Here is a 53760-nt window from a genome sequence, read left to right as displayed (position 1 = left end):
GGCGGTGGCGATGAGCCCGACTTTCTCGGTGACCGCGGCGATCGCGGAGAGCAGCGTGATCGGCTCGAAGACCGCCTGGATATTGCGCTCGATGCGCGGCCCGATCGTCAGGCCGTCGGCGAAGAACACCGAGTCGAGCCTGCCGCGCTCGGCGATCCGGCCGAGCTCCTGGAAGTGCCCGACGTCGAGTACCCGGTGCTCCTCGGTGCGCGGGTGCCGCCAGGCCGCCTCGTGGTGGCCGACGCCCATCAGGAAGGCGTTCAGGTGAAACTGTCTCGCAGACATGGTGGATAGCTCCCGTGGGTCAGCGGTCGTGCTGGACGCGCCACCGCGAGAAGCGGCGCTCCAGCGTGACCAGCAGGCCGTTGAAGGACAGGCCGAGCAGCGAGATGGCCAGGATGCCCGCGTACATGTTCGGGATCTGGAAGTTCTGCTGCGCGGCGGTGATCAGGTAGCCAAGCCCGGCCCGCGCACCGACCATCTCGGCGGCTAGCAGCACCAAGATCGAGCTGGCCGCGGCCATCCGCAGGCCGGTGAAGATGGAGGGGATCGCGGCGGGCAGGATCACCTTCTGGAACAGCCGCAGCGGGCTCAGCCCGAGCGAGGCCGCCGACTTGATCAGCAGCGGATCGACCGTGCGCACCCCGGTGATGGTGTTCAGCAGGATCGGGAAGACGCTGGCGTACACCACCAGCGCCACCTTCGAGGTCTCGCCGATCCCGAGGATCAGCACGAAGACCGGGAGCAGCGCCAGCGCCGCGGTGTTGCGGAAGAGTTCGAGGATCGGGTTGAGCAGCTCGGCCACCGGCTTGTACCAGGCGATGGCGATGCCGAGCGGCACCGCGATGGCCAGCGCGATCGCGAATCCGCTCAGCGAGCGGCCCAGGCTCGCCTCGACGTGGATCCACAACTCACCGCTGGTCAGCAGCTCGGCGAAGGCCTGCGCGACCGTGCTGAACGGGGGCAGGAACACCTCGTCCACCAGCCCGGTGCGCGGCGCGACCTCCCACAGCGCCAGGAAGGCGACGATGGCGATGAGCGGCTTCACCACCCGCCACAGTGTGCGGAGCACCGGCGCGGCGATCCGGGCGCCGACACCGCGCGCCCCGGCCGCCGGTGCGGTGTCGGCGGTCGCCGTGGTGCCCGGCGCGGCCGCGGCGTCGGGCGCGGCCGCGGCGTCGGGCGCGGCCGCGGTGCCGGGCGCGGGTGCGGTGCCGGGTGCCGGGTCGGGTGCGGACTCTGCCGCGCGGACGAGTTCGGCTGCGCTGGTCATGGCTTCGGCCTCTCGGTGTGCTGGAGCTCCTGGTCCTGGGCACGCTCGACCTCGCTGCGCAGCAGCGACCAGATCTCGTGCCGGTAGGCGCGGAAGGTCTCGGTGGAGCGGATGTCCTCGCCGCTGTCCCGGTCGATCTCGACCTCGACGACGGCCTTGATCCGGCCCGGCCGCGAGGTGAGCACCGCGACCCGCTGTCCCAGGTAGACGGCCTCGTCGATGCCGTGCGTGATGAACAGGATCGTCTTGCCGGTGGCGCGCCAGATGCGCAGCAGCTCGTCCTGCAGTGCCTCCCTGGTCTGCGCGTCGAGCGCGGCGAAGGGCTCGTCCATCAGCAGCACCTCGGGGTCGAAGGCCAGGCTGCGGGCGATCGCGACGCGCTGCTTCATGCCGCCGGAGAGCTCGTGCGGGTAGCGGTCGCCGAAGCCGGTGAGCCCGACCAGCTCCAGGTAGCGGTCGGCGATCTCGCGCCGCGCTTTCCTGCGAAGCCCCTTGGCCTCCAGCCCGAACTCGATATTGGCCCGTGCGGTCCGCCAGGGAAGCAGCGCGTACTGCTGGAAGACGATCCCGCGGTCCAGCCCGGGCCCGGTGACCGGGGCGCCGTCCAGCAGGATCTGCCCCGACGTCGGCTTGCTGAGCCCGCCGAGCAGGTCGAGCAGCGTCGACTTGCCCGACCCGCTCGGCCCGACCAGGACGAGGAACTCGCCTGCGCGCACGTCGAGGGTGATGTCGTCGAGCGCGGTGAACTTCTCCGCCGACCCGCGCACCGAGAACTGCCTGCTGACCCCGCTCAGCGCGAGTTTGGTCGCGGTGCTCACTTGGCGAGCACCTCCCCGGCCGGGCCGCTCGCGGGCTGGTAGATGCCGTTGGCGTAGGGGTTGAACTCGTTGGTGAACAGGTCGGCGGCCTTCAGCTGGCCGTCCTTCAGCTCGCCGTTGCGGACCAGCCAGTCGACCCAGATCTGCAGCTCCTTCTCCGCGATCACCGCACCGGGCACCGGGAGGCCGGAGCTCTTCCAGAACTTCAGCAGCTCGGTGTTCTCCTGGCGGCCGCGCTTCTCGATGATCGCGGCGAACTCGGCGACCACCTCGTCGCGCGGGGTCACCTGCAGCCAGCGGGTGGCGCGGGCGGTGCCCTGCACGAAGTCGGCGACGGCGTCCTTGTTCTTGTCGATGAAGTCGTCGCGGAACACATAGGTGCCGTAGTCGAACTCGCCGAAGATGGCCTTGTCGGTGTAGAGCGGGCGCAGCCCACCGCGCTCCAGCGCCGTGTCCCGGAAGACCGAGCCGAGGGTGCCGACGTCGACCTGGCCCTTGCGCAGCGCGTCCTCGGTATTGGCCGGCGGCACGACGACGAGCTGCACCTGCTCGATCTCGTCCTCGGAGAGGCCCTGCTGGTGCAGCCACTCCCTGGTGATGAACTCGTGGTGCGCGCCGAGCGTGTTCACCGCGACCTTCTTGCCGATCAGGTCGCGGGCGGCGGTGATCGGCGAGCCGTCCAGCACGTAGTAGCCGCTGAACGACTTGTCGTCCGCGCCGTAGGAGCTGAGCACCGAGGTGACCTTCGCGCCGCCGGAGATCAGCTTCACCACCGCGCCGTTGAAGGCGCTGCCGAACTCGACCTGGTTGGTCGCCGCCGCCTGGATATTGGCGGGGCCGCTGGTGGTGTCGCCCTCCCACTGCAGCGAGATCTTCTCGAAGTAGCCGAGCTCCTGGGCCAGCTCGAACGGGGTCACCTGGCCGGTCTGGCCCTGGTAGCGCAGCACGGTCTTGCCGTCGGCGGTGGTCGTGGTGCCGGAGTCGCCGCAGGCGGTCAGCACCGAGAGCCCGGCCAGGGCGGCGAGCGCGGCGGCCGCGATTCGTTGTCTTGCGGTGGAGAACATGGCTGTTCCTTCTGGGAGCGGGCCCGTGCGGGCACGCCGGGAGAACGGGGAAATTCCCGGGGGCGAGAGAGAGGGGAGGGCGCTGGAATCAGCGCCGACAGGTCCCGTGCGGGGTGCGCATCAGGTCGACGGCGCGGCGGCGGATCAGTGCGGTGCGAGACGACACGTCGGCGCCTTTCGTTCGAGGTACAGGGGCTGTCTGAGCTTCATCGTGGGTGCCGGGCAGCGGCTCGGACAACCGTCTTTCCACAATGTGGAAATCACCGTGATCCGAATTACGTTGCGGGACAGCCGCTCTGTCGGACGACCGTCCCGATGCGTGTCGCGACCTGCCGCATGGCCGGGAGAATGTCGCGGACCAGGGCGTCGTCGAGCCGGGCGCAGCGCGCCTGCACCCCGAGCGCGCCCCACACCTTGCGGTCCCGGTCGAAGACCGGGACGGCGACCGAGCGGATGGGGTCGTCGTCCTCGAGTTCGGCGAACTCGAACTCCTCCGAGGCGAAGCCCTTCCTGCGCACCACGTCCAGGTCGGTGCGCAGCCCGTCGCCCGCGCCGGACCAAGCGAGCAGCGCCTGCCCCGGCGCGCTCTGCCGCAGGTGCCTGCGCTGCCGCGGCACCTGGTGCGCGCAGAAGTGCACCGGCGGGCGGGCCTGGAAGACGGTGAGCGCCGCGTCGTCGTCGAGCACGCTCAGACTGGTCGTGATCTTGATCCCGGCGGCCAGCGCGTAGAGGTGCGGGGCAGCCGAGTCCAGCCCGAGCCTGGTCAGCGCGGGCCGGGCGAGCGTGGCGAGCCCGTGGCCGACCCGGTAGCGGTCGGTGAGCGGATCCTGCTCCAGCAGCCGCCCGCGCACCAGCGCCTGGGCCAGCCGGTGCGCGGTGCTCACCGGCACCCCGGCCAGCTTGGCGAGCTCGCTGACGGAGAGCTCGGGGTCGTCTCCTTCGAAGCAGTTCAGCAGGTGGATGGCGCGCTCGACCGCCTGGGAGCCGGTGCGCGTCTGGTCAGTGGGGGCCATGGCACCGTCCTCGGGTCGAGCTGCGCTGTGTCGCGGTGAACTGTTCCGCACGGCCCCACCACCGGCAATCGTTCGACGCGGTCTGCGCGCAACCCTCGGCGTCAGGTGATCAGGTAGGCATGTGCCGCTGAGGCCGGGATCGCGATCGCGGCGGCCGTGGCCACCGCGACGTGCGCGCGGCGGTAGTGCGTGGTGAGGACCGCCGCGAACTCGCGCAGGAACGCCGCCGGGATGAAGTACAGCGCCGTGCGGGCCCCCGCCACATGCGCCTCCACGCCGAGCCGACGGGTCAGTGCGGCTGCCCGCAGGACGTGGAAGTTGCTGGTGACGACGGTGATGCGCGCGGTATCGGGATCGACGCCGCGGTCGCGGAGCAGGGCGAGGCTGTTGCGCAGGTTCTCCTCGGTGTTGCGGGACTCCCGCTCGCGCACGATCGACTCGGCCGAGACACCGGCTCGGATCAGGTAGGTGGCCATGGCGTCGGCCTCGCTCAGCGCCTCGTCGCCGCCCTTGCCGCCGGAGGTGACGAGGAGCGGGCCGCGGCCTGCCGCCGTCTCGGCCCGGTACACGCGCAGCGCCCGCCGCAAGCGGGAGGCGAGCAGCGGGGTGACCCTGTCGCGGTTGAGTCCGCAGCCGAGCACCACGATGGCGTCGGGGCCGGTGTCGTCCGGGAGCTGGTCGTAGACCACGGCGTGCCCGGCGAAGGCGAGCAGGTGTGCCAGCAGGTACACGCCGGCCAGCGTGGTCGCGGTGGCGACGATCAGCAGCCACGGCGGCACCTCCGGCCCGCGGCGCAGTGCGAGCGCGGCGGCGACCGGGAGGACGAGCAGGCCGATTCCGGCGAGCACCGGGGTCAGGGTGATCGGCCGGACGCCCTCGTGCAGCACGACCGCGATTCCGTTGCCGAGCAGTCCGAGTCCGGTGGCGAGCACGGCGAGCAGGAACAGGCCGGTCACCACCAGGGAGGCGGTGTCGAGCACGGCGGGGGCCGCCACCCGCGCCGCCGCCGTCGCCGCGCCGACGAGGACCAGCGAGAGCGCGACCAGCAGCAGGAATCCGGTGGAGAGGCGCCGGGGTTCCCGGCGCATCCGGACCGCACCGAATACCGCCGTCGCCCAGCCCGCCACCAGCAACACCACAGGGTCCACCGACCGCCTCCTCCGCTTCCCGGGGCTGTATACCCAGAACCGCGGCGATACCATGGCGCCGTGTTCGTGTTCTTCGGCGCGGCCGCGGTGCTCCCGATTCCCGGGGCGGATCCCGTCGTCGCGTCCCGCGCTCCGGTGTTCGTCCGGCCTGCCATCGAGGCGTGATGGTCGAGCTCGCGCACACCGCGCTTCCCGGCTCAGGCACCCCGCTGGTGTTCCTCGGCTCGATCGCCTCGGACCGCAGCATGTGGCAGCCCCAGCTGGACGAGCTCGGCGGCCCCGCGCTCGCCGTGGACCTGCGCGGGCACGGCGGCTCACCCGCTCCCGCCGGGCCGTACACCGTCGCCGAGCTGGCCATGGACGTGGTCGAGCTGCTGGACCGCAGGGGGGTCGACGCCGCCCACCTGGTCGGGCTCTCGCTGGGCGGCGCGGTCGCCCAGTGGATCGCGGCCGAGCGGCCGGATCGCGTCGCCGCGCTGAGTCTGTTCTGCACTGCCGCCCGCTTCGGCACGCCTGCCATGTGGGCCGAGCGCGCCGCGGTGGTCCGCCGCGACGGCACCGCCAGCCTGGCCGCATCCGCCCTGACCCGCTGGTTCACCCCCGGCTTCGGCGCCGCGCACCCGGAGATCGCCGCCCTTTGCACCGCCATGATCGCGAACACCGACGACGAGGCATACGCCGGATGCTGCGCGGCGCTGGGGGAGTGGGACGGCCGCGCCGACCTCGCCCGCATCAGCGCGCCCACCCTGGTCGTCGCGGGCGCCGACGACCCGGGCACCCCGCCGTCGGTCGTCGCCGAGGTGGCGGACGGGATCGCCGGGGCCGAGTTCGTCGTGCTCGACGACGCCGCGCACCTGCCGACCCTGCAGCACCCGCGCCTGGTCGCGGCGCTCATCGCCCGGCGCTACGGGAACGCCGGCTCGACCTCCTGATCGGCGCGTGCGCGCCGGTTACGGTGGAGCCGTGCGCACCGACATCGACCCCGGCGAACTCGGCTTCGGCGGCTTCTACCGCATCCTGACCAGCGTCGTCGTGCCCCGGCCGATCGCCTGGGTCTCGACTCGCTCGGCCGACGGCGTCGACAATCTGGCGCCGCATTCGTTCTTCACCGTGTCCTGCGTGCGCCCGCCGATGGTGCAGTTCACCTCGGTGGGGGTGAAGGATTCGCTGCGCAATGTCCTCGACACCGGCGAGTTCGTCGTCTGCCTCGCCACCGAGCCCGCCTTCGAGCGGATCAATGCCACCGGAACCGATTTCCCGGCCGAGCTGTCGGAGTTCACCGAGGTCGGGCTCACCCCGGAGCCGAGCCGGACGGTGGCCCCGCCGCGCGTCGCGGAGTCGCCGGTCGCGCTGGAGTGCAGGCTGGAACAGACCGTGGGGCTGGGCGATTCGACCGTGGTGATCGGCCGCGTGCTGCACGCCGCCATCGACGCCGATGTCTTCGAGACCGACGAGCAGGGCACCGCCCTGCCCGCCATCGACCGGCTGCGCCCGCTGGCCCGCCTCGGCCGCGACGAATGGTCCACCATCGGGCAGGTGCTCGATATCGGCCGCATCCCCTACGACCGCTGGCCGGGCCACTTCCGCCGCTGAGCCCGACCGGTACCGTCGACACCATGCCGATCGAACTGGACCTCTCCCCGGACGAACTGCTCTCCACCACCAGGGCCGTGCGCAAGCGGCTCGACCTGGACCGCGAGGTTCCGCTGGAGGTCGTGCGCGAGTGTCTGGAGCTGGCGGTGCAGGCGCCGAGCGGGTCGAACCGGCAGGGTTGGCACTGGGTCGTGGTCACCGACCCGGCCAAGCGCAAGGCGCTCGGCGAGCTGTACCGGCGCGGCTTCGAGGCGTACCAGGCCGACCCCGGCTACCTCGGCAACAAGGTGAGCGGCGACCCCGAGGTCGATGCCTCCCGCCGCCGGGTGGCGAGCTCGGCGGAGTACCTGGCCGAGAAGCTGGGCGAGGTCCCGGTGCTGCTGGTGCCGTGCCTCTCCGGCCGGGTGGACAACGCGCCCAGCGCCGCCAGCGCCTCCTACTGGGGCTCCCTCTTCCCCGCCGTCTGGAACTTCTGCCTCGCGGCGCGCTCGCGCGGGCTCGGAACCACCTGGACCACCCTGCATCTCGGCTACGAGAAGGAGGCCGCCGAGGTGCTCGGCATCCCCTACGAGAAGGTGTCGCAGGGCGCGCTGCTCCCGGTCGCGTACACGAAGGGCACCGATTTCAAGCCCGCCGCCCGCGCCGACCTCGACCGGATCGTGCACGTCGACAGCTGGTGACGCTCAGGGCACCGACTGCAGGTGCCGGGGCGGGCGATGCTCGAGATCGTCCAGCCACGCGAGGGTATCGTCCCACCCGGTGGCGGCGCTGCGGTGCAGCAGCAGCCGCACGCAGGCCACCAGGTCGTCCCGCTCGGCCTCGATGACCGAGCGCAGGTTCCGCGCCCGGCGCTGCCAGCGCGGATGCGCCCGCTCCGGGTAGCCGATCTCGGTGCCCGCCCGGTCGACGAGCTCCGGTTCGGGCAGTTCGGTGCGGTCCGGGTCGCGGTCCAGCCAGAGCAGCACCGCGACCGTCCGGCCCAGCTCGCTGAGGTCGCGCGCGCACGCGGTGTCCGGCAGCGCGATGTCGGCGTGCCTGCCGAAATCGCCGAGCATGTCCCGCATCCGGGGCACCGTCGGCCCGTCCACCCAGGAGAGCCGCAGCTCGCCGGTGTGCTCGCGCTCCACCCGCACCCGGGAGCCGACGCGCTCGGTCAGCCACGCCGACAACCGCTCCTCCACCACCACCAGCTCCGTCCACCCGACCCCTGCGGACACGTAGTGACCGGAACCGGCGAAGGCAAACCCGTGGCAAATGGAATGGCTCGGCCGGTCAGCGCCGGAAGCCCGCCTCCGCCGCGCCCGCGGTGAGCGCCTCGAGCCCGAAGGCGTCGACCGGGCCGAGCGCGCCGGTGCCGCGCAGCCCGCCGCTCAGTGCCGTGGTGGCGCCCCAGGCCAGGATGGCCGAGGTGAAGTCGTAGGGGTCGTTGCCGTTCAGCGTAACCGTGGCCAGCACCTTCCCGTTCGCATCGGCGGCCTCCGCCACGGCCCAGGACCGGGTGCGCGCCCGCGCCTCCGGGCCGGGCCCGCCGGTCGAGCCCTGCACGACCTTCGCCAGCGCCCCCTCGGCCAGGGCCCTGGCGGGCGCGACCTTGCCGAGCAGCCCCGCGACCAGCGAGCCGCCCTGCAGCCCGCGCGCCGCCAGCGGCGGCAGCCCGAGGAACACATCGGCCTCGCGCAGCCCCGGATGCACCCGGGTCAGCGCGAGATGCTCGGAGCCCGGGATGGAGACGCCGGTGCGCTGCTTGCCCACCACGTCGAAGCTCCGGATCTTCGATCCCGAGCGCTCCGGGACCACCCGGCCGCCGCGCAGCGCGAACCCGTGCTCGAACAGCATCCCCGCGATCGAGGCGCGGGTGCCGCCGCTGGTCCCCGGCGCCTCCACGAAGTAGCCGACATCGATCTTCGTCGCCTCCGGCGCTTCCTCGAGTGCCAGCGCGGCCGCGAGATTGCCGGGCACGTAGTCGAATCCGAACGCGCTCAGCAGCCCGACCCCCGCCTTGCGGGCCTGCGCGTCGTGGTCGAAGACGGTGCGGATGAACGGCCCCTCACCGGTCGAGTCGAAGTAGTGCGCTCCCGCCGCCAGCGCCGCAGCCAGCGCGGGCTCGCCGAACCGCAGGAACGGGCCGACGGTCGTGATCAGCACATCGCCCTCGGCGAGCAGTGCCCGCACCGAATCCGGGTTCGTCACGTCGGCCACCGCGGTCTCCGTGCCGCCGATATCGGCCGCGAGTTTCGCCAGCGCGTCCGGGTTGCGCGCGGCCAGCACCGGGCTCGCGCCCTGCGCGACCAGCGCTTCCGCGGTCAGCCGACCGGTGTAACCGGTGGCGCCGAACAACACGATCTTCGGCATCTGCCGTCACCTGCATTTCTGTTCGTCGGAGTTCGGGATGAGCAGCCCTTCGCCGACCGCGGTGGCGAGCAGCGGGAGCAGGGCGTCCGGGTCGGCGCGGTGCCGGTCGGCGCGCCAGGAGAGGGCGATGACGCCGCTCATGGCGGCCCAGAGGACGGTCGCGGTGGTGCGTGGGTCGATATCGGGGCGGACGTCGCCCTCCGCGATGCCGTCGGCGATGGCGTCGGCGAGCCTGCCGGTCTGCTCGTCCAGCAGGTCGGCGATGCGCTCGAACGCCGGGCTGCCGGAGGAGGTCTGCGTGAGCAGCCGGAATTCGTGCGGGCGTTCCTTCGCGAACCGCACGTACGCCTCGGCCGCGCCGAGCACCCGCTGCACCGCGCTCCCCGGCTGTGCGTAGGCCGCGTCCATGTAGACGCGGTTCGCCTCCATCGCCCGTTCCGCGACCGTCATGAGCAGGGCGTCGCGCCCGCCGACCCGGTTGTAGATGGTCTGCACGGCCACATCGGCCCGCTCCGAGACCGCGGGGAGGGTGAGGGCCTCCGGGCCGCCCTCGTCCAGCAGTTCCCGCGCCGCGCCGATGATCGCCTCCCGCGTCGCCGCGGTCTTGCGGGTCATCCGCGAAGGGGTGGCGGTCACCTGGTGACTATAACCCATTCCAATTCTGGAGGGCCTTCCAGAAATCAGCGAGGCTTCGGTCATCCCCGCACTCTCGCACGGGGTTCCGACGGGAACGCGGACGAGCGCAAGAGCCGCAGCCCGTTCAACCCGACCAGGATCGTCGACCCCTCGTGCCCGGCCACGCCGAGCGGCAACGGCAGCGTGCCCGCCAGATCCCAGGTCACCAGCACGACGATGAAGGTCGCGGCGATGGCCAGGTTGGCGATGACCACCCGCCGCGCCCGGCGCGACAGCGCGATGACGGCGGCGACCGTGCCGAGATCGTCGCGCACGACGATCGCGTCCGCGGTCCGCAGCGTGAGATCCGACCCCGCCCCGCCCAGCGCGATCCCGGCATGCGCGGCGGCGAGCGCGGGCGCGTCGTTGATACCGTCCCCGACCACCGTGACCCGCGCCCCGGCCGCCTCCAGTTCGCGCACCGCGGCGACCTTGTCGTCCGGCAGCAGTTCGGCCCGGACATCGCTGATCCCGACCTCGGCGGCGAGCCGCTCCGCCGTCATACGGTTGTCCCCGGTCAGCAGCACCGGCGCACTACCGGTCAGCGCGGTCACCGCGGCCACGGCGGCAGCCGCCTCGGGCCGGGTCCGGTCGGCGATCCCGAGCACCCCGACCGGCTGCGCGTCCACCGTCACCACGACCGCGGTGTGCCCCCGCTCCTGCACCGCGGTCACCTCGGCGAGACCGGGAAACGCGGCGGGGGAGACCACGGTGACCCGCCGACCCTCGACAACCCCACGCCCCGGCCGCGCCCCGAACTCCCGCGCCCCGACCACCCCCTCGACTCCACGCCCCGGCTGCGCGGCGAACCCCCGCACCTCGCCCAGCGCCAACCCCCGCGCCCGTGCCGCCCGCACCACCGCCGCGCCCAGCGGATGCTCACTCGGCACCTCCACCGAGGCCGCAACCCGTAGTACCTCGTCGGAGCAGAGGTCGGAGAGACAGCGAACCTCGACCAACTCCGGAGCCCCCCGGGTCAACGTCCCGGTTTTGTCGAACGCCACGAGCGTGGTCCCCCCGAGCCGCTCCATCACCACCGCCGACTTCACCAGCACCCCGTGCCGCCCTGCGGTCGCGATGGCGGCCAGCAACGGCGGCATGGTCGCCAGCACCACCGCACACGGCGAGGCCACGATCATGAACGTCATGGCCCGCAGCAGTGCCCGCCGCACCGTGTCCCCGAGCAGCAGCGGAAGCACGAACACCGCCACCGCCACCGCCACCATCCCGATCGAATACCGCTGCTCCACCTTCTCGATCAACAGCTGCGTCCGCGCCTTGGTCCGGCTCGCCTCCTCGACCAGCACCGCGATCCGCGCCACCACCGAATCCGCGGCCCGCCGATCCACCCGGATCCGCAGCGCACCCGTGCCGTTGACCGTCCCCGCGAACACCTCGTCACCAGCGGTCTTGTCCACCGGAAGCGGCTCACCGGTGATCGTCGCCTGATCGACCTCGCTCCCGCCGGAGAGCACCGTCGCATCGGCGGCGATCCGCTCCCCCGGCCGTACCAGCAGCACGTCCCCGACGGCGAGTTCGGCCGCCCGGACCGTCTCCTCGCCCCCGGCGCCGAGCCGGGTGGCGGTGTCCGGCGCCAGATCGACCAGCCCGCGCACCGAATCCTCGGTCCGCGCGGTAGCCAGCGCCTCCATCGCCCCCGAGGTGGCGAAGATGACGATGAGCAGCGCCCCCTCGGTGATCTGCCCGATCGCCGCCGCCCCGATCGCCGCCACCACCATCAGCAGATCCACGTCCAGCGTCCGCTCCCGCAGTGCCCGCAGCCCCGCGAGCCCCGGCTCCCAGCCCCCGGCGGCGTAACAGGTGAGGTAGCAGCCCCACCACAGCCACTCCGGCGCGCCACCGAGCTGCGCCGCCAGCCCGGCCAGGAACAGCACCAGAGCCATTGCGGCCCAGCGCACCTCGGCCAGTGCGAGCAACCCCGTGCGCCGCACGGGCACGGCGGGAGCAGGGGATGGGCGGGTCAGCACGACCACGGGCGAACCTCCGAAAGCGACGGGCGAAGCGGACCGACCCGAGACTAACAGAAGAGATGAACATGTATTCATACATGGAGCTCGGAGTAGGATGCCCCCTCATGGGACACGGAGTCGAGGGCCGCAGCCGACCGGCCGCACGCCTCGACGCCACCGCGGCCGCCCACGTCGCCACCACCCTGCAGGCCCTCGCCACCCCGAGCCGCCTGCTCATCCTCACCGAACTGCGGCACGGCCCCCGCCCGGTCTCCGAACTGGCCGAGGCCGTCGGCATGGAGCAGTCCGCGGTCTCGCACCAGCTGCGGCTGCTGCGCAACCTGGGCCTGGTGGTCGGCAACCGCAGCGGCCGCTCGATCGTCTACAGCCTCTACGACGCGCACGTGGCGCAGTTGCTGGACGAGGCCGTCTACCACAGTGAGCACCTCCGGCTCGGCCAGCCGGACCGGCTCCGCGACAGCGACGCGGGCTGAGCGCAGCTGTTGCGGCCTCGGAGAATTCAGGGTCGGAATCAGGGTTGCCAGCCCTCGCGGCAACCCCGATGATCTTCTACGATTCGGGGGCCAGCCGGTGAGGTTGCTGATCCCGAGGAGGACCACGTGAGCACGAGCGGTTTCGACCCCCAGATCACCCCCGTCACCGGTTCACCCGGCGGCCTCGGCAAACGCGCGGGCGCCCGGTTCATCGACTGGGTCATCGCCGGCCTCGTCGGCGCCGTCATCTTCTGGCTGCTGAACAGGTCGGTCGACGCCCCCGACTGGGTCTCGGTGCTGCCCGGCGCGGGCTTCGGCTTCCTCTACTTCCTCTTCTTCGAGGTGCTCACCGGCGAGACGCCGGGCAAGAAGATCCTCGGCCTGCAGGTCCGCGGCGCCGACGGCGCCGCCAAGCCCAGCGTCCTGGACTCGGCCAAGCGCAATGCCTACATGCTGCTCAACCTGATCCCCTGCGTCGGCGGGCTGCTCTGGTTCGTCGCGGCGATCTACATCGCGGTCACCATCAGCTCCAGCCCCACCAAGCAGGGCTGGCACGACAAGTTCGCCGGCGGCACGCAGGTCGTCGACAACTGAGGCCGGGGGCGGTGGCTCGGGTCCCCGCGTGCTGAACTGACGGTCGCACTCGCCCGACCGGAAGGCACGACACCCGTGGACACCACCCCATTGGACGACCCGGTGGGCGGGTCGCTGCACGGCAACCACGCCCACCTGGCCCGCCGCGTCGGCCGGGCAGCCACCTACCTCCCCGACGTCACCACCTTCGCCGCGGTCGACCCCGGCGACGGCGGCGAATGGGACGACCTGACCCGGCTGCTCGGCCCCGGCGCCGACGCCGACCTGTTCAGCTGCCCGGTCCTGCCGCCCGCGCACTGGACCGAGTTCTTCCACCTCGCGGGCAGGCAGCTGATCCTGCCCGGCGCCCTCGCCGACACGCCGAGGGTCGCCGACGTGATCGAGCTCGGCGCCCCCGACGCCGCCGAGATGCTCGACCTCGTCGAAACCACCCGCCCCGGCCCGTTCTGGCCGCGCACCCACGAACTCGGCCCCTACCTCGGCATTCGCGGCGCCGACGGCCTGCTGCTCGCCATGGCGGGCGTGCGGCTGCGCCCGCCCGGCTGGTCGGAGATCAGCGCCGTCTGCACCGTCCCCGAGGCCCGCGGCCGCGGCTACGCCGCCCAACTGATCGGCGAGCTGGTCGCCCGGATCACCGCCCTCGGCGACCGCCCCTTCCTGCACGTCGCCGAGACCAACACCGGAGCCATCGCGCTCTACGAACGCCTCGGCTTCCGCACCCGCACCCCGGTCACCTTCCGCGGATTCCGCGTTCCCTGACCGAGCCGTGTTGGATCGCCCCGGCCGGGGTAGGCGGAGTGCACGACAGCGACAGGGTGAGGTGTGATGGGTTCCAGAAAGCGACCGGCTCGGCGCGGCAGGGCTCCCGAATGGTTCACCCGCCTCGGCCCCGACGCGCAATCGGCGCTGCTGGACGACCCGTACCGCGAACTCACCGAACCGCTGGTCACCGCGCTCGGCCCGGACGCGGAGAACGTGGTCGGCCGCGTCTACACCGCCCACGAGCGCAGCACCCGCTACTACCTGGCGCCGCGCGCCGCCGTCGAACTGGTCAGCGCCCGCGGCCGGGTGCGCGGCTGGTGGCGCAGGCTCTCCCCGCTGCACCGGTAGGTGGTGCACCGCCCGGTCGGGGGTGCGGGCGGTGCACCGGTATCGAGGTTACGTGCGCGGCTCAGCCGTGGCTATTGCCGTGCAACTGATTGCGCCACGCGCGCGGCGACAGCTCGTGCGCCCGCCGGAACACCCGGCCGAAGTACGAGGGGTCGGGCAGCCCGACCCGTCTCGCTATCACCGCGATCGGTAAGTCGCTGCCGCCCAGCAGTTCCCGCGCATGCGCCATCCGCCGCTCGGTGATCCAGTCCTGCACCGTGCGCCCGGTGCGGCGGCGCACGAGCGTGGTCAGATGGCCGGGGGTGACGCCGACCGCGGCGGCCACGTCGCGCAGCGAGAGCGGCTCGCCGAAGCGGCGGTCGATCACCTCGAAAACATCGGCGAGCAGCGGTTCACCCAGCAGCCGGAACTCGCCGGGGATGTCGGTGGTGAGCCTGGCGAGATCGATCAGCAGCAGCGTCAGGTGCGCCAGCGCGGCCTGCTGGAAACCTTCGCGGCGGTGCTCGAGCTCGGTCTCGATCGCGGCCATGGTGTCCGTCCACAGCGTGTGGCCCGGCGGGAGCGGCACCCGCAGCAGCCCGCTCGCCTGCCCGTGCAGGAAGGCGGAGAGCAGCGGGTGCCGATTCCAGGTCGGCCACGGCGAGCGGCTGTCGATGCCGAGCGCGCCGGGGTCGAAGAACACCGTGACGCTCGGGTCCGGCAGCGGCACATGCCCGACATCGACCACCCGACCCGGCGAGACCACGTAGACCGCGTGCTCCGCGGGCAGATGCACCAGGACGGGGAAGTCGTGGATGTGCGGCGCCTGCTCGAGCCCGTCCGACCCGTGCAACCGCAGCAGCGAGACCGGGGGAGTGCCCGGATCGGAGCGATACCCGTACACCGGCACACCCCGGTGCTGCCGGATCAGCCGCGTGGCCCGCGGTCGCACATCGGACACCGAACCGAAGATAGTCCTGGTTTCGCCGAATATCCGCCGACTTCTCCCGCGCCGTCCTCGCGACCATGGAGTCATGACCTCGCGCACCCTCGGCAACGACCACGACTACCTGCCCGCAGCGGGCAACGACCTGTTCCTGCCGTTCTACGACCTGCTCAGCCGGGCATTCGGCAGCCCTGCCGTGCACCACACCCTGCTCGCCCAGGCCGGTATCGATAGCGGCCACACCGTGCTCGAAATCGGCTGCGGCACCGGCAACCTGACGATCCTCGCGCAGCGCGCGGTGCCCGGCGCCGGCGTGATCGGCACCGATCCCGACCCGCGCGCCCTCGCCCGCGCCGAGCGCAAGGCCCCCACCCTCCGCTTCGAGCGCGCCTACGCCCAGGACCTGCCGCACCCCGACGGCAGCGTCGACCGCGTGCTCTCCGCGCTCATGCTGCACCACCTCGATGCCGACGCGAAAGCCGCGGTCGCCGCCGAAGCCTTCCGCGTCCTGCGCCCCGGCGGCCGCCTGCACCTCGCCGACATCGGCGGGCCGATGACCCCCGCCGACGGGTTCGCCGCCCGCCTGCACCTGCGCAGCGCACACGTTCGCGGCAATCTCGGCGACACGCCGCTGGCGGTGCTGCGCACGGCGGGCTTCGACACCGAGCAGGTGCTCTCCCACCCGCACCGCGCCCTCGGCCGCGTCACCTACTACCGCGCCACCCGCCCCGGAAATGCCGAGCGCTGATCGCGTGTTGTCGGAGGAGTGAAGATTCGATTCGGCGTCGGCATCGGCGCGAACACCGATCCGGAGGAGCTGGCCGGGTTGGTGGACGGGCTCGAGCAGGCCGGCGTCGACTCGCTCTGGTTCTCCGAGCTGATCTACTCACCGGCGGTCGACCCGGTCGTCGGCATGGCGTTCGCCCTGTCCCGGACGCGGAATCTGAAGGTCGGCACCTCGGTCGCGATCCTGCCCGGCCGACACCCGGTCCTGGTCGGGAAGCAGCTCGCGTCGCTGGCCGCGCTCGCCCCCAAGCGCGTGCTCCCCGTCTTCGGCCTGCAACCGGCCGGACCGGGGGAGCGCGACCTGTTCCCGGTCGCCGGGCGCCGCGGTGACGTCTTCGACGAATCCCTGGCGCTGCTGCGCGCCGTATTGCGTTCGGACGATGTCGATTTCGAGGGTGAGTACTTCACCGTGCGCGGCGCCGGGGTCGGCAGGCGCCCCGGCCGCCCACTCGATATCTGGCTCGGCGGCCGCGCCCCCGCCGCCTTCCGCCGCATCGGCCGGTACGGGGACGGCTGGCTCGGCAGCTTCCTCACCCCCGCCGAAGCCGCCGCCGGGGTTGTCGCCATCAACCGGGAGGCCGCCGAAGCCGCGCGAGAAATCGAAGCGGACCACTTCGGGATCACCCTGCTCCTCGCCGAAGACGGCATCCCCGGCCCCCTCGCCTCCCGCATCCGCAGCCAGCGCCCCGACACCGACCCCGCCGACGTCATCGCAGGCAGTTGGCCCGACCTGCACCGCCTCATCGACGGCTATCTGGAGGCCGGGCTCACCAAGTTCGTCGTGGTCCCCGCGAGCGGCAAACCGGTGGACGGCTTCATCGACCGTTTCCTCGCCGAACTCGCCCCCAGGCAGAACTGATCAGCCGCCGCCGCTCAGCTCGGCGATGATCGCCGCCACCCGCCGGTCCCGCGTCTCCTGCTGCTTCGCCGCCGCCACGGGCTCGGCCCGCTGCCGCTGCTTGCTGTACGACAGGGCGTCGAACGCGGCCCGCGCGGCGGGGTTCTCCGCGAACGCCGCCGCCAGTTCCTCCGGGATCTCCACCGTCCGCTCGGCGGTGTCCAGCTCGATCGTCACCTCGACGGCGTCCCCCGCCGCAATCCCGGCCGCCGCCCGATTGGCCGAGCTCAGCGGAATCTTGTACCCGCCGCCCCGCACAGCGATGCTGCTCGCATAGGTGTGCCCGCCGATCGTCACCGAGATCTTCGGCCGCTTCCCGCCGCCCAGCGCCTCGACCACCTCGTCCGGCACCGGCAGCCCGGTCGCCGTCTTGCCGTCGAGCTCGACCCGCGTCGTGAAGGTCTCCGCCATCAGCTCTTCTCCTCGCCCCGGGTGGATGCGTCGTCATTGTCGCACTTCGGCACTACTATCGGCCGCAGGCGGGGGCGCGTGAGATGTCGAGGAATGAATGCCCCCGGATCTCGATCGGATACGAGCAGGGGGCTGCTGTATGGCGCTGACGAGTTCGACAACTACGCACTTCGACCTGAATATCGAGAAGGTGCTCGAACACTGGCCGCTGGCATATGCGGTGCGTGAGATCATCGCCAACGCGCTGGACGAGCAGGCCATCACAGCGACCCCCGACCCAGTGATCAGAAAGATCAGCGACAGACTCTGGGAGATCGCCGACTTCGGGCGTGGTCTGCGCTATCAGCATCTGACCCAGAAGGAGAACGTCGAGAAGCTTCGGCATCCGGGTGTAATCGGTCAGTTCGGGATGGGCCTGAAGGACGCGCTCGCGGTGTTCCACCGTCGCAGGGTCGATGTCCTGATCCGATCACCGCATATGGACATGACCACCGCGCTGCGGCCCAAGGACGGCTTCACGGACATCACCACCCTGCACGCAGCGGTCACCGCGCCGAGCCAACCCGGAAGAACAGGCACCTCGATTGTGCTGCGCGGCATATCCGACGAAGAGATCGAACAGGCCACGCAGTACTTCCTGCGGTACAACCGCGAGCGTCCACTCGAGGAAACCCACTACGGCCAGGTGCTGGCACGACCTGCAGGGCAGGTCGGAGCCCATATCTACGTCAAAGGGCTGCTGGTCGCGCGCGAGGAGAACTTCCTGTTCTCCTACAACATCACGACACTGACGAAAGGGCTGCGGCAAGCACTGAATCGGGAGCGCAGCAACGTCGGGCGCACCGCTTACACCGATCGGGTGAAAGCCATCCTCAAGCAGTGCCGTACCGCCGAGGTCGCCAGGGGCCTGGCCGACGACCTTGCCGCGTTCACAACCGGCCGTATGCACGATGAGCTCGGTTGGAACGATATCGCTCAGCACGCATGCCGGGTGCTAGCCAGTCACGAGAAGGTTGTTTTCGTCTCACGAACTGATCTGGAATTCGGTGCGGCGCAACTTGACTACGCGCGTGCGGACGGCTTCCGGCTGGTTCTGGTTCCTGACGACATCGCTGGTCGGATCGGCAGTCTCACCGATTTCGACGGCGCATCCCTCTACGACCTCGACGGCTACCGCGATATTTGGAATGACAGCTTCACTTTCAGGTTTGTCGATCCGAGTCATCTCCACTACACCGAGCGGCAGGTCTACGCGCTGACCGAGCCGCTGCTCGCGGCGCTTGGAATCATCCCCGAGCGCATCGGCGTCCGCGCAATCATGATCTCGGAGACGATGCGACTCAACAGCGCGGGAAACGAGGTCGTCGGTATGTACGAATCGGCGGCGAAACGCATCGTAATCCGCCGCGATCAGCTTGCCGCACCCGCCGACTACTGCGGCACGCTGCTGCACGAGTTGACTCATGCTTCGAGCGGAACAGTTGATGGCACGCTTGCCTTCGAGGGTGCGCTCACAGATCAACTCGGATCGCTGGCGGTGGTGCTGCTCCGCGCTGATCGCCGATGAGCAACCTCCGGGTGCTTCCGGAGAGATTCCTAGTGCTGAATGTGTGACTCTGTGGCACAGGCATTCTCGCCAGTTCCGTCGGCAATTTTTCTGTGCACGGGTGCAACTGGTAGGTTCTAGCAACCATCGCCCGCGCTCGGGGTGGGACGATGGATCACGACATTGGCCTGCACGACATTCTGCTCTGGATGGTTGCCAAGTGCATCTCGAGAAGTACTCCGTGCGCGGGTTTCGATCCCTCGCTCACGTCACGGACATCCCCATCGGTAGTCCGACGATCATCGCCGGGCCCAACGACGGCGGCAAGTCCGCCGCCCTCGGTGCCCTGGCATTTCTCCTGAACTCGCACGCGCTGACCGAGGAGGATCGGTCCTATCTCTCCGGCGAGTCCGGTGGTCGGTGCGAGGACACCGAGGTGATCGGGGACTTCCGTCTGGATCCGTGGGAACAGGATGCGTTCGGTCTTCCCGCGACGGTACGGCTACGTCGTGCCGCTGAGTTGGAGTCCTTGCCGCGCTATGAGATCTGGGGCCCGGTGCCCGACGATGAGGAGTTGCGAGATCTCAGCGGGAAGCAGGTGCCCGCGTTGAAGACGCTGGCGACCCAGTTCGGACACACTGCGGCCGGAAAGCTGACCAAGCCGAAGCTGTTGGAGTGGTTGATCGAATACGGGCGGAGCCACGCAGGTAGCAAAGGTTGGAGCGGAATGCCTCCCGCTCTGAGCGAGCGGCTTCCGCAAATCGCGGCATTCGAAGGCCACACCGCGGATCCGGAAGCTGCGATTCGTACCGTACTGACGCTCCGCTTCAGGGATCACCTGGCCGGAAAAGACGTTCAGGACCGACTTCGCGAGCTTGAAAGCGGTGCTCAGGAGCAGATGCGCATCGAGGCGAAACCGCTGGCTGACCACATCATGGATCGCTGTCCTGACATCGCCAGGGTCACAATCGAGCCAGAGGTCAGCTTCACGGGGTCAATGGGCAGGCCCACATTGGGCCTGGAATGATCCACCGGCGAAAGAATCCGGCTGGATCATTCCGGTCGCGGCAGTCTTGGGCGCATCGCGATGGCGGTGTGGGAGGAAACAACCGACCTGCTGATCGAACCTGGTGACGGCGGTGAGGATTCGGAGGTTGAGCCTCCAGTGCAGGTGATCGTAGCGTACGACGAACCGGACACGCACCTGGACTATCACTTCCAGCGCGAGGTTATGGGGATAATACGCCGTCAATCTGCGGCGGACCACGTCAGCGTCGTAGTCGCCACACACTCAATGAATCTTATCGACGGCGTCGACATTCGAGATGTCGTGCTGTTCGAACTGGACGACACCCGCCGGACAACTATGCAACGTGTGGGTAGTGCGGAACACGCTGAATTCGATCGCCATCTCGGAGCGATCGCCGCAGCAGTTGGCCTGCGCAATTCAGTACTGCTCCATGAGCGATGCTTCCTCGCTGTCGAGGGCGAGACCGAACAGTTGACAATACCTATTCTTTTCAGTTTGGCTACCAAACTGTCGCTACAGGCCGCGGGAATCGCGTTGTGGGCCTGCGGTGGCAACGACGGTGCACTGAAGCTTGCCAGCTACCTGCACAAGCATGAACGCTCTGTCATGCTGATGATCGACGCTGATAGCGAAAGCGGCAGCAAGATTTTCAGCTTGAAGAATCTGTCCGGCCATTTCGGCACGGATAAAGACAAAATAGTGAGGATGGTGGGCCAGCTCTCTGGCGCCCGTGAACTCGAGGAGTTGTTCGATGATGACATCTGGGCGCGAACAGCGAACGCGGCGTGGCCGCGCGACGGCGGCTGGAAATCGGAGCACTTCAGCGCTCATCGCGGTGAGAAGTTCAGTACCGCAGTCCTGCAGATGCTAAAGGATCACAGTGACCAGGCTCCGTCGGGTAAGCCCGCCATGCTGCTGGAAGTGGCCGTGCGGCTGAACGGGCCCGACGAAGTGCCCAGTGAACTGCGCGACATCTTCGCCGAGCTGCGGGAGCTAGCCGGCTAGCAGTTCGCTGGTTGGTCCTTGACGTCGCGCTCGTCGCTCCAGCATCCGTTTCTTTCGTTGGACGGCGGTGGGCTCGGCCCACATGTGCCATTTGACCGTGGGTGCCCACCGCTGGAGATGCTCTTCCCGATCTATGCCGCACCACCGGCAGCCGTTGGGGTTCGGTATGGTCTGATGGTCCCTGTCAGGCATCGCATCGCCCCTTCCGTCCAGGTATTTGTACCCCAGGGGTGTGACAGATATGCGTAGCTTGGCGTGGGTCGCTCGGATCTCCTAGTAGCTTCGGGGTCGGACGGCGCGCTCTGTCGCACCTGATGATCGCTGACTTGCTTGAGATCGTCGACCTCGCAGTTTCACGCTCGATCAGATTCGCTGTGGAGATGTTCGGGGCCGGTCCAGAATTGTCTTCCGCATCAAATCAGCTATGTGAAATAGAAGTTGCGGTCCTGCTCTTCAAGTAAATAGGCGGGATAGACGTCAGTCCCGCTATCTCCGAGCGCGACGCCGAATACCAAGGCCGCGTCGGAGCCCTCTAGCAGATCCGATGAGGAAATTGCCACGGCACAGGACTCGCCTGTGCTGAGTTCATCGATCACCGGGTGCTGCGAGTCTTCGTGCAGGCGGACAATGAGAATAGGTTCACCGATGTTGGTCCGCGAGCCCTGAAGTATAGCGGACAAGTTTTTCGTGCCTATCGAACCGCTGCGCCAAGCGTTGACGAGCACTCGCGCCGCGTAGTCACGTTCCAGGACGCGCTCATCCAGGCGGATACGAATCTGAAAGCCGTCGGGATGCGGGCGCTCGAGATGCTCGATCACCGTGGGTACCGGCTCGTCGTCATCGAGGGCCAGAGCGAGTGCTTCATGGAATTCCGCTCGTGCTTCCGCGAGCGTGTCGGCCATGCCGAAGCAGGCGATGGGTCGGGACCGATAGGTGAAGATCGGGTCGGCGCTCTGATCCTGGGAGAAGAACACGTGCTGGCTCACCGGATGCACTCCTGCTCGATATCTCTGAGATCGTCACCAGTCGGGCAGCGGGAGGGGACAGCCATACAGAGGCTGCTCGGGTATACGGAGCGCAGGGCGGCGGGTGCGGCAGGGTGCATGCCGCGCGGAGTACGGCCCGGTCAGGTGCCTCGGATCACTTGAGCTCGTCTCGGCGAAGGGAAGCAAGGAATTCGCGCCAGGAATCGGCTGGAAAAGCGAGGTGACCAGCACCGCGGTTCTTCGAGTCACGGACTCCGACCTCGCCCCCGGCGAACGCGACTTCGATGCACTCCCTGCTGCCGCTCCTGCTCGACGTGAACCATCGGGCATCACGGAAATTCGCGGTCATTGCACCTATCTCCTTGCCACCTGCCGGAGCAGATCACGGCTGTCCTGCGGGTTCAACGCTACTCGGGCCGCCGTCTCGAAGGCCAACCGATATCGGCGCACGCTCTCCGGCCGCTCGAGGTACATGTCGCCGGAGATGTTCTCGGCATAGACCACCGAGGGCTCCGCCGGGCTCTTCGTGAGGGACTCGAAGTCGAGGATCGTGAAGGGGCCGGGCACTTCGCCGAGGGGGATGCCGGCGCGGAAGGGGAGTACTCGAATGGTGACGTTCGGGCGGGTGCTGATGTCGGCGAGGTGCCGAAGCTGGTGCGACATGACTGTCTGACCGCCGACGAGGCGGTGCAGAGCGGACTCACCGAGGACGGTGTCGACGGCCGCCGGTGAGCGGTCGCGGGTGACGAGTCTTTGTCGATGCAGACGCATTTCGACGCGGCGGGCGATCTCGGAAGATCCCTCGTCCGGGTAGGCGGCGCGGAAGAGCGCCTCGGCATAGGACGGTGTCTGGAGCAGGCCCGGGACCAGTTCGTGGTGCGAGGTGAGCCGGGCGGCCGCTGACTCGAGGCCGATGAAGACGTCGAACTCCGGTGGGATCAGGTCGCCGTATTCGTGCCACCAGTTCGACTGATTTCCCTGTTGCGCGAGCCCTTTCAACGCTTCGGTCATGGTCGCGTCGGCGCCGAGTACTTGGCACAGAGCTTCGATGTCCCACAGGCGGATTCGGTCCGCGGTGCCGGACTCGAGCCGCTGCAGGGTGCTGTAACCCCGTTCGATGCGCTTGGCGACCTCTGCGATCGACATTCCGGTGCCCTGCCGCAACTCGCGGAGGTGACGCGCGAGCTGCCGTCGCGGGAGCGTCGAACCTGCTGCCCTTGTGCGAATGCGTACACCTCCGTCACTCGCAATAGTTCCGAGGTTTTGGGTAACAAGTTCCTGATTCTTGGGCAACGCGCCTCTTCCTCCGGGTGATGGGCGGGTTGTTTCTGGTCGATCTGTCGGCGACTGCGGTTGTCTTGGTGAGGGTTTGAGCTACCTGAAATGAATAGCCCAAAATCGAGTCGGTGCCAAGGTCTGGCGGTATCTGCTGTTCGCCATGCACAGGCAACCAGGGGGAGAACGAGTGCACATCCATGAGCCCTCGCGAGGACAGGCAGTACAAGAGCTTTGTCGTTACTACCGCGAGGTGTGCGGCATCCCGGCCTTCGTCGACGCTGGTCGTGCGCCGATCCAGGTCCGTGGGGATGACATCTGTGCGGTCACCACACCCGCACGACTCGGCGCTGCTGTGCGGGGGCGCATGGACGAGGTGCCGGGACGGTGCGGGCCGATTTCGTCGTGCGCGGTCGGTGGGCGGTGGATGTTTCTGGCGCAGGCCGACCTACCCGACATTCGGCCCCGCTCGGAGCTCGATGAGGTGAACGCCGCACTCGTCGGTGCCGCAATCATTCCGATTCCTGGTCCCGAAGGTCCGCGCAAGTGGGTAGTGCCACCCACCGACACCTACCTGCCTTCGAGAGATCAGATCGTGCGCGCCATTGGCTGGTGCCGGGTGCTTCGCCCGCACAACCTGGCAGGAGTTCGGGGGTGAACGTCGGTCCTCGGCGTGCTCGGAAAGCACTCCCGCAGCGGCAGGCGAAGTCGATCCCGCCGCCGCTGCATGGTGCGGTCGAACGACCGGCTCCCGCACTGATCGCGCGCACAGCGCGGGCCTTGGCAGTGTGGGCGGGCAGCACTGCCAAGTCACCTCGTCCCGAGGAACCGGACATCTGGCTGACGCTGGCGGTCGGCGGTGTCGAGTTCGAGTTCATTGCCTGCCTCACCGCAGCTTTGATCTTCGTCTGCGACCTCGAGCGCCATCGCTGCGCCGACAGAGTCCAGGTCTCGGCGCAGGGCGACGTCCACACACCTCGGCTGCCCAACGAGAGCCTGTTCCTCGAACCGTGAATCGACGGCGGAATAGATCGAGCGAGGACCCGGGTTGGCCCGACTATGGCCAAATACGATCTGGGCAAGTTCGGTGTGTGGCGGGGCTATCAGGGGTTCACCCCGGAGGACGCGAAGGAGCTGGAGAAACTCGGGTTCGGCGCGCTGTGGCTGGGCGGGTCGCCGCCGGCGGAGCTGCCGGTGGTGGAGTCGCTGCTGGAGGCTACGGAGACGCTCACGGTCGGCACGAGCATCGTGAATATCTGGGCGGCGGAGGCGAAGGCTACCGCGGAGTCGTTCCATCGGATCGAGGCCCGGTTCCCGGGTCGGTTCCTGCTCGGGATCGGGGTCGGGCATCGGGAGAACGACGGGTCGGGGGCGATCAAGCCGTACGACGCGCTGGTGCGGTACCTGGACGAGCTCGACGCGGCGGGCGTGCCGGTCGAGAGCAGGGCGCTGGCGGCGCTGGGGCCGCGGGTGCTGGAGCTGGCGCGGGACCGGTCGGCGGGGGCGCTGCCGTATCTGGCGCCGCCGGAGCACACGCGGAATGCCCGCGCGACGCTCGGCGCGAGTTCGCTGCTGGTGGCGGAGCAGAAGGTGGTGCTGGACGAGGACGCGGGGCGGGCGCGGGAGGTCGCCCGGCGCATGGTTCCGTTCTATCTGGGGCTCACGAACTACGTGAACAATTTGCGGCGTCTCGGGTTCACCGAGGAAGACCTGACCAAGCCGGGGAGTGATCGGCTGATCGACTCGCTGGCGGTGCACGGTTCGGCGGCTCAGGTCGCGGACGGGGTGCTGGCGCATCTGGACGCGGGCGCCGACCATGTCGCGATCCAGGCGTTGGACGACGACTACGTCGCGGCGCTGCGCGCGCTGGCCGAGGTACTGCCGACCGAGTAGCGGTTCAGCGCGGCACCGGGGCGTGCGGGCCGCCGTAGGGGGTGGGGATCGACTGCGGGCCGACCGGCGGCGGGTCGGCGGTCTGCAGGGGATCGCCGGGCGGGTCGGCGGGGACGGGGTCGTTCGGTGGGCGGGGGACGTTGGCGGCGCCGCGCGGAATGAGCGTGGGGTCGGGGCACTGCGCGTTCAGGTAGGGCGGGGCGTAGTCGGGGACCGAGCCGGGGCGGCGCGGGGTGCCGTAGTCGCAGGCGTAGCGGGGGTAGATGCTGGCCAGCGCCCAGACGCCGCCGTCGTGGAAGGCCGAGGCGACCGCGTCGAGCGCGGAGCCGGCGCGCTGCCGCGGGAAGAAGAACTCGTCCATCGCGGGGATTCGGGTGTAGGCGACCTGGGAGACGGTGACCAGGTCGCCGAGCAGCTGGACCATGGTGGGGGAGTTCTGCGCGAGGAGCGCGTCGACGGTGGTCAGCATGGGCGGGGTCCGGGCGAGGAGCTGTTCGTAGCCGCCGGTCATGGCCCCAAGCCCGCTCGCGGTGACGGCCAGGTCGGCGGCGGTGGATTCGAGGGCGGGGCTGCCGAGCGTCGCGAGCACGACCCTGCTGTTGTGCAGCAGGGTCACGGTCTGCGGGAGGACCGTGTCCAGGGTCGAGACCAGGAATGTGCCGCCGTCGATGATGGCGGCCAGTTTGTCGGGGCCGGCCTGGCTCACGCCGAGCTCGCGGGAGATGGCGGCGAGCCGGTCGGGGTCGATCTGGGCCAGGGTGCCGCTGAGACTCTCCAGCATGTCCGCGAGCGGGACCGGGGTGGCGGTGCGGTCGGCGGTGATCACGGCGCCGTCGGCGAGGTAGGGGCCGTCGTTGGTGCTGGGCTGGAAGTCCAGGTACTGCTCACCGGCCGCGGAGAGGGCGGCCACCCGGACGAGCCCGGCCGCGGGGACGCGCTCCCCGATGGCGGCCACCGCGATGACACGATCACCGGCGACCACCACCGATTCGACCGTGCCCACCCGGACCCCGCGCAGGGTGACGTCCTGGCCGGGCAGCAGCCCGCCGGACTGCTCCAGCTCCACCCGCACCCGGTACGGCTCCTCGAACGGGTCCATCCGCAGGGTGCCGATCCCGAGGTAGGCGGCGGACCCGGCGAGGATCGCGAGCAGCCCGGCCAGCGAGAGCGCGAGCCGCTGCCGATGCGCGCGCCGCACGGCGCCGACGAGCAGCCGGGCGATCATCGCGGCGGCTCCTGCAGCCGGGGGCCGATGCGGTCGAGCATGTGCTGCAGCGAGCCGACGAAGGCGGTCCAGTCGGTCGGGTCGGGGAGCCTGGCGCCCGCGGTGCCGGGAAAGCCGGGGTCGGGGAGGGCGCCGACGGCGATCTGGGTGATATCGGCGTCCACGTGGCCGTTCGGGCCGCTGATCATCTTGATGACGACGCCGAGCATGGTGTTCAGTTCGTTCAGGTCGGCCTCGGGGTTGAGCGCGGCGGCATTCAGCCCGGCGGCCAGCTGGTTGATGTTGGCCGCCATCGAGGTGGTGTTGGTGCCCGCGACGCTGGGGAAGCGGGCGAGCTGGGTGGTGAGGGCGTCGATGCGGTCGACCACGGTGAGCAGGGCGTCGGTGTTCTCGGCGAGCGTCCGCACGGCCGGGCCCGCGGCGGTCACGGTGTCGGTGAGCGTGGTCTGCCCGGCGGCGAGGGTGGTGCTGAGATCGGCGGTGGCGTGCAGGATTTCGTCGATTCGGCCGGTGCGCTCGGTGAGCGTGTCGAGCAGGGCGCGGGTATCGGCGAGGAGCGTCGCGAGGCGTTCGCCGCGCCCGCCCGCGTACTCGCCGAGCGCGGAGATCACCGAGGTCAGGTGCTCGATGGCGCCGCCGCTCACCAGGAACGAGGCGCGGGTGAGCAGCTCCTCGATGGTGCTGGCGGCCGAGGTCGCCGTCAGCGGGATGGTGTCGCCGTCGGCGAGGAAGGCGGTGCCGGAATCCGGTGGCGGGCGCAGCGCGACGAAGACGTCGCCCATGGGGGTGGCCGAGCGCAGCTCGGCCGAGGTGCCCGCGGGGAGCCGCACGTCGGCGGTGACGCGCAGGGTCACCACGGCGGTGTAGTCGCGGGCGGTCATGGCGTCCACCTGGCCGATATCGACGCCGTCGAGCTTCACCTTCGCCTTCGCGGGCAGGTTCAGGGCATTGCTGAAAATGGCTGTCAGGCTGTAGGTTTCGCCGCTCAGCCCCGGTGCCGGGAGCGGGAGCCGGTCCAGGCCGCCCGCGCAGCCGGTCAGCGTGAGGGCGGCGGTGAGCAGGGGGAGCAGGTAGCGGGTCATCGGCCGTTCCGTTCCGCGAGGCCCGCCAGGATGGCGGTGATGCCGAAGTCGGGGCCCATGTCGCGCATGGTGCCGGTGGCGCAGCCGAGGTTCTGCAGCTGCAGCAGGTTGCAGATCTCCTTGACCATCTGGCCGTCGAGCAGGAACCGGTTGATGTCGATCGCGGCGCGCAGCGCGCCGACATTGTGGTCGATGGCGTTGTAGGCGTTGTCCGTGACCAGGGGGAAGACGTCCAGGAATTCGGCGAGGTTGCCGTCGTAGTCGGCCAGGGTGCCCGCGAGGGTGCCCGCGTCGGTGGTGAGCCCGGCGATGGTGTCGCGGTGCCGGGTGAGCAGCTCGGCGACCTGGGCGATGATCCGGTTCAGGGCGGCGCCGGTGTCGCCGGAGCCGAGCTGCTGGGCGGCGAGGAAGTCGCTGAGCCGGGCGACGGCCGAGCCGAAGTCGCGCAGGGTCGCGTCGTTGCGCGCGGCGGTCGCGGTGAGCGTGTCGAGGTGGGTGACGACGGTGGTGACGGCGTCGCGGGTGGCGGCGCCGTTGTCGGGGCCGAGTTGCAGCGCGCGGGCGAGCTCGCTGAGCGCGGCCCGCATGTCGGGGCCGTTGCCGCTGGTCGCGGCGGTGCCGAGGGACATCAGGTCGGCGATCGGGCCCGCGCCGTCGCCGTCGCCGCCGAGCGAGGTGGAGAGTTCGCGGGCCATGCCGAGCAGGGCGTCGAACTCGACGGGGGTCTTGGTGCGGTCGGTGCCGAGGACGGCGTGGTCGGGGAGGGTGGGGCCGCCGCGGTAGACGGGGGAGAGCTCGACGTGGCGGTCGGTGAGGATGGAGTCGGAGATGGTCACCGCCTGCACGTCGGCGGGCAGCGCGATGCCGTCCTCGATCCGCATCTCGACCTCGACATCGGTGCCGCGGGGGGTGATCCGCACGATCTTCCCCACCCGCATGCCGAGCACGGCGACGGCATTGCCCTCGTAGAGGCCGTTGGCATTCGCGAAGCGGGCGGTCACCGTGGTGGTGTCGCCCGCACCGGTGCCGCAGCCGGCCAGGCAGGCGGCGGTCAGCGTCAGCGCGGCCAGTTTCAACGTGGTCAGGGTGCGGCTCATCGGCAGTCCTCGAGGTAGGGGTCGCGGCCTGCGGCGACGGCGGTGGCGCTGAGCGCGCACATCCAGGAGTCGACGAAGGCGCCGTCGGGGGCGTTGGCGTCGAGTTCGGGGCCGCTGCCGGTGGCGTCGGCGAAGAGCCGCCACGGGACCGGGAGGATCTGCAGGATATTGCGGAGCAGGTCGTCGTGCGCGGCGATCATGCCGGTCATGGCGCGCAGGTCGGTCAGCAGCTGCTCGATCTCGGCTTGCTCGCCGACCGCGATCGGCTCCAGCCGCTGCACCAAGCCCGTTGTCGCGGTGAGCAATCGGCTCAGCGCGGCCTGACGGGCATTGATCTGCTGGAGCAGGGTGCGGCCCTCGCCGACGACGGCGGCGAGATCAGCCTGCTGCCGGTCGATGACGGCCCCGACCTCGCCGGTGCTGGTGAGCAGCGCGCCGATCTGGTCGCGGCGCTGGGCGATGATGCCGGAGAGCGCGCGGACGTCGCGCAGCACGCCGGGGATCAGCGCGGGCACGCCGTCGAGTTCGCGGGAGAGCGTCGTCATGGACTCGGCGATCCGGTCGGCGTCGATGCCGTCGAAGGTGGTGGTGACGTCCTGCAGCGCGGTCTCCAGGTCGTAGGGGACGGTGGTCTGCGACACCGGGATCCGGTTGCCGGGCAGCGTGCCGGCGCCGGAGGAGGTGAGCTCGAGGTAGCGGGAGCCGAGCAGGGTGGTGAGCTTGATCGCGGCGTGGGTGTCGGCGCCGAGGACAACGGCGTCGTCCTCGATCTGGATCGTCACCTCGACGTGGTCGCCGGCCAGCCGGGTGTCGGTGACCATGCCGACCGGGATCCCTGCCCAGGTCACGGCGTCACCGGCGCTGATCCCGGCGGCTTGAGCGAAGTCGGCGCGGTAGGTGCGGGCGCCGATATGGAGCGTGCCGAGTACCACCAGCGCCGTGAGCGCCACGGTCAGCGCCACGACGGCGATGATCCCGACCCGCAGCGCGGAGTCGATCTCGGGGCGAGAGCTTTTCATGGTTCACCTGCAGATCGGGGAGTGCTGGGGGCGGCCGGTGGGTGAGGAGCCGGCCAGGACCTGGGCGATCACCGGGTCGATGCCGGGTATCAGGCTGAAGCCGATGTCGCAGACGTAGGCGTTGACGAAGGCGCCGCTGTCGACGGCGCGCACCATGGCCTGCAGCAGCGGCGGCAGGTTGAAGCCGAGGTAGGCGAAGCGGTCGCTGCCCGCGACGAAGTGGTGCGCGAATCCCGGTTCGCGGCCGACGAACTCGGTCAGCGCGGGGGCGGCGCCCTCGACGACGGTGGCGGCGTCGGCGACCACGGTGGCGATGCGGTCGGTCTGGTCGAGCAGGGTGTCGCGGTGGGCGGCGAGGCCGTCGAGCAGGGCGCGGGTCTGGGCGAGGGTGTCCTGCATGTTCGTGCTCTGGGCGGCCAGGGTGGTCATGACCGCGGCGAGGTTGTCGATCAGGGTGCCGAGGATCTGGTCCGGGCCGGCGAAGGTCTGGGCAAGGGCGGCGGTCCTGGCGATCAGGGCGGTGACGGCGCCGTCGTCGCCCTGCAGCGCGCGGATCAGCGCGGCGGTCAGGTTGTCGACGTCGGCGGGGTCGAGCGTGCTGAACAGCGGCTGGAAGCCGTTCAGCAGCCCGGAGATGTCGAAGGAGGGCTGGGTGTGCTCGAGCGGGATGCGGGCGCCGGGGGCGAGCGGTGCAGGGTCGCCGAAGTCGGCGCGGCTCAGCCCGAGATAGCGCTGGCCGATCAGGTTCTGGTAGGTGACCGAGGCGAGGGTGTCACCGTGCAGGGTCTGGTCGCGGTGCACCCGGAAGGTGACCTCGGCCTCCCGGCCGTGCACGGCGATGGCGTCCACCCGGCCCACCTGCACCCCGGCCACCCGGACGTCGTCGCCGACGCGCAGCCCGGAGACGTCGCCGAAGAGCGCCGAGTAGGTGTCGGTCTCGCCGGTGACGTCGCGCTGCAGGGTGACGTGCACCATCCAGGTCAGCACGGCGGCGACGAGCAGGAACGCGGTCAGCCCGATCAGGTCGCGGCGGTGGGTCATCGTGGCTCCTCCGGGGACGGTGCGACACCGAACAGCTCGGCGAGCGCGCCGGATTCGGGTGGGAGGCCGAGCAGCTCGGGGCTGTCCAGGGAGTCGATCACCGAGGGGCCCGCGGCGGGGCCCGCGGCGGGGCCCGCGGTGCAGCTCGGGGCGGCCAGCTCGCCGTAGCGGGGACAGTCGGTGCGGGTGTACTCCTTGTGCGGGGTGAGCTCCACGATCACCTTGGCGGTGCCGCTCTGGTCCTCGGCGTTCCAGAACTCGTTCGTGAAGACCTGCGCGACCCGGGTCTGCGAGGTGGTCATCTGCACGAAGTTGCCGCTGCCCGCGGCCAGCAGTTGCAGCACCGGGCCCATCCGGCTGTTCATGCCGATGAGGGTGTCGCCGTGCCCGATCAGCGCGGTGCCGAGGGTGGAGGTGGTGGTGCCCGCACCGGTCAGCAGGGCGGTCAGATCGGCGCGCTTCGCCGCGACGGTTTGCAGCGGGACGACCGCCTCGTGCAGGGCGGTGAGCAGATCGGGGGACGACTGCCGCAGCCCGGTCACCGCCTCCAGAAGCGCTGCCAGATAGGAAGCTTGACCGGGTGCGGTCGCCTCGGCCCGATAGGTGCGCACGATCCGTTCCAACTGGCTCGCGGCGGCGAGCGCCTCGTCGCCGCGGCCGCGGGTGGCGCGCTCCACGGTCTCCAGGATGCCGACGGCAGGGTCGTTGCCCGGACGCCCGACGGCGGCGGCGAGCTCGCTGAGCGCGGTGAGCGAGGTCTGCAACTGCACGCCCGCCCGGCTGTGGTCCTCCGGAATGCGCGCACCCTCGCTCAGCGCGGGGCCGGGGCCGTTGTCGATGAGCTGCACCGACGGGACGGCGAACACATTGCTCGGGACGACGCGGGCGGTCACCGTCGCCGGGATCCCGCCCGCGTGCGCGGGGAGCAGGTCGATCCGCACCGCGTTGCCCGCCTCCGCCCGCACCACCTCCCGAACGCTGCCGACCAGCACGCCGCGGTACTTGACGTCGGAGCGGGCGGGCAGCCCGTCGCCGACATCGCTCAGCACCGCGGTGACCTCGACGGTGCGCGCGAAGGCCCCCTCGGAGCGGGCGATCATGGCGGTGGCCGTCGCGGCGATGACGGCGAGCACGGCGAGGCCGCGCACGAAGAGCCCGGCGTTGGAGAGATTCCGGTCGTCGGATTCGAAAACGATCGCCACGGCGCTACCCACTGATCCTGGAGCCGGCGTCGAAACCCCACAGCGCCAGCGTCATGAGCAGGTTCACCGTGATCATCACGGTGATGCTCGCGCGCATCGCGCGCCCGGCCGCGATGCCGACGCCCTGCGGCCCGCCGCGCGCGTAGTAGCCGTAGTAGCACTGGATGGTCGTGGTGACGATCACGAAGACGATGGCCTTGAGCAGCGAGTAGACGATGTCGGTTCCGCTCAGCACCAGGTCGAAGTAGTGGTCGTAGGTGCCGAAGGACTGGCCGCCCGCGATCCCGACGAAGAGCTTCACCGCCAGGTAGTCGGCGGCCAGCGCGGCCAGGAAGAGCGGGACCATCGCCACCACGGCGGCGACCAGCCTGGTGGTGACGAGGAAGGGGACCGGGCGGATCGCGATCGAGTCCAGCGCGTCGATCTCCTCGGCGATCCGCATGGCGCCGAGCTGTGCGGTGAACCGGCAGCCCGCCTGCGCGGCGAAGGCGATCGAGGCCATGATCGGGGCCAGCTCGCGGGTGGCGGCGGTGGCCGCGATCATGCCGGTGGCGGGCTGCATGCCGAGCAGTTTCAGCGCGTTGAACCCCTCGATGCCGACGATGCCGCCCGCCGCCGCGCCCAGGATGATCATGATCCCCGCGGTGCCGCCGCCGACGATGAGCGAGCCGTTGCCCCAGGTGACGTCGGAGATGATGCGCAGCGTCTCGCGCCGGTAGTGCCGCAGCGTCAGCGGGATCGCCAGCACCGCGCGGGTGAAGAAGGTGACCATGTGCCCGAGCCGGATGATCCCCTGCGCCGGCGGCCCGGCCACCGCGACCACCGTGCGCACGCCCGGCGGGCGGTAGACGCTGGCCATTACAGCGTCGTCCGCGGGAAGAGCGTGGTGTAGAGCTGGGTGAAGCCCAGGTTCACCACCATGAGCACGACGATCGAGGCGACCACGGCCGCGTTCACCGAGTTCGCCACCCCGCCCGGCCCGCCCTTCGTGTTCAGCCCCTTCTCGCAGGCGACCACCACCACGATCACCCCGAACACGGCGCCCTTCACCATCGCCAGGTACAGGTCGCCCGAGGTCGCGAAGGAGGAGAAGGTGGCCAGGTAGCTGCCCGGCGTCCCGTCCTGGACGTAGACGTTGAACAGGTAGCCGGCCAGGAACCCCACGAAGCAGCTCACCCCGGTCAGCGCCATCGCGACGATGACGCCCGCCGCCAGCCGCGGCACCACGAGCCTGCGCAGCACCGAGATGCCCATGACCTCGAGCGCGTCGATCTCGTCCCGGATCGTGCGCGAGCCGAGGTCGGCGCAGAGCGCGGAGCCCACCGCCGCCGCGAGCAGGATCGCGGTGACCAGCGGCGCGGACTGCCGGATCACGGCGAGCCCGCTCGCCGCCCCGGCCAGCGCGGTCGCGCCGACCTGGCCGGCCAGCAGCCCGAACTGGATCGACAGCGTCGCGCTGATCGGCAGCGCGACCGCCACCGTCGGCAGCAGCGAGGTCTTGACCATGAAGGCCGCCTGGGCGATGAACTCGCCGAACGGGAAGCGCCGGCCGGCGATATCGGTGACGAGGTGCCGGACGGCCCGCTGCCCGAGCGTGACCTGCCTGCCGACGGTCTGCAGCGCGGCGACGGGGTGCCTGCGGGCGTACCCGCGGGCCCAGTCGGTGATCTCGGTGGCTGGCGGGGAAATCGGGACCGGATCGGTGGTCATTCCTGGCCTCCCTTGTCGGTGGTCGGTCAGCGGGAGACGGCGAGTTCGCGCAGCGCGGAAAGAAACAGCTCGTCCATGCGCGGGCTGAGCTCGCCCAGGGTGGTCGCACTGGCGTGCCCCGCCGAGCCGAAGACCCGCGCGAGGGCGTCGTCGGTGGTCGTGGCGCCGATGGTCAGGCAGAGGCAGGCTACGCCGTCGGCGCGCAGCTCCTCGAGTGCCTTGTGCGCGTCGGCTTCGGCGTAGCGGCCCTCGTACCCCTCGTCGTAGGGGTGGCCGTCGGAGAGCACCACCAGCAGCCGGTTCTGGGTGCCCGCTTGATTTTTCAGGATGTCGCCCGCGCCGCGGATGCCCGCTCCGAGGCGGGTGTAGCTCGCGGGCTGGAGCTGGTTGAGCCTGGCCCGCCCGGCCGCGCCGAAGCGCTGGTCGAAGGTCTTGATCGCGGGCAGGTGCACGGCGTGGCGGCCCTGGGAGCGGAAGGCGTAGACGGCGACCCGGTCGCCGAGCTCCTCCAGCGTGTGCGCCATGGTGGCGGCCGCGCGGCGCTGGTGGTCGTGCACCGCGAGGCCGTCGGTGTCGGTGTCGGTGGCCGAGCCGGAGGCGTCGAGCAGGATCAGCACCCCGAGGTTGCGCTCCAGTTTGCGGCGCTCGAGGTAGATGTTCTCCGCGGGGGAGTGGCCGGAGCGCAGGTCGACGACGAGGTCGATCAGCGCCTCGAGGTCGAGCTCGTCGCCATCGGGGCGGCTGCGCAGCACCTTCGGGCCGAGCCCGATCCGGGAGAGGCGGCGGCGCAGGACGTCGTCGTCGGCGACGCCCGCGGCGGCGATGTCGGCGTCGACGGTCAGCGGGAAGTCGAGCACCCGGCACCAGTCCGGTTTGTAGCGCTGACCGTGCACGTCCCACTCCGGGTGCAGCGCGCCGCCGATCCCGAGCGCCGCACCGGGTTTCCCGTCGTCGGTGAACTGGATCCTGGTGGGCAGTGGTTGCGCGTTCGCGCCGACCCGCTGCACCTTGCGCACCGCGCGCACCTGCATCTCCGCTCCTGCCGGGCCGTCGCCGGCCGAGCGGGAGTTGCCGAAGAGCTTGCGCAGCTGGTCGGAGAGGGCGCGGGAGTTGAAGAGCGGGTTCTCGAAGAGCTTCAGGATCTTGCTGCCGCCGACCTGGTCGCCGCCGTCGTCGTCGTCCTCCTCGCCCTCGGGCATGTCGATCGGGTCGAATTCGAGGCGCAGCTCCTTGGCGGTGGCCTTCCCGCCCGCTCCCGGCTGCTTGGTCAGCAGCTTGGCGGGTTTGATGACTCCGAACCACGCGGGCGGGTCGGGCACCGGCGCTCGGCCGGTCGCCAGCGCGAGCGACTCCTCGGCCGTCGCGGTGCGCGGCGGGTCGTACGAGCCGGGCACGGCCGTCTCGGAGAGCACGGCGCCGAGTCCGGCCAGCACCCGGCTGCCCTCCAGTGCCAGGTAGCGCCGTGCCGCCGCGGGACGTGCCCGCAGTGCGCGCACGAGGTGACCGTCCAGGCTGCCCGCGCCGAGCAGAGCCGCCTGCAGCAGCATCTCCCGGCGTTGCCCGGCGGCGGAGCCGTCGGCCGAGACGTAGACGGCGCTGCCGGTGGTGTGGGCGCTCTCGCCCGCCGGTGCCCGCGCGACGTCGACCGCCCGGCCTGCGACGTAGGTCGCCAGCAGCCGGAGGTGGCCGACGTCGCCGGCCTGCGCGACGGTCATGACCGGGGCAGCACGGCGTCGGCGAGCTCGCCGAGCGCCCGCACCACGTCCGCGTCGTCGGAGAGCGTCCGCACCACGGCCGACTGCACGGCGGCGCGCAGCGGCAGCCCCTCGGCGACCAGCCCGCCGGCCAGGATCAGCAGCCGGGTGGAGGCCGCCTCGCGCAGCGGCGACCCGTCGATGCGGCGGATGGCCTGGCCGAGCCGCACCAGCGTGGCCGCCGTCGCGGCGTCGATCCCCGCCTCGTAGGCGACCACGTCGGTCTCGATCTCGGCGGGCGGGAAGTCCAGCTCGATGGCGACGAAGCGCTGCCTGGTCGACTCCTTGAGGCTCTTCAGGACGCTCTGGTAGCCGGGGTTGTAGGAGATCACCAGCTGGAAGCCGGGGGCGGCGGGGACGCTGGTGCCGAGCCGGTCGATCGGGAGTTCGCGCCGGTGGTCGGCGAGCGGATGGATCACGACGGTCGTGTCCTGGCGAGCCTCCACCACCTCGTCCAGGTAGAAGATCGCGCCCGAGCGCACCGCGCGGGTCAGCGGGCCGTCGACCCAGACCGTCTCCCCGCCCTGCAGCAGGAACCGGCCGACCAGGTCGGCCGCGGTCATGTCCTCGTGCCCGGCGGCGGTGATCAGCTCGCGGCCCAGCTCGTGCGCCATGGCCTCGACGAAGCGGGTCTTGCCGCAGCCGGTCGGGCCCTTGAGCAGGACCGGGGAGCCGCGGCGCGCGGCGGCACGGAAGACCTCGGCCTCGTCGCCGACCGAGCGGTAGAACGGGGCGCGGGTGATACGCGGTTCGGTGGTCAGGGTCATGTCAGTTACCTCGCTCGTGGGGGACGATCTTCGGCAGCTCGACGCCGTCGGGGAGGACGAGCCTGCCGTCGGGGTCGATGTAGGCGGTGTCCCGGCCGGGGATGGGCAGCGCCGGGTCGGGGCAGAGCCTGCCGGTGCCGTCGCCGCAGACGCCCATGTCGAAGTAGGAGCGCTTCTGGATGTCCTCCGGCCACGGGTCGGCGTTCATCGCGAACCACTGCGCGGGCAGGTTGTAGCAGACGAAGAAGAAGATGCTGCACGCCGCGAAGATGGCGAGGAACCTGGTGCCCTGCTGCCGGACGAAGCCGCCGCCGGTGCGCTCCAGCCCGCGCTCGACGAAGGTGCGGCCGCGGTCGTCGGTGAAGTAGCGCAGCGCGCACAGCCCCGCCTGCACCCCGCCCCACATGAGCCCCTCGTAGATCGGCCACTGGTAGTAGGTGCCCGCGTTGATCGAGAGCGACTGGATGGCGCCGGGGTAGGTGAAGAGCCCCATCGGCATCAGGAACAGCCCCTCGATGACCAGGTCGAAGAAGAACGTCCAGGCGATCAGGATGCCGATCAGCCCGTAGTTGTTGATGCTCGGCCACTTCTTCTTCGCCTGCCGCATGATGAAGCAGCCGAGGATGGTGCAGAGCAGCACGCCGTAGGAGTAGCCCGCCGCGTTCATCAGCAGCGGCTCGGCCATCATGGCGCCCGGCTCGGCGTAGGAGCGCCAGCCGGGGATCTCCGCGACCCAGGAGCCGCGGTTGAACATCCAGGTGTTGTAGGTGCTCCAGGTGTTGAAGTAGTTGAGCAGCGGATCCTGGAAGAACAGCAGCCCGCAGGCGACCAGGAGCATGCCGTCCAGGGTGATCCGGCGCTCGCGGCGCCACGGCCGGACGATGAACCACCAGACGCCGACCGGCCAGCCGGCCAGGATGACGGTGGTCCAGGTGCCGAGGATGATCTTCATCCAGGTCGGCGGGTCGCTCGGCCCGGTCGGTACCCGCTCGAAGTGCGGCCCGATGGCCCAGCTCGCCCAGATATAGATTTGGAAGGCGAGGATCAGCCCGCCGATGATCGCCCAGATCACCACCGGTCTCGACGCGGACGGTCCTTTCGACCCCAGATCCGCTGTCGCGCCGACGGATTCGGTGACAGTGGTGGGTTTCTTGTTCTCTGCCGGTGCGCTCATCGCAGGACCCCTAGTTCGGTGACTCAGCAGTTCTCAAGATACCAATGAGTATCTGGATAGGGGAAGGGTTTCTGAGATCCGATGGCATACTCGCTGCTATGGCGGAACGATGGACCAGGGAGCGGCGGCTCGAGCACACGCGCGGTCTGCTGCTGGAGGCCGCCCAGGAGGTCTTCGCCGAGAAGGGCTTCACCGCCGCGACCCTCGACGACATCGCCTACGCCGCCGGATACACGAAAGGCGCCATCTACAAGCACTTCTCGACCAAGGAGGAGCTCTTCCTCGCGGTCAACGAGTGGTACTGGCAGCGCTACTTCGACACCTTCACCGAGGTGGTGTCGGCCGCCAAGGTCGGCGCGCACGAGCTGGACCGGATCGCGGAGCTCTGGCAGCGGCTCAGCGACGACCGGGGCGCCGAGCACGCCGCGCTCGGCATGGAGTTCACGCTGTACCTGCTGCGGAATCCGGAGGCGAGGGAGCGGGTGGCGGCCAGGCGGGAGCAGGTGGTCGAGGCGCTGGCCCGCTTCATCACCGAGGGGATGGCTCAGGTCGGCGCGACCCTCTCCATCCCGCCGCTGACCTTCGCGCGGATTCTGGTGCACACCACCGACTCGGTGGTGCTCGGCACCAAGCTCGACGACATCGACCTCCATCGGCCCGTGCTGGAGATGTACATGTCGGTGATCAAGCTGCCCTGAGCGTCAGCTCCGGGGCAGCCCGAGCACGCGCTGGGCGATGATGGTGCGCTGGATCTCCGAGGTGCCGCCCGCGATGGTGTGCGCGAAGGTCCTGGTGTAGCGCTCGAACCAGCCGCTCGCGAAGTGGCCGATGGTGTGCGCGCCCGGTGGGGCGCTGAGCGCGGGGTGGATCAGGCCGTCGGCGCCCATGCTGGACAGGGCCTGCTCGGTGCCGGCCTGCACCGCCTCGGAGCCCAGCACCTTGAGCACGGAGAGCGCGGCGACGTCCGGTTCGCCGCGGGCGGCGCGGGCGAGGGCGGCGGAGCCGAGGAGTTTCAGGGCGTGCAGGTCCATGACGCTGGTGGCGTAGGCGTCGCGGTCGTGCTCGGTGTGCGGGGTGAAGTCGCGGATGAGGTCGGCGAGGCGGTCGGCGTGGCTGAGCCACAGTAGGTTTCGCTCGTGGCCGAGGGAGCCGTTGGCGACGGTCCAGCCACCGTTCTCCGGGCCGATCCGGTTCGCGGCGGGAACGCGGACGCCCTCGAAGTAGACCTCGTTGAAGTCCAGGTCGTCGGGGGCGCAGATCGAGGGGAACGGGCGGCGGGTGACGCCGGGGGTGTCGGTCGGGATCAGCAGCACGCTGATGCCCTTGTGCTTGGGTGCGGTGGGATCGGTGCGGACGAAGGTCAGCAGGACGTCGGCATCGTGCGCGCCGGAGGTCCAGACCTTCTGCCCGTCCACCACGTACTCGTCGCCCTCGCGGACCGCCCTCGTGCGCAGCCCGGCCAGGTCCGAGCCCGCGCCCGGCTCGCTCATGCCGAGCGACGCGGTCAACTCCGCCCGCAGGATCGGCACCGCCCACCGGTGCTTCTGCTCCTCGGTGCCGAACGAGAGCAGCGAGGCGGCGATGATGCCGACGCCCTGGGGATTGAACGAATGGTAGATCCGCCGCTTGGACAGCTCCTCGAGGTGCACGTACTGCTGCAGCACCGAGGCGTTGCGGCCGCCGAACTCCGGCGGGTTGGCCGGCAGCAGCCAGCCGTTGTCGAAGAGCAGCCGCTGCCAGCGCCGCGCCCACTCGGGGACATCCGCACTGGATTTCGAGCGCTGCTCCGGCGCCTGGGGCAGGTTCGCGTCCAGGAAGGCCGCGAACTCGGCGCGGAAGGTCTCCACCTCGGGGCCGAACGACAACTGCACAGCGTCTCCTCTAGATTCCCGACACGGATTTGGTGGTGAGGTAGCCGGCCAGCCCCTCGCGGCCGAACTCGCGGCCGATCCCGCTGGCCTTGACGCCGCCGAAGGGGGCAACCGGATCCATGCTGTAGGCGGCATTGATCCCGACGGTGCCGCTGCGGATCCGGCGCGCCACCGCCAGCGCCCGCCGCGGGTCGGCCGACCAGACCGAGCCGGAGAGGCCGTACTCGGTGGCGTCGGCCAGCGCGACGGCGTCGTCGTCGCCGTCGTGCGCGAGGACGGTGATCACCGGGCCGAAGATCTCCTCGGTCGCGATCCGCATTCCGGGCTCGACCTCGGTGAACAGCGTGGGCCGGACGTACCAGCCGCGCTCGCAGCCGGGCGGCGCGCCCACCCCGCCGACCACCGCCTTCGCGCCCTCGCGGAGCCCCGTCTCCAGGTAGCCGTGCACGCGGTCGCGCTGCCTGGCCGAGACCAGAGGGCCGATGTCGGTGGCCTCGTCGGCCGGGTCGCCGACGCGCAGCTTCCAGACCATCTCGCTCAGCGCCTCGACGTGCTCGCGGTAGCGGTGGCTCGGCACCAGGATCCGGGTCTGCGCGACGCAGGCCTGGCCGCCGTTCATCAGCGCGGCCACCTGGGCGCCGGTGGCGACCTGCTCGGGGTCGGCGTCGTCGAGCACCACCGCGGCCGATTTGCCGCCCAGCTCCAGGCTCACCGTGCGCAGTGCGGGGGCGCAGGCCGCGGCCACCCTTCTGCCCGCCGCGGTGGAGCCGGTGAACGACACCTTGTCCACGCCGGGGTGCGCCACCAGGTGGGCGCCGAGTTCGCCGTCGCCGGGCAGGATGGAGACGACGCCGGGCGGAATCCGGCTGTCCGACAGCAGCTCCGCCATGAGGTAGGCGTCGAGCGGGGTCTCCGGTGACGGCTTGAGGACGACGCTGCACCCCGCGAGCAGCGCCGGGATCAGCTTGGCCACGGTGAGGAAGACCGGCATGTTCCACGGGACGATGGCGGCGACCACCCCGACCGGCTCGTGCGTGACCAGTACGTTCGCGCCGAGGTAGCCGGGGCGGGTCTCCTCCCACGGGAAGGTCGCCGCCACGTCGGCCAGGGCGCGCATCAGCACGCCGGGCAGTTTCGCGTGCGCGGAGCGGGCGAAGCGGGCAGGCGCGCCCATCTCGGCGGTGACCAGGCCGGCCAGCTCCGCTTCGCGGGCGGTGTAGCGGTCGGCCAGGTCGCGGATCGCCGCGACCCGCTCGTCGACCGGGGTGCGCCGCCACGCGCCGTGGTCGAAGGCGTCGCGGGCCGCGAGCACCGCGGCGTCGACATCGGCCGTCCCCGGCGCGGCGAGCCGGGCGATCACCTCCTCGGTGTGCGGGGAGATGACCTCGATCACGCGGTCACCGGTCGGCGGCCGCCAGCGCCCGCCGATGTACAGCCGATCGTGGAAGCCGCCGGCATCCTGCTGATCGGAGCGCCGGGCGGGCACCGGCTGCCCTGAGTGCTGCGGCTGCGCGAACCGCTCGGGGTGTACGGGCTGCGGCGGTGGCACGGCCATCTCAGGGCCGGTAGGAGGCGATGTCGCGGAGCAGCCGGACGGTCGGCGGCGGGTCGGTGCGCAGCCCCACCGGCGGCGACATCTGCCCGGAGCGCGACGCGGCCCCGAGCCCGGCGCGCACGGCGTCCAGATCGTCGGCCTCGATCTCGTAGAGCGCGACGAAACTGTCCTCACCGGCCACGGCGAGCCTGCGCGCGGCGACCACCCCGTCCAGCTTGCACATCTCGGCCAGGTGCGTGTTCTCGTACCAGTCGTGGTAGGCGGCGGCCTCGGCCGCGGACCTGGGGCTGGACTCGACGAAGAGGATTCCGGTCGGCATGGTGACTCCTGTCAGGCGGTGGTGTTCTTGTGCACCACGCCGCCCTTCATGACGAAGGCGACGTGCTGGGTGCGGGTGATGTCGGTGGTGGGGTCGCCGGGAACGGCGATGATGTCGGCGAGCAGCCCGGGTTCGAGCCGCCCGCGGTCGGTGACGCCGAGCAGCTCGGCGCTCACCACGGTGGCCGCGCGCAGCGCCTGCGCGGGGGTCATGCCGCGGTCGACCAGCGCCCACAGCTCCTTGGCGTTGTCGCCGTGCGGGACGGCGGGCGCGTCGGTGCCGCAGGCGATCTTCACCCCGGCCGCGATCGCCTTCCCCAGCATCCGCCTGGCCTGCGGGAAGACCACGGCGGCCTTCTCCTGCAGGGCCTGCGGCGCCTTCGACACGTCGAGCCCCTCGGAGAGGTAGCTGGTCGGCACCAGGTAGGTGCCGTGCTCGACCATCATGGCGATGGTGTCGTCGCTGGCCAGCGAGCCGTGCTCGATGCAGTCGACCCCGGCGCGGATGCAGGCGCGGATCCCGGCGTCGCCGTGCGCGTGCGCGGCCACGTGCAGCCCGGCCCGGTGCGCCTCGTCCACGATGGCGGCCAGCTCCTCGTCCGAGTACTGCTGGATGCCGGGCGCGGTGCTGTGCGACATCACCCCGCCCGAGGCGGAGACCTTGATCAGCTGCGCGCCGTACTTGATCTGGTAGCGCACCGCGTGCCGCACCTGGTCGACGCCGTTGGCGATCCCCTCCTCCACCGCCAGCGGCATGATGTGCGGGGCGAGGCGCTGGAACATGGTGGGGTCCAGGTGCCCGCCGGTGGGGGTGATGGCGTGGCCCGCGGAGTGGATGCGCGGACCGGGGAACCAGCCCTGCTCGATGGCGCGATGCAGGTCGACATCGAGCAGGTAGCCGCCGGTCTTCACCATCAGCCCCAGATTGCGGACCGTGGTGAACCCGGCCTCCAGCGTGATCCGCGCGTTCACGGTGGCGCGCAGCGTGCGGTAGACCGGGTCGTCCTGCACGCCGTGCATGGGCAGCGGCAGCCCGGTCGGGGTCTCCGGGCCGCCGATGAGCAGGTTGATCTCCATGTCCATCAACCCGGGCAGCAGCGTCACGTCGCCGAGGTCGTGCAGCACCGCGCCGTCCGGGACGACGTCGGGGTCCACCGCCGCGATGTGTTCGCCGTCCACCACGAGCACGGCGGGCGAGTGCAGCTCCCCGGTGTCCACGTCCAGCCACCTGGCGGCGCGCAGGACGACCGTCACGAGCGCGGCTCCAGCACGCAGTGCAGCGCGGCCGCACCGGAATCCGGCACCCTCGGCTGGCTCCACACCTCGACCGGGAAGGAGACCATGATCATCGAGTGCAGCAGCCACATCAGCCTGCGGGCATCGTCGGGCAGGTCGTCCAGGGTGTACCGGTCCAGGTAGGTCAGGGCGGCCTCGGAGCGCGGGGTGATCGCGTCGTAGAAGCCCTGCATCTCCGGCATCGAACTGGCCATCCGGCGGTCGTAGCGCTCGGGTTCGGTGGCCAGGGACCAGGTTTCGGCCCACGGCTCCAGGTCGGCGAACTCGGCGGGGAGCAGCGCGCTCATCGGACCGCCTCGCTCCGGTACTCGCCGACCCACTCGCCTGCCACCTTGTGCAGGTGCCGCAGCAGGATCTCCTGATCGTTGAGCGGGAAGCGCCGCACCGCACGGGATTCCAGCGAGATCTGGGTGGCCTCCAGGGTGTTGGAGTCCTGCAGCGCGTACTCCTTGAAGGTCACCGCCGCCATCTCCAGCGCCACCCGCTCACGCGGGGTCTTCGCCGGGACGAAGTACAGGTTGCCCTCGAAGATGTGCCGGTTGTAGGCCGTCGGCCAGTAGTGGTAGGTCAGGTACCAGCCCGCGGACCAGATCAGGATGGTGAAGTTCGGGAAGAGCTGGAACGAATCCAGCCCCCACGGATCGCACTTCGCCGGGTTCAGCCCGCTCGGCATCTCGCCCAGCTCCGGCTGCTGCCACGGGCCGAAGAGCCCGCTGCGGGTGATGTCCTCCATCGGCTTGCGCATGCTCGGGTCGAGCTCCCACGTCACCACGCCCGAGGTGCTGACCAGCCGGTGCGGCCCCTCCAGCTGATAGTGCGGCGCCTCGAAACCGGCCGTCTGAGCAGCGGTGGCGTAGTTGTCCGGGGACTGGCTCGCGTGCAGTACCGGTGCGTGGTAGAACTCCTGGAACGCGTCCATGTAGAGCTTCCAGTTCGCGCCGACCTCGGCCCGGTAGGTGAAGCGATCGGTCATCCGGTCGAAGGGGTAGCCCTCCAGGTCGGTGACCATCGGGCCGAGAAATTCGCGCAGCGTCTGCGCCGGTTCGGCGGCGAGATTGACGAAGATGAACCCGGACCAGACCTCGCAGTGCACCGGCGCCAGCCCGTAGGCGCTCTTGTCCAGATCGAAGAACTCGCCCTCCTGCTGGACGAAGTTCAAGCCGCCGTCCAGGCCGTACCGCCAGCCGTGGTACTTACAGGTGAACTGGCGGCAGGTGCCCGCGGTCTCCTCACGCGGGAATTCGTTCCACACCAGCTTGTTCCCGCGGTGGCGGCAGACATTGTGGAAGGCGCGGACCTGCTTCTCCCGGTCCCGCACGATGATCACCGAGCTGCGCGCGGCGTCGATCTCCTTGGTGTAGTAGCTGCCCACCTTCGGCAGCTGCTCCACCCGGCCGACATTGAGCCAGGCCCGCTCGAAGATCGCCTTGCGCTCCAGCTCGTAGAACTCGGGGGAGATGGAGTCCTCGTAGGACATGGGGTCGGTACCGAGGTCCGGGTAGTGCTCGGTCCAGCTGCCCTCGGGGGGCTTGGGCCAACGCGGCATGGTCGTACTCCTCACTGAATGGGTTCGTCGCCGAGCACGGTGGTGCGCAACATCTCGCGCGGCGACCCGGCGTCGTAGGGGGCGGCCCGGTGGATGACGCCGCGGTTGTCCCAGATCACGGTGTCGCCGACGGTCCACTCGTGCCGGTACACCCGCTCCGGCGTCGTGCTGCGAGCCAGCAACCCGTCGAGCAGGGTCCGGCTCTGCTCGGCGTCCAGCCCGACCACCTCGCCCGCCGAGGCGCCGAGCACCAGCGAGCGCCGCCCGGAGCGGTGCGTCCAGACGATCGGGTGCTCGCGCACCGGCCGCCGCCGCCAGGCCGCGAGCTGCTCCGGAGTCGGGTCGGGGGTGAGCCTGCGCTGCGAGGCCTCCAGCGAGTGCACCACCCGCAGCCCGGCCAGGTACCGCTGCTCGGCGGGGTCGAGATCGTCGTAGGCCGAGTAGGTGCTGGCGAATTCGGTCTCGCCGCCGGACTCGGCCACCGCCTTGGCGGAGAGCATGGTCGCCATCTGCGGGTAGGCGTCGTCCTCCGGGGTGCAGCCGTCGATGTGCCAGTCGAAGGTGGCCCGCAGGTAGCTCGCCGAGGAGTTCTTGGCGGTGTCCAGGCTGACCCGGTAGATGCCGTCGACCGGGTGGTGGCCGGGGGAGGTGTCGATCGGGCCGAGCGTGCGGCAGAACTCGACCTGGGTCTCCGGGTCCAGGTGCAGGCCGCGGAAGACCAGCACCCCGTTGTCCTCCAGCGCCTGCCGGATCGCGGCGGGCACGCCGGGGTCACCGAGCAACCGCTCCGGGGTGAGCCCGGTGATCTCGGCGCCGACCTCGCGGCCCAGCTTCTCGACGGTGAGTGTGGTCATGGTGGTCTCCGTTCAGGGGGTCGGCTCGCCGACCCGGTCGAGATAGGCGTCGGCGCTGTCCACCGGGGCGGGCTGGGCGAAGATCTCCACCGCCATCGCGGCCTGGACCAGCGAGTACACGAGGTACAGCAGGTTCAGCGCGTCGTCGGGCAGGTCGTCGAGCGGGAACTTGTCGCAGTAGACGATGGCGTCGTCCAGCCGCGGGAAGAAGGCGTCGTAGAAGTCGGTCAGCTCGGCCATGGTGCCTGCCAGGCGCCTGTTCCAGCGCTCGGACTCGGTGGGCAGGCACCAGATCGGCGCGAAGCGCTCGAACTCGGCGAAGGCCGCGGGCAGCATCGGCATCAGCGCGCCGCCGCCCCGTGGAAGGCGCCGACCCAGTCCGCGACGGCCCGGTGGAAGTGGCGCACCAGGATCTCCTGGTCGTTCACCGGGTAGTCGGTGATCCCCGCGGTGCGGTACGCCTGCTCCAGCGCGGTCTGGGTGCCGGTGAGCATGCCCGCGTCCTGCAGCGCGAACTCCTTGAACACCACCGAGGAGACCTCGTGCTCGACCCGTTTGCGCACCGAGTCGGCCGGCTGGTAGCAGAGCGTGGCCTCGAACGTGTGCGTGTTGTGCGAGGTGGGCCAGTAGCGGTAGATCAGGTACCAGCCGCGGTAGAAGAGGATCTCGACGTTCGGGAAGATCTGGAAGTTGTCGATGCCCCACGGCTCGATGCGGCCCGGGTTGATGCCGGGCGGCAGCTCCCCGATGTCCGGCGACTCCCACGGCCCCACCAGGCCGCTGCGGGTGACCCGCTCGATCGGGTACATGAACTCCGGCGGCAGCGTCCAGCGGCGGGCGCCGCCGGTGCTCACCATCCGGTGCGGGCCGTCCAATTGGTAATGGGCGCAGGTGAATCCGGAGTCCGGCTGGCGCACCGCGCCCGGCACCTGCTGCGAGTGCAGCCCCGGAACGTGGTAGTACTCCTGGAAGGCGTCGGCGAAGAGCTTCCAGTTGCTCGCGTTCTCCGCCTTGAAGTCGTAGCGCTCGGTCATCCGGTCGAACGGGTAGTCCGCCAGCGCGCCGACCATGGGGCCGAGGAACTCGGTGAGCGTCTGCGGCGGCTCCGGCGCCAGGTTGACGTAGACGAACCCGGCCCAGATCTCGCAGTGCACCGGCACCAGCCCGAACTCGCCCTTGTCCAGCCCGAAGAACTCGCCCTCCTGCTGCACGAAGTTCAAGCCGCCGTCCAGGCCGTAGCGCCAGCCGTGGTACTTGCAGGTGAACTGGCGGCAGGTGCCGGAGACCTCCTCGCGCGGGAACTCGCTCCACACCAGCTTGTTACCGCGGTGCCGGCAGACATTGTGGAACGCCCGCACCTCCTGGTCCCGCCCGCGCACCACCAGGATCGAGGTGCGCGCGATGGCGATCTCCTTGGTGAAGTAGCTGCCGACGCGCGGCAGCTGCTCCACCCGGCCGATATTGAGCCAGGCGCGTTCGAAGATCGCGGTGCGCTCGAGTTCGTAGAACTCCGGGGAGACCGAGTCCTCGAAGGACATCGGCCCGGTCCCCAGGTCCGGGTAGTGCTCGGTCCAGCTGCCCGCCGCGGGCTTGGGCCAATCGGTCATCGCGGTACTCCTTCGTCGGGTCAGATGACGGTGCCGCCGTTGACACCGACGACCTGGCCGGTGATGTAGCGGGCATCGTCGGAGCAGAGGAACGCACAGGCCGCGGCGATGTCGTCGCCGGTGCCGAGGAAGCCGACCGGGATCGCGTTCGCCATGGTGGCGCTGTCCGGCAGATGGCCCGCGGCCTGCGAGGAGCGCGACATCGGGGTGTCGATCCCGGACGGCGGAATGGTGTTCACCGTGATGCCGCGCGCGGCGTACTCGCGCGCCAGCCCCTTGGTCATGGCGATCACCGCGCCCTTCGAGGCGGTGTAGTGCACCATGCCCGGCGAGCCGCGCTGCGCGCTGGAGGAGGAGATCGTGACGATCCGGCCCCAGCTCCGGGCCAGCATGTCCGGCAGCACCGCCTGCACGCAGTGGAACGTGCCGGTGAGGTTCACCGCGAGCACCCGGTTCCAGGACTCGAGCGAGATCTCGGTGAAGGGCTGGAAGGCGACCAGCCCGGCGCTGGTGACCAGGACGTCGATCGGGCCGTAGGTCGCGCGGGTCGCGGCCACCGCGGCGTCGACCGCGGCGCGGTCGGTGACGTCGGCGGCGAAACCCGTTGCGGTGTCGCCCTTGTCGCGGATCTCGGCGGCGGCGCGCTCGGCGCCCGCGCCGTCCAGGTCCAGGATCGCCACCCGGTCGCCGCGGGCGGCGAGGCGCTGCGCGATGGCCAGCCCCATGCCGGAGGCGCCGCCGGTGACGACGGCGGTGTGGGATGAGGGCATCGGTTGGCTCCTAATCGTCGTAGTCGACCCGCAGCAGCGGGGTCGTCGGCACGGCCTGGCAGGTGAGCACCCAGCCCTCGGCCACCTCGTCCTCGGTCAGCGCGTCGTTGACGCGCATGACCGCGCTGCCCTCCGTCACCCGCGCGATGCAGGTGGCGCAGTTGCCCATCTCGCAGGAGGAGGGCGGATTCAGCCCGAGGATGCGGGCGATCTGCAGCACCGTGTTGCCGTCCCGGTGCTCGCCGGTGGCGGTGCGCCTGCCGCAGCGGACGGTGACCGTGGCCGGTGGGTCGGATGCCATGGCGTCCTCCGATCGGCGAGAGAGTTTGAGCACCCGGTTAAATTGATCGGGTGGTTAAAGTTATAGGGTGGGCTCGATCCCGATGTCAAGGGCCGATGGAGGTGGTGATGAAGACCGAGCGGGCGAGCAGGGCCGATGGCGCGGCCACCCGGGTCGCGCTGCTGGACGCGGCCGAGCAGATCATGCTCGACGAGGGCTACGCGGCGGTGAGTTCGCGGCGCCTCGCCGCGCGGGCCGGGGTGAACCCGGGGCTGGTGTACTACTACTACGACACCATGGACAACCTCTTCGTCGAGCTGTTCCGGCGCGGCGCCGAGCGCAGCTACCAGCACCAGCGCGAGGTGTTCGAGGACGCGCAGCCGCTGTGGGGGCTCTGGGAGGCCGTGCACGGGCAGTCGCAGACCGCGCTCACCATGGAGTTCATCTCGATGGCCGTGCATCGCAGGACGATCCGCGCCGAGATCGCGGAGTCCTCCCGGCGCTTCCGCGAGCTGCAGCTCGAGGAGGTCGGGCGGATCCTGGCCGGCTACCGCGACGTGCCGCCGCCGTGGACGGCGACCACGGTGGTCATGCTCATGTCGAGCGTCTCCCGGCTGCTGCGGATGGAGGAGTTCTTCGACATCGACACCGGGCACGCCGAGACGGTGGCGGTGATCGAGGAGTTCCTGCGCACGGTCGAGGGGGACCGGGTGAAGCTTCCCGCGGACCGGCCCCTCCCGCTACGCTGAGCGGGTGCACAGCGAGCCACGGCTGCCCCCGCTGCCGATCGAGAAGTGGGACGACGACGCCCGCGAACTGTTCCGCGGGCGGGTCGGCATGGCCGATCGCTACCTCTCCGGCGCCCCGGATGCCCCACCGTTGCCGAACATCCTCGGCGTGCTCGGCCACCACCCCGAGCTCGCCGCCGCCTGGCTCGGCTACAACGGGCTGCTGCTCGAGCGCGGCACGCTCGATCCGCGCGCCCGCGAGCTGCTGATCCTGCGCGTGGCCTGGCGCACCGGCTGCCGCTACGAGTGGGAGCAGCACGTGCGAATCGCGCTGCGGCACGGCCTTTCCCCCGAGGAGGTGGCCGCCGTGCGGCACGGCCCGGACGCGGCACTCTGGCCGCGCGGGGAGAGCCTGCTGCTGCGCGCCGCCGACGAGCTGCTCGCCGAGCACCGGGTCGGCGACGACACCTGGCGCGAACTCGCCGCGCACCGCAGCGCCGCCGAGTTGCTGGAGCTGCTCTTCGTGGCCGGCTCCTACCTCTGCCTCGCCCTCGTCGCCAACAGCGCCGACCTGCGCTCCGACCCCGCCGCCGAGCCGCTGCCCGCCGGGCTGGAGTTCGACGGGCCGGAGTTCGACGGCTGATCAGCCCGAGGTGATGTCGCCCGCGAGCGGCGCGACCGCGGCGATGATCTCCTCGGTCAGTTCCCGCGGCACCCCGGCGTCGGTGAGCGCGTCCGCGAGGTAGCCGGCCACCAGCCCGAAGTGGGCGAGCGTGATGCCGCGCCCCCGGTGCACCTGCTTCATCGGCGCGCCGGTGTACGGGTCGGGGCCGCCCAGCGCGGTGGCGAAGAACTCGACCTGCCTGCCGCGCAGCCGGTTCAGGTTCACACCGGTGAAGAAGCCGGCCAGCCGCTCGTCGGCGAGAACCAGGACATAGAAGTCGGCGACGACTGCCTCGAGTGCCTCGTAGCCGCCGATCCGGTCGAAGATGTTGTCGGGAGATCCGATGGAAGCTGGCATGAGAACATGCTCCGATCACGAAGAACAGGCCGAAAATCTGGGTAATAAGTTACCGTTGATTCTGCCTCGACGTCGAGAGTGGAGAACTGATGTACCCGAGCCGCTTCCCGTTCGTCAGCTTTCCGCACTGCTCGGGCAGGCACGTGTCGACGCTGCCGCAGGCCTTCCAGGCCACCGCCGCGCTGCGCCCGGACGCGGTCGCGCTGCGCGGGCTCGACCCGGCCCGCAGCTACACCTGGGCGCAGTACCGCGCGGCCGTGCGCGCGATCGCGGGCGGGCTGGCCGCGCTGCGGGTGGCGCGCGGCGAGACGATCGCGCTGCTGCTCGCGAACCGCCCGGAGTTCCACCTGGTCGACACCGCCGCGCTGCACCTGGGCGCGGTGCCGTTCTCGCTCTACAACACCGCGGCGCCGGAGCAGATCGCCGAGGTCTGCGGCAATGCGGGCAACCGCGTCGTGATCACCGAGCGCGCGCTGCTGCCCCGGCTGACCCGCACCGGCCTGCACTTCGCCGCCGTCGTCTGCGTCGACGAACCGGGGCCGGGCGCGATCTCACTGGCACAGCTGATCGAGAACGCCGACCCGGACTTCGACTTCGAGCCCCGCTGGCAGCAGGTGCGCCCGGACGACCTGGCCACCCTCACCTACACCGCGGGCACCACCGGCTCACCCAAGGGCGTCGAGCTGACGCACTCCAACATCCTGGCCCAGCTGGTCGCGCTCGGCGAGCACCTGCCCGCCGACTTCGACGACCGCATCGTCTCCTACCTGCCCGCCGCGCACATCGCCGACCGGATCACCGCGCACTACGCGGGCATGACCCGCGGCATCCAGGTGACCTCGCTGGCCGACCCGGCCCGGATGGGCGAGGTGCTGACCGAGGTGCGGCCCACCGTGCTCTTCGGCGTGCCCCGGGTGTGGCAGAAGGCGCGGGCCGGGATCGAGAGCGCCATCGAGGCCGAGCCGCGCCGGGCGAAGCGCGCGGTGGCCGGGTGGGCGGTGCGCACCGGCAGCGCGCACGCCAGGGTCGAGCTGGCAGGCGGGCGGCCGGGTCCGGTGCTGCGGCTGCGGCAGCGGATCGCGGACCGGCTGGTGCTGCGCAGGATTCGCGCCGGGATCGGGCTCGACCACATCCGCTTCGCGGCCTCCGGCGCGGCGCCCATCCCGGCGGAGGTGCTGGCGTACTTCCACGGCCTCGGCGTCCGGCTCACCGAGGTATGGGGGCTCTCCGAGGCGGCCGGGGTCACCACGACGACCACCGCCGACAACCCCGGGCTCGGCACCGTCGGCGCGCCGCTGCACGGAGCCGAGGTGCGGCTGGCCGCCGACGGCGAGCTGCTGGTGCGCGGCCCGATGGTGATGCGCGGCTACCACCGCGACCCGGACCGCACCCGCCGCGCCTTCTACCGCGGCGACTGGCTGCGCACCGGCGACCTCGGCGAGCGCGACGAGGCGGGCAACTACCGCATCGTCGGCCGCCGCAGCGACATGATCATCAACGACTCCGGCAAGAACATCGCGCCGTCCCGGATCGAGAACGCGGTGCGCGCGGCCTCGTTCCTGGTCGGCAACGTGGTGGTCTTCGGCGAGCAGCAGCCCTTCCTGACCGCGCTGATCACCCTGGACACCACCGCCATCGCCGCGGACGCCGCGAGCAACGGGGTGGTGGCGGCCGACGTCGCGATCCTGGCCGGGCGCCCCGCCATCCGGCAGCGGATCACCGAGGCGGTGCGCGAGGGCAATGCCAGGGTGTCGCGGCCGGAGCAGATCAAGCGCTTCGTGCTGCTCGACCACGTCTGGGAGCCGGGCAGCCCCGAGCTCACCCCGAAGCTCACCGTGCGCCGCGACGTGGTGGCGAAGCGCTACGCCGAGCTGCTGGAATCGCTCTACGCCGAGGCGCCGGACCGGCACCTGGTGACCGAGGTCCCCGCCCCGGCCGAGCCGCGCCCGCGACGCTCCGGCATCCGGCGGCTGCCGCGCTCGGCGTGACTACCCCTCCGGCGTGTCCCTGGCGCGCGCCCAGCGCAGCCGGTGGCTGGCCGCCGGCTCCGGATCCGGTTGCGCGGCCGTGGGTTCGGTGTCGTATCCGGGGTGGTCGCCGCAGGGGTCGACGCGGCCGACCAGGATCATCGGAATCTCCAGTGCTGTGCTCATCGCGTTCAGCACAACACATTTCGAGCCGCCCCGGGACGGGCTTCGCAGCCTTCGCAGCAAATCCTTTTGTCGCGCCGACTGGTCGGTCCGAACTGTGCAAATGCACTTACATCCGAAATCCGGCAATTTCCTGGCGATGAGCGGTGGGTGCCCGCTCAGGCGGCGGTGCCGAGGCCGAGCCCCCGCGCGGCGGAGCCGAGCGCGGCGAGCAGCGCGGCGACCGGGGCCGAGCGCAGCAGGTCCGGCCAGAGCAGGACCGAGATGCCGCGGGTCGGCCAGTCGCGCAGCGGGCGGACGACCACGCCGGGGTGGGTCTGCGTGGCGACGCCGAGCTCGTTGATGATCGCCACCCCGATCCGATGGGCGACCAGGGAGAGGATGGTGAGCTGGTCGTCGGAGGTGGCCGCGATCCGCGGGGTGAAACCGGCGCGGCCGCAGGCGAGCAGGAAGCGGGTGCGGACCCGCTCCAGGATCCAGGATTCCCCCGCCAGCTCGCCGATCGAGACCGAGGGCTGCCCGGCGGCCGGGTGGCCGGCGGGCAGCAGGACGCAGCGCTGGTCGGTGAGCAGCGGGATGCGCTTCAGCCTCGGGTCCGGCGGGTTCTCGGCGTCGTCCAGGTCGCAGACCACCGCGAGGTCCACCTCGCCGCCGAGAACCAGCCGGTGCGAGTCGGCGCACTCCGTCTGCGTCAGCACGACTTCCAGCTCGGGGTGGGTGCGCCGCAGCTCGGCCAGCGCGGCGGGGACCAGCCCGACGCAGCCGCTCTGGAAGGCGGAGAGCCGCACCTGCCCGCCGCCGGTGGAGACCAGCGAGCTCAGCTCGTCCTGCGCGGTGCGCAGCACGGCGAGCATCGTCTCGGCGTGCCTGGCCAGCGCCGCTCCGACCGGGGTCAGCCGGACGCCGCGGCCGTAGCGGGTGGTGAGCGGGGCGCCGACGGCGCGCTCCAGGGTGCGCATCTGGTAGCTGACGGCGGGCTGGGTGTAGCCGAGCGCCTCGGCGGCCGCGGTGAAGGTGCCGGTGCGGGCCACCTCGGCCAGCACCTGGAGCTGGCGGGGGTCGTACATCGCCCCAGGGTAGGCAGACCCATAAACGAAATCCAGATTTCTACCGGGAAATCTTCATTGGACCTATGGGTCGCGGCTCGTCATTCTCATATCCATGACCCAAATCGCTTCGGTCCCAATGCTTCAGCTCTCCGGGGTGCGCAAGTCCTTCGGCGGCGCCCCGGTGCTGCGGGACGTGGATCTCGAGCTGCGCGCGGGTGAGGTCGTCGTGCTGCTCGGCGCCTCCGGCTCGGGCAAGTCGACGCTGCTGCGCTGCGTGAACCGGCTGGAGACGGTGGACGCGGGGGAGATCACCCTGGACGGCGTCCCGATGCCGGTCGAGGGGCGCGCGCTGGCCCGGATGCGGGCCAGGGTCGGCATGGTCTTCCAGTCCTTCAACCTCTTCGGGCACCGGACCGCCCTGGAGAACATCACCCTCGCGCCGACCCGGGTGCTCGGGGTGCCGAAGGAGCGGGCCGCGGAGCGGGCGCGGGAGCTGCTCGCCCGGGTCGGGCTGGCCGACAAGGCCGATGCCTACCCGGCGCAGCTCTCCGGCGGCCAGCAGCAGCGGGTGGCGATCGCCCGCGCGCTGGCCATGGAGCCGCGGCTGCTGCTCTTCGACGAGCCGACCTCCGCGCTCGACCCCGAGATGATCACCGAGGTCCTCGACGTGATGACCGAGCTGGCCGCCGACGGCATGACCATGCTCGTCGTCACGCACGAGATGGGGTTCGCCCGGCGCGCCGCCGACCGCGTGGTCTTCCTCGACGCCGGGAGCATCGCCGAGACCGCGCCGCCGGAGCAGTTCTTCGCCGCCCCGAGCACCGAGCGGGCCCGCGACTTCCTCGCCAAAGTCCTGGCGCACTGACCGATTTCGCACTGGGAGAAAGAGAGCACCCCATGAGCACATCCCTCCGGACCCGCGGGCTGGCGGCCACCGCCGTCGCCGCGGCGGCCGCCCTGCTGCTGAGCGCCTGCGGCGACTCGTCCCTGCCCGCGGCGAGCGGCACCGACGCCGATGCCTACCAGCAGGTCATCGCGAACGCGCCGGTCGCCGCGGCGGCCGACATCCCGGCCGGGTCGCTGATGGCGGCCATCAGGGACCGCGGCGAACTGGTCCAGGGCGGCACCGACACCGCCGCCATCTTCTCGCTCACCGACCCGGCGACCGGGAAGACCACCGGCTTCGACGCCGGGCTCGCCGCCATGCTGGCCAAGTACATCACCGGCAAGCCCGCGGTGAAGCTGGTGCAGGTGCAGGTCGGCAGCCGCGAGGCGCTGCTGCAGAGCAACGCGGTGGACGCCGTGATCGCCACCTACACCATCACCCCGCAGCGCGCCGAGAAGGTCGGCTTCGCCGGGCCGTACTACTCCTCCGGCAACGCCATCCTGGTGCGCCGCGGCGACACCGAGATCACCGAGGTCGGGCACCTGAACGACCGCACCGTCTGCACCCAGACCAGCTCCACCGCCGCGCAGAACATCGCGAAGTTCGCGCCGTCCGCGCGGATCGTGCTCTTCGACACCAACGCCCAGTGCGTGCAGGCGGTGCAGCAGGGCCGGGCCGACGCCTACGTGATCGACCAGGCGCTGCTGCTCGGCAGCGCCTACCGCGAGCCGGACAAGGTCAAGGTGGTCGGCGAGCCGTTCACCGCCGAGCCCTACGGCATCGGCACGCCGCCGAACCACCCGGAGATGAAGACCTTCGTCAACGACTGGCTGCGCAAGATCCAGGCCGACGGCTCCTGGGCCGCGCTCTGGCGGGCCACCGTCGGCACCACCGTGGAG

General features: G+C 70.7%; 60 protein-coding genes (2 of these 60 only partly in view). 20 read left to right on the top strand and 40 right to left on the bottom strand.

The window, feature by feature from the left end:
• The 6 genes from ACFUJ1_RS02845 to ACFUJ1_RS02820 form a co-directional block, all read right to left on the bottom strand.
• A protein-coding gene (locus ACFUJ1_RS02845) for an LLM class flavin-dependent oxidoreductase (RefSeq protein ID WP_378641758.1) crosses the window boundary here: on the bottom strand, positions 1-285 show its 5' end (the start). The gene continues 1056 nt to the left of window position 1, outside the view; the window shows 285 of its 1341 coding nt (coding positions 1-285); its start codon is at positions 283-285; its stop codon lies beyond the left edge, outside the window.
• Between the two features lie 19 nt (positions 286-304).
• Positions 305-1273 (bottom strand): ABC transporter permease, encoded by a 969-nt coding sequence (locus tag ACFUJ1_RS02840; protein ID WP_378641756.1) that lies wholly within the window; start codon positions 1271-1273, stop codon positions 305-307.
• Entirely contained in the window at positions 1270-2091 is an 822-nt protein-coding gene (locus tag ACFUJ1_RS02835; protein WP_378641754.1) for an ABC transporter ATP-binding protein, read from the bottom strand. The genes ACFUJ1_RS02840 and ACFUJ1_RS02835 overlap by 4 nt, the downstream gene beginning before the upstream one ends.
• Positions 2088-3155, bottom strand: a complete 1068-nt coding sequence (locus ACFUJ1_RS02830) for an ABC transporter substrate-binding protein (RefSeq protein WP_378641753.1) — start codon at positions 3153-3155, stop codon at positions 2088-2090. The genes ACFUJ1_RS02835 and ACFUJ1_RS02830 overlap by 4 nt, the downstream gene beginning before the upstream one ends.
• Positions 3156-3430: 275 nt before the next feature.
• Positions 3431-4168 (bottom strand): IclR family transcriptional regulator, encoded by a 738-nt coding sequence (locus tag ACFUJ1_RS02825; protein WP_378641751.1) that lies wholly within the window; start codon positions 4166-4168, stop codon positions 3431-3433.
• A 101-nt stretch (positions 4169-4269) separates the two neighbouring features.
• Positions 4270-5316 carry a YdcF family protein gene (locus ACFUJ1_RS02820; RefSeq protein WP_378641749.1) on the bottom strand — a complete coding sequence of 349 codons (1047 nt, stop codon included), beginning with the start codon at positions 5314-5316 and terminating at the stop codon, positions 4270-4272.
• A 164-nt stretch (positions 5317-5480) separates the two neighbouring features.
• Here ACFUJ1_RS02820 and pcaD point away from each other — a divergent pair, with 164 nt between their 5' ends.
• From pcaD to ACFUJ1_RS02805, 3 genes are read left to right on the top strand one after another with little or no spacing between them, the layout of a single operon-like run.
• The gene (pcaD, locus tag ACFUJ1_RS02815; protein ID WP_378641913.1) at positions 5481-6248 is read left to right on the top strand and encodes a 3-oxoadipate enol-lactonase; all 768 of its coding nucleotides are present in this window, start codon (positions 5481-5483) and stop codon (positions 6246-6248) included.
• 31 nt (positions 6249-6279) lie between these two features.
• Positions 6280-6909 carry a flavin reductase family protein gene (locus ACFUJ1_RS02810; RefSeq protein WP_378641747.1) on the top strand — a complete coding sequence of 210 codons (630 nt, stop codon included), beginning with the start codon at positions 6280-6282 and terminating at the stop codon, positions 6907-6909.
• 29 nt (positions 6910-6938) lie between these two features.
• A complete protein-coding gene (locus tag ACFUJ1_RS02805; RefSeq protein ID WP_378641911.1) occupies positions 6939-7589 on the top strand; it encodes a nitroreductase family protein in 651 nt (216 codons plus the stop codon).
• Positions 7590-7592: 3 nt separating this feature from the next.
• On the opposite strand, the gene ACFUJ1_RS02800 is transcribed toward ACFUJ1_RS02805, so the two are convergent.
• From ACFUJ1_RS02800 to ACFUJ1_RS02785, 4 genes are read right to left on the bottom strand one after another with little or no spacing between them, the layout of a single operon-like run.
• On the bottom strand, positions 7593-8126 hold the full coding sequence (locus tag ACFUJ1_RS02800; RefSeq protein ID WP_378641745.1) for a hypothetical protein: 534 nt from the start codon (positions 8124-8126) through the stop codon (positions 7593-7595).
• A gap of 55 nt (positions 8127-8181) precedes the next feature.
• Positions 8182-9261 (bottom strand): saccharopine dehydrogenase family protein, encoded by a 1080-nt coding sequence (locus ACFUJ1_RS02795; protein WP_378641743.1) that lies wholly within the window; start codon positions 9259-9261, stop codon positions 8182-8184.
• 6 nt (positions 9262-9267) lie between these two features.
• On the bottom strand, positions 9268-9897 hold the full coding sequence (locus ACFUJ1_RS02790; RefSeq protein ID WP_378641741.1) for a TetR/AcrR family transcriptional regulator: 630 nt from the start codon (positions 9895-9897) through the stop codon (positions 9268-9270).
• Positions 9898-9956: 59 nt separating this feature from the next.
• Entirely contained in the window at positions 9957-11930 is a 1974-nt protein-coding gene (locus tag ACFUJ1_RS02785; protein WP_378641740.1) for a heavy metal translocating P-type ATPase, read from the bottom strand.
• A 101-nt stretch (positions 11931-12031) separates the two neighbouring features.
• On the opposite strand from ACFUJ1_RS02785, the gene ACFUJ1_RS02780 reads away from it, so the two are divergent.
• The 4 genes from ACFUJ1_RS02780 (at position 12032) to ACFUJ1_RS02765 (ending at position 14104) form a co-directional block, all read left to right on the top strand.
• Entirely contained in the window at positions 12032-12400 is a 369-nt protein-coding gene (locus tag ACFUJ1_RS02780) for an ArsR/SmtB family transcription factor (RefSeq protein ID WP_378614800.1), read from the top strand.
• Between the two features lie 126 nt (positions 12401-12526).
• Entirely contained in the window at positions 12527-12994 is a 468-nt protein-coding gene (locus tag ACFUJ1_RS02775) for an RDD family protein (RefSeq protein WP_378641738.1), read from the top strand.
• 75 nt (positions 12995-13069) lie between these two features.
• Complete coding sequence (locus ACFUJ1_RS02770) at positions 13070-13753, top strand: GNAT family N-acetyltransferase (protein WP_378641736.1); 684 nt, start codon at positions 13070-13072, stop codon at positions 13751-13753.
• Between the two features lie 66 nt (positions 13754-13819).
• Entirely contained in the window at positions 13820-14104 is a 285-nt protein-coding gene (locus ACFUJ1_RS02765) for a hypothetical protein (RefSeq protein WP_378641734.1), read from the top strand.
• A 61-nt stretch (positions 14105-14165) separates the two neighbouring features.
• Here ACFUJ1_RS02765 and ACFUJ1_RS02760 read toward each other — a convergent pair whose 3' ends face one another.
• Positions 14166-15044, bottom strand: a complete 879-nt coding sequence (locus ACFUJ1_RS02760) for a helix-turn-helix transcriptional regulator (protein WP_378641732.1) — start codon at positions 15042-15044, stop codon at positions 14166-14168.
• Positions 15045-15117: 73 nt separating this feature from the next.
• On the opposite strand from ACFUJ1_RS02760, the gene ACFUJ1_RS02755 reads away from it, so the two are divergent.
• Together ACFUJ1_RS02755 and ACFUJ1_RS02750 are read left to right on the top strand one after the other, a co-directional pair.
• Positions 15118-15777, top strand: coding sequence for a class I SAM-dependent methyltransferase (locus tag ACFUJ1_RS02755; protein WP_378641730.1), 660 nt, complete (start codon positions 15118-15120; stop codon positions 15775-15777).
• 18 nt (positions 15778-15795) lie between these two features.
• Positions 15796-16674 (top strand): TIGR03854 family LLM class F420-dependent oxidoreductase, encoded by an 879-nt coding sequence (locus ACFUJ1_RS02750; RefSeq protein ID WP_378641728.1) that lies wholly within the window; start codon positions 15796-15798, stop codon positions 16672-16674.
• Here ACFUJ1_RS02750 and ACFUJ1_RS02745 read toward each other — a convergent pair whose 3' ends face one another.
• Positions 16675-17124 (bottom strand): YdeI/OmpD-associated family protein, encoded by a 450-nt coding sequence (locus ACFUJ1_RS02745; RefSeq protein WP_378641727.1) that lies wholly within the window; start codon positions 17122-17124, stop codon positions 16675-16677. It abuts the gene before it with no gap.
• Between the two features lie 139 nt (positions 17125-17263).
• On the opposite strand from ACFUJ1_RS02745, the gene ACFUJ1_RS02740 reads away from it, so the two are divergent.
• The 3 genes from ACFUJ1_RS02740 (at position 17264) to ACFUJ1_RS02730 (ending at position 20705) form a co-directional block, all read left to right on the top strand.
• Positions 17264-18691, top strand: a complete 1428-nt coding sequence (locus ACFUJ1_RS02740) for a hypothetical protein (protein WP_378641725.1) — start codon at positions 17264-17266, stop codon at positions 18689-18691.
• 199 nt (positions 18692-18890) lie between these two features.
• Entirely contained in the window at positions 18891-19697 is an 807-nt protein-coding gene (locus ACFUJ1_RS02735) for a hypothetical protein (RefSeq protein WP_378641723.1), read from the top strand.
• 60 nt (positions 19698-19757) lie between these two features.
• A complete protein-coding gene (locus ACFUJ1_RS02730) occupies positions 19758-20705 on the top strand; it encodes an ATP-dependent endonuclease (RefSeq protein WP_378641721.1) in 948 nt (315 codons plus the stop codon).
• 422 nt (positions 20706-21127) lie between these two features.
• On the opposite strand, the gene ACFUJ1_RS02725 is transcribed toward ACFUJ1_RS02730, so the two are convergent.
• The 3 genes from ACFUJ1_RS02725 to ACFUJ1_RS02715 form a co-directional block, all read right to left on the bottom strand.
• On the bottom strand, positions 21128-21691 hold the full coding sequence (locus ACFUJ1_RS02725) for a hypothetical protein (protein ID WP_378641719.1): 564 nt from the start codon (positions 21689-21691) through the stop codon (positions 21128-21130).
• Between the two features lie 154 nt (positions 21692-21845).
• Positions 21846-22040 (bottom strand): DUF397 domain-containing protein, encoded by a 195-nt coding sequence (locus ACFUJ1_RS02720; RefSeq protein WP_378641717.1) that lies wholly within the window; start codon positions 22038-22040, stop codon positions 21846-21848.
• Positions 22041-22045: 5 nt separating this feature from the next.
• Positions 22046-22918, bottom strand: coding sequence for a helix-turn-helix domain-containing protein (locus tag ACFUJ1_RS02715; protein WP_378641909.1), 873 nt, complete (start codon positions 22916-22918; stop codon positions 22046-22048).
• A 702-nt stretch (positions 22919-23620) separates the two neighbouring features.
• Here ACFUJ1_RS02715 and ACFUJ1_RS02710 point away from each other — a divergent pair.
• Together ACFUJ1_RS02710 and ACFUJ1_RS02705 are read left to right on the top strand one after the other, a co-directional pair.
• Positions 23621-23980, top strand: a complete 360-nt coding sequence (locus ACFUJ1_RS02710; RefSeq protein WP_378641715.1) for a hypothetical protein — start codon at positions 23621-23623, stop codon at positions 23978-23980.
• 45 nt (positions 23981-24025) lie between these two features.
• The gene (locus tag ACFUJ1_RS02705; protein ID WP_378641713.1) at positions 24026-24859 is read left to right on the top strand and encodes an LLM class F420-dependent oxidoreductase; all 834 of its coding nucleotides are present in this window, start codon (positions 24026-24028) and stop codon (positions 24857-24859) included.
• Positions 24860-24863: 4 nt separating this feature from the next.
• Here the strand turns inward: ACFUJ1_RS02705 and ACFUJ1_RS02700 are convergent, their stop codons facing one another.
• The 11 genes from ACFUJ1_RS02700 to ACFUJ1_RS02650 are packed head-to-tail and all read right to left on the bottom strand — an operon-like array spanning position 24864 to position 36930.
• On the bottom strand, positions 24864-26084 hold the full coding sequence (locus tag ACFUJ1_RS02700; protein WP_378641711.1) for an MlaD family protein: 1221 nt from the start codon (positions 26082-26084) through the stop codon (positions 24864-24866).
• Positions 26081-27166: an MlaD family protein gene (locus ACFUJ1_RS02695; RefSeq protein WP_378641709.1), complete on the bottom strand. Its 1086-nt coding sequence runs from the start codon at positions 27164-27166 to the stop codon at positions 26081-26083. The genes ACFUJ1_RS02700 and ACFUJ1_RS02695 overlap by 4 nt, the downstream gene beginning before the upstream one ends.
• On the bottom strand, positions 27163-28263 hold the full coding sequence (locus ACFUJ1_RS02690; RefSeq protein ID WP_378641707.1) for an MCE family protein: 1101 nt from the start codon (positions 28261-28263) through the stop codon (positions 27163-27165). Before ACFUJ1_RS02690 ends, ACFUJ1_RS02695 begins: the two co-directional genes overlap by 4 nt.
• Positions 28260-29282, bottom strand: a complete 1023-nt coding sequence (locus ACFUJ1_RS02685; RefSeq protein ID WP_378641705.1) for an MCE family protein — start codon at positions 29280-29282, stop codon at positions 28260-28262. Before ACFUJ1_RS02685 ends, ACFUJ1_RS02690 begins: the two co-directional genes overlap by 4 nt.
• A gap of 3 nt (positions 29283-29285) precedes the next feature.
• The gene (locus ACFUJ1_RS02680; protein WP_378641703.1) at positions 29286-30323 is read right to left on the bottom strand and encodes an MlaD family protein; all 1038 of its coding nucleotides are present in this window, start codon (positions 30321-30323) and stop codon (positions 29286-29288) included.
• Positions 30320-31525, bottom strand: coding sequence for an MlaD family protein (locus ACFUJ1_RS02675; protein WP_378641701.1), 1206 nt, complete (start codon positions 31523-31525; stop codon positions 30320-30322). Before ACFUJ1_RS02675 ends, ACFUJ1_RS02680 begins: the two co-directional genes overlap by 4 nt.
• A 4-nt stretch (positions 31526-31529) precedes the next feature.
• Complete coding sequence (locus ACFUJ1_RS02670) at positions 31530-32384, bottom strand: ABC transporter permease (protein ID WP_378641699.1); 855 nt, start codon at positions 32382-32384, stop codon at positions 31530-31532.
• Positions 32384-33235: an MlaE family ABC transporter permease gene (locus tag ACFUJ1_RS02665; RefSeq protein WP_378641697.1), complete on the bottom strand. Its 852-nt coding sequence runs from the start codon at positions 33233-33235 to the stop codon at positions 32384-32386. Before ACFUJ1_RS02665 ends, ACFUJ1_RS02670 begins: the two co-directional genes overlap by 1 nt.
• 26 nt (positions 33236-33261) lie before the next feature.
• Complete coding sequence (locus tag ACFUJ1_RS02660; RefSeq protein ID WP_378641695.1) at positions 33262-34950, bottom strand: nitric oxide reductase activation protein NorD; 1689 nt, start codon at positions 34948-34950, stop codon at positions 33262-33264.
• Positions 34947-35756 (bottom strand): CbbQ/NirQ/NorQ/GpvN family protein, encoded by an 810-nt coding sequence (locus tag ACFUJ1_RS02655; RefSeq protein ID WP_378641693.1) that lies wholly within the window; start codon positions 35754-35756, stop codon positions 34947-34949. Before ACFUJ1_RS02655 ends, ACFUJ1_RS02660 begins: the two co-directional genes overlap by 4 nt.
• A 1-nt stretch (position 35757) precedes the next feature.
• Positions 35758-36930, bottom strand: a complete 1173-nt coding sequence (locus tag ACFUJ1_RS02650; RefSeq protein WP_378641692.1) for a spirocyclase AveC family protein — start codon at positions 36928-36930, stop codon at positions 35758-35760.
• A 98-nt stretch (positions 36931-37028) separates the two neighbouring features.
• Between ACFUJ1_RS02650 and ACFUJ1_RS02645 the strand changes: the two genes are divergently transcribed.
• Positions 37029-37628: a TetR/AcrR family transcriptional regulator gene (locus ACFUJ1_RS02645; RefSeq protein WP_378641690.1), complete on the top strand. Its 600-nt coding sequence runs from the start codon at positions 37029-37031 to the stop codon at positions 37626-37628.
• Positions 37629-37631: 3 nt separating this feature from the next.
• Here ACFUJ1_RS02645 and ACFUJ1_RS02640 read toward each other — a convergent pair whose 3' ends face one another.
• From ACFUJ1_RS02640 to ACFUJ1_RS02590, 11 genes are read right to left on the bottom strand one after another with little or no spacing between them, the layout of a single operon-like run.
• Positions 37632-38801, bottom strand: coding sequence for an acyl-CoA dehydrogenase family protein (locus tag ACFUJ1_RS02640; protein WP_378641688.1), 1170 nt, complete (start codon positions 38799-38801; stop codon positions 37632-37634).
• A 10-nt stretch (positions 38802-38811) separates the two neighbouring features.
• On the bottom strand, positions 38812-40356 hold the full coding sequence (locus ACFUJ1_RS02635) for an aldehyde dehydrogenase (protein ID WP_378641686.1): 1545 nt from the start codon (positions 40354-40356) through the stop codon (positions 38812-38814).
• Between the two features lies 1 nt (position 40357).
• Complete coding sequence (locus ACFUJ1_RS02630; RefSeq protein ID WP_378641685.1) at positions 40358-40675, bottom strand: hypothetical protein; 318 nt, start codon at positions 40673-40675, stop codon at positions 40358-40360.
• 11 nt (positions 40676-40686) lie between these two features.
• Positions 40687-41928 carry an amidohydrolase family protein gene (locus tag ACFUJ1_RS02625; protein WP_378641683.1) on the bottom strand — a complete coding sequence of 414 codons (1242 nt, stop codon included), beginning with the start codon at positions 41926-41928 and terminating at the stop codon, positions 40687-40689.
• Entirely contained in the window at positions 41925-42257 is a 333-nt protein-coding gene (locus ACFUJ1_RS02620) for a hypothetical protein (protein ID WP_233017697.1), read from the bottom strand. The genes ACFUJ1_RS02625 and ACFUJ1_RS02620 overlap by 4 nt, the downstream gene beginning before the upstream one ends.
• Positions 42254-43516 carry an SRPBCC family protein gene (locus tag ACFUJ1_RS02615; RefSeq protein ID WP_378641681.1) on the bottom strand — a complete coding sequence of 421 codons (1263 nt, stop codon included), beginning with the start codon at positions 43514-43516 and terminating at the stop codon, positions 42254-42256. The genes ACFUJ1_RS02620 and ACFUJ1_RS02615 overlap by 4 nt, the downstream gene beginning before the upstream one ends.
• An 11-nt stretch (positions 43517-43527) precedes the next feature.
• The gene (locus ACFUJ1_RS02610; protein ID WP_378641679.1) at positions 43528-44370 is read right to left on the bottom strand and encodes a TauD/TfdA dioxygenase family protein; all 843 of its coding nucleotides are present in this window, start codon (positions 44368-44370) and stop codon (positions 43528-43530) included.
• A 12-nt stretch (positions 44371-44382) separates the two neighbouring features.
• Entirely contained in the window at positions 44383-44712 is a 330-nt protein-coding gene (locus tag ACFUJ1_RS02605) for a hypothetical protein (RefSeq protein ID WP_378641677.1), read from the bottom strand.
• The gene (locus ACFUJ1_RS02600; protein ID WP_378641675.1) at positions 44712-45977 is read right to left on the bottom strand and encodes an SRPBCC family protein; all 1266 of its coding nucleotides are present in this window, start codon (positions 45975-45977) and stop codon (positions 44712-44714) included. The genes ACFUJ1_RS02605 and ACFUJ1_RS02600 overlap by 1 nt, the downstream gene beginning before the upstream one ends.
• Positions 45978-45997: 20 nt before the next feature.
• Positions 45998-46747: an SDR family NAD(P)-dependent oxidoreductase gene (locus ACFUJ1_RS02595; protein ID WP_378641673.1), complete on the bottom strand. Its 750-nt coding sequence runs from the start codon at positions 46745-46747 to the stop codon at positions 45998-46000.
• 10 nt (positions 46748-46757) lie between these two features.
• On the bottom strand, positions 46758-47048 hold the full coding sequence (locus ACFUJ1_RS02590) for a 2Fe-2S iron-sulfur cluster-binding protein (protein WP_378641671.1): 291 nt from the start codon (positions 47046-47048) through the stop codon (positions 46758-46760).
• 107 nt (positions 47049-47155) lie between these two features.
• Between ACFUJ1_RS02590 and ACFUJ1_RS02585 the strand changes: the two genes are divergently transcribed.
• Complete coding sequence (locus tag ACFUJ1_RS02585; RefSeq protein WP_378641669.1) at positions 47156-47776, top strand: TetR/AcrR family transcriptional regulator; 621 nt, start codon at positions 47156-47158, stop codon at positions 47774-47776.
• Between the two features lie 4 nt (positions 47777-47780).
• Positions 47781-48398, top strand: a complete 618-nt coding sequence (locus tag ACFUJ1_RS02580; RefSeq protein WP_378641667.1) for a carboxymuconolactone decarboxylase family protein — start codon at positions 47781-47783, stop codon at positions 48396-48398.
• Here ACFUJ1_RS02580 and ACFUJ1_RS02575 read toward each other — a convergent pair whose 3' ends face one another.
• Positions 48399-48776: a group 1 truncated hemoglobin gene (locus ACFUJ1_RS02575; RefSeq protein WP_378641665.1), complete on the bottom strand. Its 378-nt coding sequence runs from the start codon at positions 48774-48776 to the stop codon at positions 48399-48401.
• Between the two features lie 89 nt (positions 48777-48865).
• Here ACFUJ1_RS02575 and ACFUJ1_RS02570 point away from each other — a divergent pair, with 89 nt between their 5' ends.
• Complete coding sequence (locus ACFUJ1_RS02570; RefSeq protein ID WP_378641664.1) at positions 48866-50764, top strand: AMP-dependent synthetase/ligase; 1899 nt, start codon at positions 48866-48868, stop codon at positions 50762-50764.
• Here the strand turns inward: ACFUJ1_RS02570 and ACFUJ1_RS02565 are convergent, their stop codons facing one another.
• Together ACFUJ1_RS02565 and ACFUJ1_RS02560 are read right to left on the bottom strand one after the other, a co-directional pair.
• Positions 50765-50929 carry a hypothetical protein gene (locus tag ACFUJ1_RS02565; RefSeq protein WP_378641662.1) on the bottom strand — a complete coding sequence of 55 codons (165 nt, stop codon included), beginning with the start codon at positions 50927-50929 and terminating at the stop codon, positions 50765-50767.
• Positions 50930-51084: 155 nt separating this feature from the next.
• Positions 51085-51993, bottom strand: a complete 909-nt coding sequence (locus ACFUJ1_RS02560) for a LysR family transcriptional regulator (RefSeq protein ID WP_378641660.1) — start codon at positions 51991-51993, stop codon at positions 51085-51087.
• 118 nt (positions 51994-52111) lie between these two features.
• Between ACFUJ1_RS02560 and ACFUJ1_RS02555 the strand changes: the two genes are divergently transcribed.
• The gene (locus tag ACFUJ1_RS02555; protein ID WP_378641907.1) at positions 52112-52840 is read left to right on the top strand and encodes an amino acid ABC transporter ATP-binding protein; all 729 of its coding nucleotides are present in this window, start codon (positions 52112-52114) and stop codon (positions 52838-52840) included.
• 32 nt (positions 52841-52872) lie between these two features.
• Positions 52873-53760, top strand: the 5' portion of a protein-coding gene (locus tag ACFUJ1_RS02550; protein ID WP_378641658.1) for a glutamate ABC transporter substrate-binding protein. 48 nt of this gene lie beyond the right edge of the window; 888 of the gene's 936 nt are visible here — the first part of the coding sequence; the start codon lies at positions 52873-52875; its stop codon lies beyond the right edge, outside the window.

The organism is Nocardia sp. NPDC057227 (assembly GCF_042669725.1).
Taxonomy (GTDB): Bacteria; Actinomycetota; Actinomycetes; order Mycobacteriales; family Mycobacteriaceae; genus Nocardia; species Nocardia asteroides_A.
Note: the sequence above shows the minus strand (reverse complement) of the source record. Positions and strands in the feature narration are given on the sequence as shown.

What these genes read in the sequence shown, in the direction of transcription:
- ACFUJ1_RS02745 (WP_378641727.1), bottom strand. Translation starts at nt 17,124, where the DNA reads ATGGCGGAGACCTTCACGACGCGGGTCGAGCTCGACGGCAAGACGGCG.
- ACFUJ1_RS02600 (WP_378641675.1), bottom strand. Translation starts at nt 45,977, where the DNA reads ATGACCGATTGGCCCAAGCCCGCGGCGGGCAGCTGGACCGAGCACTAC.
- ACFUJ1_RS02690 (WP_378641707.1), bottom strand. Translation starts at nt 28,263, where the DNA reads ATGAGCCGCACCCTGACCACGTTGAAACTGGCCGCGCTGACGCTGACC.
- ACFUJ1_RS02780 (WP_378614800.1), top strand. Translation starts at nt 12,032, where the DNA reads ATGGGACACGGAGTCGAGGGCCGCAGCCGACCGGCCGCACGCCTCGAC.
- ACFUJ1_RS02615 (WP_378641681.1), bottom strand. Translation starts at nt 43,516, where the DNA reads ATGCCGCGTTGGCCCAAGCCCCCCGAGGGCAGCTGGACCGAGCACTAC.
- ACFUJ1_RS02680 (WP_378641703.1), bottom strand. Translation starts at nt 30,323, where the DNA reads ATGACCCACCGCCGCGACCTGATCGGGCTGACCGCGTTCCTGCTCGTC.
- ACFUJ1_RS02635 (WP_378641686.1), bottom strand. Translation starts at nt 40,356, where the DNA reads ATGGCCGTGCCACCGCCGCAGCCCGTACACCCCGAGCGGTTCGCGCAG.
- ACFUJ1_RS02840 (WP_378641756.1), bottom strand. Translation starts at nt 1,273, where the DNA reads ATGACCAGCGCAGCCGAACTCGTCCGCGCGGCAGAGTCCGCACCCGAC.
- ACFUJ1_RS02720 (WP_378641717.1), bottom strand. Translation starts at nt 22,040, where the DNA reads ATGACCGCGAATTTCCGTGATGCCCGATGGTTCACGTCGAGCAGGAGC.
- ACFUJ1_RS02555 (WP_378641907.1), top strand. Translation starts at nt 52,112, where the DNA reads ATGCTTCAGCTCTCCGGGGTGCGCAAGTCCTTCGGCGGCGCCCCGGTG.
- ACFUJ1_RS02740 (WP_378641725.1), top strand. Translation starts at nt 17,264, where the DNA reads ATGGCGCTGACGAGTTCGACAACTACGCACTTCGACCTGAATATCGAG.
- pcaD (WP_378641913.1), top strand. Translation starts at nt 5,481, where the DNA reads ATGGTCGAGCTCGCGCACACCGCGCTTCCCGGCTCAGGCACCCCGCTG.
- ACFUJ1_RS02765 (WP_378641734.1), top strand. Translation starts at nt 13,820, where the DNA reads ATGGGTTCCAGAAAGCGACCGGCTCGGCGCGGCAGGGCTCCCGAATGG.
- ACFUJ1_RS02610 (WP_378641679.1), bottom strand. Translation starts at nt 44,370, where the DNA reads ATGACCACACTCACCGTCGAGAAGCTGGGCCGCGAGGTCGGCGCCGAG.
- ACFUJ1_RS02665 (WP_378641697.1), bottom strand. Translation starts at nt 33,235, where the DNA reads ATGACCACCGATCCGGTCCCGATTTCCCCGCCAGCCACCGAGATCACC.
- ACFUJ1_RS02755 (WP_378641730.1), top strand. Translation starts at nt 15,118, where the DNA reads ATGACCTCGCGCACCCTCGGCAACGACCACGACTACCTGCCCGCAGCG.
- ACFUJ1_RS02730 (WP_378641721.1), top strand. Translation starts at nt 19,758, where the DNA reads ATGGCGGTGTGGGAGGAAACAACCGACCTGCTGATCGAACCTGGTGAC.
- ACFUJ1_RS02705 (WP_378641713.1), top strand. Translation starts at nt 24,026, where the DNA reads ATGGCCAAATACGATCTGGGCAAGTTCGGTGTGTGGCGGGGCTATCAG.
- ACFUJ1_RS02605 (WP_378641677.1), bottom strand. Translation starts at nt 44,712, where the DNA reads ATGCCGATGCTGCCCGCGGCCTTCGCCGAGTTCGAGCGCTTCGCGCCG.
- ACFUJ1_RS02695 (WP_378641709.1), bottom strand. Translation starts at nt 27,166, where the DNA reads ATGACCCGCTACCTGCTCCCCCTGCTCACCGCCGCCCTCACGCTGACC.
- ACFUJ1_RS02670 (WP_378641699.1), bottom strand. Translation starts at nt 32,384, where the DNA reads ATGGCCAGCGTCTACCGCCCGCCGGGCGTGCGCACGGTGGTCGCGGTG.
- ACFUJ1_RS02565 (WP_378641662.1), bottom strand. Translation starts at nt 50,929, where the DNA reads ATGAGCACAGCACTGGAGATTCCGATGATCCTGGTCGGCCGCGTCGAC.
- ACFUJ1_RS02590 (WP_378641671.1), bottom strand. Translation starts at nt 47,048, where the DNA reads ATGGCATCCGACCCACCGGCCACGGTCACCGTCCGCTGCGGCAGGCGC.
- ACFUJ1_RS02645 (WP_378641690.1), top strand. Translation starts at nt 37,029, where the DNA reads ATGGCGGAACGATGGACCAGGGAGCGGCGGCTCGAGCACACGCGCGGT.
- ACFUJ1_RS02595 (WP_378641673.1), bottom strand. Translation starts at nt 46,747, where the DNA reads ATGCCCTCATCCCACACCGCCGTCGTCACCGGCGGCGCCTCCGGCATG.
- ACFUJ1_RS02620 (WP_233017697.1), bottom strand. Translation starts at nt 42,257, where the DNA reads ATGAGCGCGCTGCTCCCCGCCGAGTTCGCCGACCTGGAGCCGTGGGCC.
- ACFUJ1_RS02700 (WP_378641711.1), bottom strand. Translation starts at nt 26,084, where the DNA reads ATGATCGCCCGGCTGCTCGTCGGCGCCGTGCGGCGCGCGCATCGGCAG.
- ACFUJ1_RS02560 (WP_378641660.1), bottom strand. Translation starts at nt 51,993, where the DNA reads ATGTACGACCCCCGCCAGCTCCAGGTGCTGGCCGAGGTGGCCCGCACC.
- ACFUJ1_RS02575 (WP_378641665.1), bottom strand. Translation starts at nt 48,776, where the DNA reads ATGCCAGCTTCCATCGGATCTCCCGACAACATCTTCGACCGGATCGGC.
- ACFUJ1_RS02685 (WP_378641705.1), bottom strand. Translation starts at nt 29,282, where the DNA reads ATGAAAAGCTCTCGCCCCGAGATCGACTCCGCGCTGCGGGTCGGGATC.
- ACFUJ1_RS02660 (WP_378641695.1), bottom strand. Translation starts at nt 34,950, where the DNA reads ATGACCGTCGCGCAGGCCGGCGACGTCGGCCACCTCCGGCTGCTGGCG.
- ACFUJ1_RS02630 (WP_378641685.1), bottom strand. Translation starts at nt 40,675, where the DNA reads ATGCCGACCGGAATCCTCTTCGTCGAGTCCAGCCCCAGGTCCGCGGCC.
- ACFUJ1_RS02650 (WP_378641692.1), bottom strand. Translation starts at nt 36,930, where the DNA reads ATGAGCGCACCGGCAGAGAACAAGAAACCCACCACTGTCACCGAATCC.
- ACFUJ1_RS02585 (WP_378641669.1), top strand. Translation starts at nt 47,156, where the DNA reads ATGAAGACCGAGCGGGCGAGCAGGGCCGATGGCGCGGCCACCCGGGTC.
- ACFUJ1_RS02825 (WP_378641751.1), bottom strand. Translation starts at nt 4,168, where the DNA reads ATGGCCCCCACTGACCAGACGCGCACCGGCTCCCAGGCGGTCGAGCGC.
- ACFUJ1_RS02795 (WP_378641743.1), bottom strand. Translation starts at nt 9,261, where the DNA reads ATGCCGAAGATCGTGTTGTTCGGCGCCACCGGTTACACCGGTCGGCTG.
- ACFUJ1_RS02655 (WP_378641693.1), bottom strand. Translation starts at nt 35,756, where the DNA reads ATGACCCTGACCACCGAACCGCGTATCACCCGCGCCCCGTTCTACCGC.
- ACFUJ1_RS02830 (WP_378641753.1), bottom strand. Translation starts at nt 3,155, where the DNA reads ATGTTCTCCACCGCAAGACAACGAATCGCGGCCGCCGCGCTCGCCGCC.
- ACFUJ1_RS02570 (WP_378641664.1), top strand. Translation starts at nt 48,866, where the DNA reads ATGTACCCGAGCCGCTTCCCGTTCGTCAGCTTTCCGCACTGCTCGGGC.